Origin of the sequence: Anoxybacillus sp. MB8 (assembly GCF_011006755.1) — a bacterium.
In the GTDB taxonomy this organism is placed as follows: domain Bacteria; phylum Bacillota; class Bacilli; order Bacillales; family Anoxybacillaceae; genus Anoxybacillus; species Anoxybacillus gonensis.
On the sequence record NZ_RXXX01000015.1, the window covers coordinates 1 to 55,573 of the forward strand.

A 55,573-nucleotide genomic window follows, 5' to 3' on the forward strand; every position below is an offset into this window, starting at 1 on the left:
TCAAGATGAGATTTCCCATCGCGTCAAGCGAGTAAGATCCCTTGAAGATGACAAGGTAGATAGGTCCGAGGTGGAAGCGTGGCGACACGTGTAGCTGACGGATACTAATCGATCGAGGACTTAACTAAACACACAAGAAAAGCGAAGAACGGTTCTTGACGTAGTCAAGAAAACATCTGAACTCCTGTTATCTAGTTTTGAAGGAATAATCCTTCATCATATTGCTCGGTGACGATGGCGGAGAGGTCACACCCGTTCCCATCCCGAACACGGAAGTTAAGCTCTCCAGCGCCGATGGTAGTTGGCGGGACACCGCCTGCGAGAGTAGGACGTTGCCGGGCAAAGAGAAGACCAAGACAAAAATTGTCTTGGTCTTTTTGTTTTATTGATTGAATGCAGTGGGTAAAATATATGAGAAGAAAAGAAGGGATTCTTGCATTTTTGCAGAATTCCGTATATATTAAAATTAAAGTCAAATATAGTCAAAGTCAACTGGCAGAGGAGGGATTATGTGAGGAATATCTCTGATGTCATTGAGCAATATTTAAAGCAAGTATTAAATATGAGCGGAAAAGATATCGTCGAGATTAAACGAAGTGAAATTGCGGATAAATTTCAGTGTGTTCCTTCGCAAATTAACTATGTCATTAATACACGTTTTACGTTAGAGAGAGGATACATTGTTGAAAGTAAACGCGGCGGTGGCGGTTATATTCGTATTATGAAAGTGAAAGCCCAAAATGCTTCTCAGCTCATTGACCATTTATTGTCCATCGTTCGCGACCGAATTAGTCAGACGAATGGAGAACATATTATTCAACGATTGTTAGATGAAAAGGTAATTTCGGAGCGGGAAGCGAATATGATGTTAAGCATTATTGATCGCGCAGTTTTATCTATTGACCTTCCTCATCGTGATGAACTGCGTGCCCGCATATTAAAAGCGATGCTGACATCGCTAAAGTATATGTAAAGAGGGTGAATCATTTGATATGTCAAGAATGCAATCAACGGCCAGCGACGCTTCATTTTACTAAAATTGTGAATGGGGAAAAAACAGAAATTCATCTTTGTGAACAATGTGCGCATGAAAAAGGTGAAATGTTTATGTTCCCTCATCAAGGCGCTTTTTCCATTAACAATTTAATTGCAGGATTATTAAATATGGATGCGTCATTAAAAGAACCAAAAGCGCCCTCTTTTCATAATGAGCATATATTACAATGCGAGCATTGCAAAATGACATATGCCCAATTTGTGAAAGTTGGTCGCTTTGGTTGTGCGAGTTGCTATGAGACGTTTCGTACCCATTTGCCACCTATTTTTCGAAGATTGCATGGCGGGCATGTAGCCCATGAAGGGAAAATTCCGAAGCGGGTCGGTGGGACATTATATGTTCGTAAACAAATTGGACAGTTAAAACAAATGTTACAGGAGCTTATTGCTAAAGAACAGTTCGAAAAAGCCGCTGAAGTGCGTGATCAAATTCGGGAGCTTGAGACAAAATTAAACGCAGAAGGGGGCGCTTGATATGAATGAATATGTATTTTTCCAACGCGCTCTCAGCCCATGGATGAACGAAGAAGGTCCAGACTCTGACATTGTATTAAGTAGTCGCATTCGTCTAGCGAGAAACATGAAACAATACTCGTTCCCGACCGTATTTACAAATGAAGAAGCGATGCAAATCGTTCAGTTATTTGAACAGTTATTTTCACAAAGACGTCTCGGTCATATCGGCCCCTTTTTCTTATTAAAAATGAATGAGTTACAATCGATTGAAAAGCGTGTGTTAGTCGAAAAACATTTGATTAGTCCTCATTTAGCTGAAGATTGTACATTTGGTGCATGTTTATTATCGGAACAAGAAGAAGCAAGCATTATGATCAATGAGGAAGATCATATTCGCATTCAATGTTTGTTTGCAGGTTTTCAATTAAAAGAAGCGTTAAAAATGGCTAACGCTTTAGACGACTGGATTGAACAACATGTCGACTATGCTTTTGATGAAAAATACGGATATTTAACTAGTTGCCCAACAAACGTCGGAACGGGATTACGTGCATCCGTTATGATGCATTTGCCAGGACTTGTATTAACACAACAAATAAATCAAGTAATTCCAGCTATTAATCAGCTTGGTTTAGTTGTTCGTGGCACGTATGGAGAAGGCAGTGAAGCATTAGGGAATATTTTTCAAATATCAAATCAAATTACATTAGGAAAAAGTGAAGAAGATATTGTCGAAGATTTAACAGGAGTTGTTCGTCAATTAATTGAACAAGAGCGAATGGCGCGTGAGGCATTAGTCAAAACTTCTAACATACAATTAGAAGATAGGGTATATCGTTCTTACGGTGTGTTAACGAATAGTCGAATCATCGGTTCAAAAGAAGCGGCACAATGTTTATCTGATGTACGATTAGGTATTGATTTAGGGTATATTACGAACGTGCCAAAAACCATTTTAACAGAGCTAATGATTTTGACGCAGCCCGGTTTCTTACAAAAATATGCAGGTGGTGCGTTGCGTCCGCAAGAGCGAGATGTTCGCCGTGCATCACTCATTCGTGAACGATTATACCAATGGAAGTAAATTAAAGGAGGTTGATAAGAATGATGTTCGGACGTTTTACAGAGCGAGCACAAAAAGTGTTAGCACTAGCACAAGAAGAAGCAGTTCGTTTGGGACATAACAATATTGGAACAGAGCACATTTTGCTTGGCTTAATTCGCGAAGGGGAAGGAATTGCAGCAAAAGCGCTTATGGCGCTTGGATTAGGACCAGATAAAATTCAAAAAGAAGTAGAATCACTCATTGGACGTGGAAACGAAGTAGGACAAACAATTCATTATACGCCTCGCGCAAAAAAAGTGATTGAGTTGTCTATGGATGAAGCTAGAAAGCTTGGACATTCGTACGTTGGAACAGAGCATATTTTACTTGGACTTATTCGTGAAGGAGAAGGTGTTGCTGCACGTGTTTTAAATAATTTAGGAGTAAGCCTAAATAAAGCTCGTCAGCAAGTGCTTCAATTATTAGGAAGCAATGAATCGGCATCAGGGCATCATGGGGGAACCACGCATGCGAACACGCCGACACTAGACAGTTTAGCACGTGATTTAACAGCGATTGCACGTGAAGGCGGTTTAGATCCTGTGATTGGAAGAAGTAAAGAAATTCAACGTGTCATTGAAGTGTTAAGTCGCCGGACGAAAAATAATCCTGTTTTAATCGGAGAGCCAGGTGTAGGGAAAACGGCTATTGCCGAAGGACTAGCTCAACAAATTGTCAATAACGAAGTGCCAGAGACGCTTCGCGATAAGCGTGTCATGACGCTTGATATGGGAACAGTTGTTGCAGGAACAAAATATCGTGGGGAATTTGAAGATCGTTTGAAAAAAGTAATGGATGAAATTCGCCAGGCTGGCAACATCATTTTGTTTATTGACGAATTGCATACGCTCATCGGAGCAGGCGGTGCGGAAGGGGCTATTGATGCATCAAATATTTTAAAACCTTCTCTTGCTCGCGGAGAATTACAATGCATCGGGGCAACAACATTAGATGAATACCGAAAATATATTGAAAAAGACGCAGCATTAGAAAGACGTTTCCAACCAATTCACGTTGGGGAACCAACGGTTGAGGAATCTATTCAAATTTTAAAAGGTTTGCGAGATCGTTACGAAGCTCACCATCGCGTTTCTATTTCAGATGAGGCAATTGAGCAGGCAGTAAAGCTTTCAGACCGCTATATTTCGGATCGATTTTTACCAGATAAAGCAATTGATTTAATTGACGAAGCTTGCTCGAAAGTACGCTTACGTTCGTTTACGACACCACCAAATTTAAAAGAGCTTGAACAAAAACTTGAGGAAATTCGCAAAGAAAAAGATGCAGCTGTGCAAAGTCAAGAGTTTGAAAAAGCAGCATCATTACGAGATGCAGAACAAAAATTGCGCGAACAACTTGAAGAAACAAAGCGGGCATGGAAAGAGAAACAAGGTCAAGAAAACTCTGAAGTGACTGTAGAAGATATTGCAGCTGTTGTATCAAGTTGGACGGGAATTCCGGTATCTAAATTAGCTCAAACAGAAACAGAACGATTATTAAAGTTAGAGGAAATTTTACATTCTCGTGTCATCGGGCAAGAAGAGGCAGTAAAAGCTGTTGCTAAAGCAGTTCGTCGTGCTCGTGCAGGATTAAAAGATCCAAAGCGTCCAATTGGCTCGTTTATTTTCCTTGGACCGACGGGTGTAGGAAAAACAGAGTTAGCGCGAGCGCTTGCTGAAGCGATGTTTGGCGATGAAGATGCGATGATTCGTATCGATATGTCTGAATATATGGAGAAACATTCGACATCACGTCTTGTCGGTTCACCTCCAGGATACGTCGGCTATGAAGAAGGGGGACAATTAACGGAAAAAGTTCGTCGCAAACCGTATTCTGTCATCTTATTAGATGAGATTGAAAAAGCGCATCCAGATGTATTTAACATTTTATTACAAGTGCTAGAAGATGGACGTTTAACGGATTCGAAAGGACGCACAGTTGATTTCCGCAATACGATCATTATTATGACATCAAACGTTGGTGCTGACGCTTTAAAAAGAAATAAATATGTCGGTTTTAATGTGCAAGACGAAAGCCAGCAATACAAAGATATGAAAGGGAAAGTGATGGACGAGTTGAAAAAGGCGTTCCGTCCGGAGTTTTTAAACCGAATTGATGAAATTATTGTTTTCCATTCACTTGAAAAGAAACATTTGAAGGAAATTGTTTCATTAATGGTTGAGCAATTGAAAAAACGCCTACAAGAACAACAAATCGATTTAGAATTAACGGATGCCGCAATTGAAAAATTAGCAGAAGAAGGTTACGATTTAGAGTACGGAGCGCGTCCATTGCGTCGAGCAATTCAAAAACATATTGAAGATCGTTTATCTGAAGAACTGTTAAAAGGAACGATTGGCAGCGGACAAAAAGTTGTTATGGACGTAAAAGATGGTCAGTTTGTTGTGTTAACAACAGAGACAGTAAAATAACGAAAACAAGGTATGCTTACACGCATACCTTGTTTTTCATAATGAAAGGAATGGAGTAATGGTTAAGCGGAAAACGAAATTCGTTTGTCAACATTGTGGATATGAAACAGCGAAGTGGATGGGAAAATGTCCAGGTTGTCATTCATGGAACGCAATGGTCGAAGAAACGGAAATAGTAAAACCACATAACCGTGCGCTATTTGTGCATACAGAAGGGGTAGCAACCAAGCCTGTATCAATTACGACGGTAGAAACAACACAAGAACCGAGAATCGACACGAAGTTTACAGAGTTTAATCGCGTGCTCGGGGGCGGAATTGTTCGAGGTTCCCTTGTTTTAATTGGCGGAGATCCTGGTATTGGAAAATCAACATTATTGCTGCAAGTTTGTGCTCAACTCGCAAACGACGGCCATCCTGTATTATATATTTCCGGGGAAGAATCAGTAAAACAAACGAAGTTGCGCGCTGAGCGGTTACATGTAACTGCTGAACATTTATATGTTTTGTCTGAAACAAATTTAGAGCATATTATTCAAACTGTTGATGAAATGAAACCATCGTTCGTTGTCATCGACTCGATTCAGACGATATATCGTTCAGAGATTACATCAGCGCCAGGGAGCGTTTCACAAGTTCGTGAATGTACAGCAGAGCTGATGCGAATAGCTAAAACGAAAGGTATTGCGATTTTCATTGTCGGACATGTCACGAAAGAAGGAGCGCTTGCAGGTCCGCGTATTCTTGAACATATGGTAGATACCGTATTATATTTTGAGGGCGAACGCCATCATACGTACCGCATTTTACGAGCGGTGAAAAATCGATTTGGTTCCACAAATGAAATCGGTATTTTCGAAATGAAAGAAATAGGGCTTACAGAAGTCAAAAACCCATCAGAAATTTTTTTAGAAGAGCGTTCGAAAGGTGCTTCAGGGTCAACGGTTGTCGCTTCTATGGAAGGGACGAGACCTGTGTTAGTGGAAATTCAAGCATTAGTATCGCCGACTAGTTTCGGAACGCCACGTCGAATGGCAACAGGAATAGATCATAATCGTGTATCTTTACTAATGGCGGTGCTTGAAAAAAGGGTCGGCCTACTTCTTCAAAACCAGGATGCTTATTTAAAAGTGGCTGGTGGAATTAAGTTAGATGAACCTGCGATTGACTTAGCCATTGTGGTAAGCATTGCATCTAGTTTTCGTGATCAACCAACAAACCATACGGACGTTGTGATCGGAGAAGTCGGATTGACAGGTGAAGTACGTCGTGTATCCCGCATTGAACAGCGTGTGCAAGAAGCTGCTAAACTTGGCTTTCAGCGTATCATTATTCCGAAAAGCAACATCGGTGGCTGGAACGTTCCAAAAGGTGTTGAAGTCATTGGAGTAACTAATGTAGAAGAAGCGCTATATTACGCATTAGGAGAAGGGAAAAATCGTCCAATATTTTAACAAAACCATTAAAAAATGATTAAAAATGATGTTCAGATTGGTTTCAAACATTGGAAACTGTTTATAATGTAATAGAGGAGGTGAAAAGCGTGTTAAAACGAATTGTGCAAGCATCTTTTTTCATTACTGGGGGAATGTTAGGAATTATTTTCTTTCCTACTTTGTTAAAACTATTGCATCTAAACGATCTTCCTTATGTCGATAGCCCATATGTAGCCGCCCCAGTTGGTGCGATCATCGTATTCCTTCTCACGTTTTGGTTAGTCGATCATGTGGTTGGACTTATTCATTGGATGGAAGAAACGTTAGTTAAAGCACCTGTAACAGACTTACTATTCGGGAGTCTCGGTTTAATTTTCGGATTGATTGTAGCCTTTTTAGTCGTTATTCCATTAAACTCTATTCAAATTCCGCTTGTTAATACGATATTGCCGATTTTTCTTACGCTATTGTTAGGTTACTTAGGATTTCAAGTTGGATTTAAAAAACGCGATGAACTAATGAACCTATTTTCTTTACCGAATCGAAGTGGAAAGAAAAAAGGTAGCGAGGAAGAAGAAAAAAAGGGGAAATCGCTAAAAATTTTAGATACGAGTGTCATCATTGACGGTCGTATTGCAGATATTTGTCAAACGGGCTTTTTGGAAGGGACGATTGTCATTCCGCGGTTTGTTCTTGAAGAATTGCAACATATCGCTGACTCTTCCGATGCTTTAAAGAGAAATCGTGGACGGAGAGGACTAGATATTTTAAACCGCATTCAAAAAGAGTTAGCAATTAACGTGGAAATATATGAGGGCGATTTTGAAGGAATCCAAGAAGTCGACAGCAAGCTTGTAAAATTGGCTCAATTGACATCAGGCGTTGTCGTGACAAATGACTTTAATTTAAATAAAGTATGCGAGTTGCAAAATGTTCCCGTACTAAATATTAACGACTTAGCGAACGCAGTAAAACCGATCGTTCTTCCAGGGGAAGAATTAAATGTTCACGTCATTAAAGATGGGAAAGAACAAAATCAAGGTGTTGCTTATTTAGATGATGGGACGATGATCGTTGTAGAGGACGGAAAAGACTACATCGGAAAACGAGTCGATGTGCTTGTGACGAGCGTCTTACAAACTTCGGCTGGAAGAATGATTTTTGCTAAATTAAAATTACTTGAAAAAGCATTATGAGCTGTTAGGAGATAGGAAAATGAATTACCATGTCGTTATACCGGCAGCTGGCCGAGGAAAACGAATGAATGCAGGAATAAACAAACAGTTTATTGAGCTTGAAGGAATACCTGTTATTATTCATACGTTACGTGTATTTGAAAGAGATAATTTATGTCAAGGTATTGTTTTAGTTATTAACGATCAAGAACGTGAGCAATTTGTTCATATGCTTCATCGCTTTGAAATAAAAAAAGTAAACGCCCTCGTTTCAGGAGGGGAAGAAAGACAACAGAGCGTCTACAACGGGTTAAAAGCGGTAAATGATGGTCATATTGTGCTCATCCATGATGGTGCTCGTCCGTTTGTAACAATCAAAAAAATTCATGAGCTTGTTCAGGCAACAAAAGGGACGGGAGCAGCTGTACTTGCTGTTCCTGTCAAGGATACGATGAAACAGGTGATCGATGGCCATATTGAAAAAACGGTCGATCGATCGAGCTTGTGGGCTGTACAAACCCCACAAGCTTTTTCCATGCCATTAATACTCGACGCTCATGAGCGAGCAAAAAAAGAACAGTTTATTGGAACAGATGATGCAAGTCTTGTTGAACGGATGGGGCAACGTGTCGTCATTGTAGAAGGCGAGTATACAAACATTAAATTAACAACACCAGAAGATTTATTATTTGCAGAGGCTATTTTACGTGCGAGAGGGGATCAATGATGTATCGAATTGGACAAGGGTTTGATGTCCATCAGTTTGCTGAAGGGCGTCCGCTTATCATTGGTGGAATCCATATTCCGTATGAGAAAGGACTGCTTGGACATTCTGATGCGGATGTGTTGTTACATGCCATTGCTGATGCTTGTTTAGGAGCCATTGGTGAAGGAGACATTGGAAAACATTTCCCTGATACAGATGAAGCATACAAGGATGCTGATTCTGCGCTTCTTCTACAACGGGTATGGAATCTTGTGCGGCGACATGGATATACACTTGTTAATGTGGACTGCACAATTATTGCTCAAAAACCAAAAATGGCTCCATATATCCCAAACATGCAAAAACGAATTGCTGAATTATTAGAAGGAGACGTTTCACAAGTCAACGTAAAGGCGACGACGACAGAAAAGCTCGGCTTTACAGGGAGAGGAGAAGGAATTGCTGCACAAGCCGTCGTTTTGTTACAAAAAAATAATGAATGATGGATTTTGTATGGCGTTTACGGTACAATGGGGTACAGAAATTAGGTAGATGGAGGTCATGACATGTCACAGGAAGTAAGGGTGCGTTATGCGCCAAGTCCGACGGGGCATTTACATATCGGTGGTGCGCGTACAGCATTATTTAACTATTTATTTGCGCGACATCATCACGGAAAATTTATCGTCCGCATTGAAGATACAGATATTGAGCGAAATGTAGAAGGCGGCGAACAATCACAACTTGAAAATTTGAAATGGCTCGGGATTGAATATGATGAATCTGTAGATAAAGATGGTGGATATGGTCCTTATCGCCAAACAGAGCGTCTGCACATATATCGCCAATATACAAACGAGTTGTTAGAAAAAGGACATGCATACAAATGTTTTTGTACACCTGAGGAGTTGGAACAAGAGCGTGAGGCGCAAAAAGCGGCAGGTATTGCGGCGCCACAATACAGCGGAAAATGCCGTCATTTAACGCCAGAGCAAGTTCAACAGCTCGAAGCAGAAGGAAAACCTTACACAATTCGTTTAAAAGTTCCAGAAGGAAAAGTATATGAATTCGAAGATATGGTGCGCGGTCATGTATCGTTTGAGTCGAAAGATATTGGCGATTGGGTGATCGTCAAAGCGAACGGCATCCCAACGTATAACTTTGCTGTCGTGATTGATGATCATTTAATGAAAATTACGCACGTGTTCCGCGGCGAAGAGCATTTATCAAACACTCCGAAACAATTAATGGTTTATGAATATTTTGGTTGGGAGCCACCAAAATACGCGCATTTAACGCTGATTGTAAATGAAAATCGCAAAAAATTGTCAAAGCGCGATGAGTCGATTATTCAATTCGTTTCTCAATATAAAGAGCTTGGATATTTACCAGAAGCGATGTTTAACTTTTTTGCACTATTAGGTTGGTCGCCAGAAGGGGAAGAGGAGATTTTTACCAAAGAAGAACTCATTCGCATGTTTGATGTTTCCCGTTTATCCAAATCTCCGTCCATGTTTGATAAACAAAAGTTAACATGGATGAACAACCAGTATATTAAAAAACTTGATTTAGATCGTTTAGTAGAACTATCGCTTCCTCATTTAATTCAAACAGGGCGCTTGCCAGAACAGATGACCGATGAGCAAAAGCAGTGGGCTCGTGATTTAATTGCACTATATCAAGAGCAAATGAGCTACGGCGCTGAGATTGTTGAGCTGTCAGAGTTGTTCTTTAAGCAAGAAATCGAGTATGATGAAGAGGCGAAGGTTGTTTTAGCTGGTGAACAAGTGCCACATGTATTAAAAGCATTTTATGAGCAAATTGAACAGCTTACAACGTTTGACAGTGAGCACATTAAAGCAGCGATTAAAACAGTACAAAAAGAAACTGGCCAAAAAGGGAAAAACTTATTTATGCCAATTCGCGTAGCGGTTACAGGGCAAACGCATGGTCCAGAGCTTCCAGAGGCGATTCGTTTGCTTGGAAAAGAAACGGTGCTATCTCGATTAACTCAATTCATTCGTTAACATTTCCTTGTTTATGCAATAAAATAGGTGTAAGCTATATTAGTGAAAGCGTTGATGAGGAGAAGTAAAAAGAATCAGCATGTCAGAGAGAACCACCTTGGCTGGAAGTGGTTTATGTTTGATTCTTTTGAAATGCACCTCGGAGCCTCCTTTCGAATCAGAGACGTTCTGTAGTAGAATGGAGCGGATTCCCTTCCGTTATAAGGGCAAGAGTGAGCCTTAAGGCTAAACAGAGTGGAACCGCGCAAGAAGCGTCTCTGTGTCATTGTACACAGAGACGTTTTTTTATTTGAAAGATAACAAAGGGGGAATGATGGTGTTTAAAACATTAAAAGAGGACATTGAAGTTATTTTTGAACAAGATCCGGCAGCAAGAAGTTATTTAGAAGTCATTTTAACGTATTCAGGGTTGCACGCCATTTGGGCACATCGCATTGCACATGCGCTTTACAAGCGGAAATTTTATTTTTTAGCTCGTCTCATTTCACAAATTAGCCGCTTTTTTACCGGTATCGAAATTCATCCAGGAGCAAAAATTGGTCGCCGCTTTTTCATCGATCACGGCATGGGAGTTGTCATCGGGGAAACGTGTGAAATTGGTGATAACGTAACGGTGTATCAAGGTGTCACACTCGGTGGAACGGGAAAAGAGAAGGGGAAGCGCCATCCGACAATTAAAGATAATTGTTTGATTGCTACCGGCGCAAAGGTGCTTGGTTCGATTACGGTTGGGGAAAATAGTAAAATTGGGGCAGGATCGGTCGTGTTGAAAGATGTGCCGCCGAACTCAACCGTTGTCGGCATTCCAGGTCGCGTTGTTGTACAAAATGGCGTGCGTGTGAATAAAGATCTAAATCATTGTGATTTGCCGGATCCGATTGCAGATCGCTTTAAAGAGTTAGAAGCAGAAATCGAGCAACTAAAAGCACAATTAGAAGATCTAAAGAAAGGAACGGTGAACCATGAGCATTCAAGTGTATAATACGTTAACGCGAAAAAAGGAGCCATTTATCCCGTTAGAACCAAATAAAGTGAAAATGTATGTATGTGGTCCGACAGTATACAACTATATTCATATTGGCAACGCTCGTCCAGCGATTGTGTTTGATACGATTCGTCGCTACTTACAATTTCGTGGGTATGAAGTACAATATGTTTCCAACTTCACAGATGTAGATGATAAACTTATTCGCGCAGCAAGGGAATTAGGAGAAGATGTGCCGACGATTGCGGAGCGGTTTATTGAAGCGTATTTTGAAGATATTACAGCGCTTGGTTGCAAAAAGGCAGACGTTCATCCACGGGTAACAGAAAACATAGATACAATCATTCAATTTATTGAACAGCTTATTGAAAAAGGATATGCGTATGAAGTTGATGGTGATGTATATTATCGAACGCGCCGTTTCTCTGATTATGGGAAGCTATCGCATCAATCGATTGATGAATTAAAATCAGGTGCTCGTATTGAAGTCGAAGAAAAAAAAGAAGATCCGCTTGACTTTGCGCTATGGAAAGCGGCAAAAGAAGGAGAGATTTATTGGGATAGCCCATGGGGAAAAGGGCGTCCAGGATGGCATATTGAATGCTCGGCGATGGCGCGCAAATATTTAGGAGATACGATTGATATTCATGCTGGGGGACAAGATTTAACGTTCCCGCACCATGAAAATGAAATTGCTCAGTCTGAAGCGCTAACAGGAAAGCCTTTTGCGAAATATTGGTTGCATAACGGCTACATTAATATCGATAATGAAAAAATGTCGAAATCGCTCGGGAACTTTATTTTAGTGCACGACATTATTAAGCAAGTTGATCCGCAAGTGTTACGTTTCTTTATGCTTTCAGTTCACTATCGTCATCCAATCAACTATAGCCAACCGTTACTTGAAAGTGCAAAAAGCGGATTAGAACGCTTAAAAACAGCTTATGCGAACTTAAAACATCGTTTAGAAAGCAGCACGAATTTAACGACGAATGATGAACAATGGCTAGCGAAAATTGAAGGATTAAGAGACGAGTTTATTCGAGAAATGGATGATGATTTTAATACAGCAAACGGGATCGCTGTTCTGTTTGAATTAGCGAAACAAGCCAATGTATACTTAATGGAAAAGCATACATCGAAACAGGTCATTCAAGCATTTTTACAACAATTTGAACAGATTTTTGATGTGCTTGGCCTTTCTTTACAACACGATGAATTACTTGATGAAGAAATTGAAGCACTTATCCAACAGCGAATTGAAGCGCGGAAAAATCGCGATTTCGCCTTAGCTGATCGGATTCGTGATGAATTAAAGGCAAAAAACATTATTTTAGAAGATACACCACAAGGAACGAGATGGAGAAGAGGATAAGACGATGTTACATTTGTTTAACAAAATTAAGGATTTTGAACAGTTAAACGGTTTAACGTTAGCTTATATTGGTGATGCCGTATACGAATTATTCGTACGGCATCACCTCCTTACCTTAGGGAAAGTAAAACCAAACGATTTACACAACTTAGCAAAAACATACGTTTGTGCTAAAGCGCAATCACGAGTATTGCAATGGTTGCTCAATCATAACCAGCTTTCTGAACAGGAAGTAGCTATTGTTCGAAGAGGTCGTAATGCAAAATCGGGGAGTACACCGAAAAATACAGATGTACAAACGTACCGTCAAAGCACAGGATTTGAAGCGTTAGTTGGTTACCATTTTTTAAGCGGAAATGAAGAACGTCTCCACCAATTAATACGTTGGGCGTTAGATGTACATCGCAATGATGAAGAAAGGGGGATGTGATCATGGATCTCATTATCGGTAAAAATCCCGTGTTAGAAGCGTTAAAATCCGGACGAGAAATGAATAAAATATGGATTGCTGAAGGCTCGCAACGTGGTCAAATGCAGTCGATCATTCAGCTCGCCAAAGAGATGGGTATTACAGTACAGTATGTCCCTAAAAAAAAGATGGATCAATTAAGTGACGGCAATCATCAGGGAGTCATTGCACAAGTTGCTGCATATCGATACTATGATATAGACGATTTATTTAAAAAGGCAAAAGCGCAAGGGGAAGCACCATTTTTTATTATTCTAGATGAACTTGAAGATCCACACAATTTAGGTTCGATTATGCGAACAGCTGATGCGGTAGGTGCTCATGGCATTATTATCCCGAAGCGGCGATCGGTCGCTTTAACCGCAACGGTGGCAAAAGCGTCAACGGGTGCGATTGAATATGTGCCTGTTGCGCGTGTAACCAACTTAGCGCGAACGGTAGATGAATTAAAAGAGCGAGGGGTTTGGATTTTTGGAACAGATGCAAAAGGAAACCAAGATTATCGTCAACTTGATGGGGTTATTCCATTAGCCTTAGTTATCGGTAGTGAAGGGAAAGGAATAAGCCGTTTATTACGAGATAAATGCGATGTGCTCGTTCGCTTGCCGATGATTGGACATGTTACATCGTTAAATGCTTCTGTTGCGGCGAGCTTGTTAATGTATGAGGTGTACCGAAAGCGTCATCCATTAGGTGAGTAAAATGGACATTTTAATCGTTGATGGCTACAACATCATCGGTGCCTGGCCAGAACTACGCGAGTTGCGCGATACAGATTTATCGTTAGCTCGTGACCGACTTGTCGAGAAAATGGCGGAATATCAAGCATTTACTGGTTGTAAAGTCATTATTGTTTTTGACGCACACCTCGTACAAGGAACAACAAAAAAATATGTCGATCATCAAGTAGAGGTCATTTTCACGAAGGAAAACGAAACGGCTGATGAACATATCGAGAAATTGGCGAAATCGCTCCAGCAAGTTCGGACAAAAGTATATGTTGCTACGTCAGACTATACGGAACAATGGGCGATTTTCGGTCAAGGAGCGTTACGTAAATCAGCACGGGAGCTACTCATTGAAGTGGATGCGGTGCAGCGAAATATTTCGACGAACGTTAAGCACATTCAACAAAAGAAGCCGATATCAAAAATTCCTCTGACAGATGAAGTCGCAAAAATTTTCGAAAAATGGCGAAGAGGGGAAAAATGAACGATTGACCCTGTAAAAAAATGTACTGTATAATACTTTTATCCATGTGCAGGGCGGGGGGATCGGCGTGAGCGCAAATGCAAATGAAAAACAACAAAGCCGTTACGAGCAACTAGAAGACGAAATGATTGTGGAACTTGTGCATCAAGGTGATAGTGAGGCGCTTGATTATTTAATTCATAAGTATAAAAATTTTGTCCGAGCGAAGGCGCGTTCATATTTTTTAGTCGGTGCAGATCGCGAAGATATTGTGCAAGAAGGAATGATTGGGTTATACAAAGCAATCCGAGATTTTAAAGAAGATAAGCAGTCTTCATTTAAGGCGTTTGCGGAGTTATGTATTACTCGGCAAATGATTACAGCTATAAAAATGGCTACGCGACAAAAACACATTCCACTCAATTGTTACGTTTCATTGGACAAGCCGATTTACGAAGATGATTCTGCCCGTACATTGATGGACGTTCTTTCGGGAACGAAAATAACAAATCCTGAGGAACTAATTATTAATAGGGAAGAGTTCGATCATATGGAAGAGAAGATGACCGAACTACTTAGCGATTTAGAAAGGAAAGTGCTCCTTCTTTATTTAGAAGGTCGATCATATCAAGAAATTTCGGAAGAGCTCAATCGTCACGTGAAATCCATTGACAACGCATTGCAACGCGTGAAACGCAAATTAGAAAAGTATGTAGAAATTCAAGGAATTCGTTTATAATATTGACATAAAAAAATATTGTATGATACAGTTTTTAAGACGTAGTATGCCGGAGGAAAACGTATGCGCAAAAAAGTGATTTTAGCGTGTAGCCAATGTTTAAGTCGAAATTATTCAACGATGAAAAATGTTGCTCATTACGATGAGCGGCTAGAGATGAAAAAGTTTTGTAAAACATGCCATACGCATACGATTCACCGCGAAACGAAGTAGTTGATGATCCCGAGATGTTGGAGGGTTTCTTATGCAACGAGTAACGAAATTTTTCCGCGAAGTTGTTCGTGAGATGAAAAAAGTCAGCTGGCCGAAACGAAAAGAACTAATAAACTATACGATCACCGTTTTAGCGACAGTGGCATTTTTTACTGTATTTTTTGCTGTTATTGATTTAGGAATTTCAGAGTTAGTTCGTTTTATACTTGAATAGTAATAGTATATCCATGGTATAATGAAAGATAACAAACAAGAAATAAAGCCCGGTAACGGGTTTTTATTTTGCCTAAAAAAAGATTTGTTTAGGGAGGGAAGGACGATATCGTCCCAGCGAATGGAAAAGAATTGGTATGTTATTCATACGTACTCGGGTTATGAAAATAAAGTAAAAACGAACTTAGAAAAGCGTGTTGAGTCGATGGGTATGCAAGATAAAATTTTTCGCGTCGTCGTGCCTGAAGAGGAAGAAACAGACACAAAAGGTGGTAAAAAGAAAGTTGTCAAAAAGAAAGTATTCCCAGGTTACGTGCTCGTCGAAATGATTATGACAGATGACTCCTGGTATGTTGTTCGCAATACACCAGGAGTAACGGGGTTTGTCGGTTCAGCTGGTGCTGGATCGAAACCGACGCCGCTTCTGGAAGAAGAAGTTTCCGCGATTTTAAAACGAATGGGCGTTGATTTGATCGAGTTAGACTTTGATTTCGAATTAAATGAAGCCGTTCGGATTAAAGAAGGTCCCTTTGCGAATTTTGTTGGAACGATCCAAGAAATCGAAATAGATAAACAAAAAGTAACTGTTCTTGTTGACATGTTTGGACGTGAAACACCAGTAGAGCTTGACTTTTCGCAAATTGAAAAAATATAATAGTAAACAACTTGCAAATGGGCAAGAAAAGTGATAATATTTTAAGGTCAGTATGTCTCAATCATTGAGACGAATGCGATGATTGTTTTCATATATGGAGTGGGAGGGAATATCCCTAATACCACATCACGGACTTAAGGAGGTGTGTCTCGTGGCTAAAAAAGTAATTAAAGTTGTCAAATTGCAAATTCCTGCAGGGAAAGCGAATCCAGCACCACCAGTCGGTCCAGCATTAGGTCAAGCTGGTGTTAACATCATGGGATTCTGTAAAGAATTCAACGCTCGTACAGCTGATCAAGCAGGTTTAATTATTCCTGTTGAAATTACGGTATACGAAGACCGTTCATTTACATTTATTACGAAAACTCCACCTGCTGCTGTGTTACTTAAGAAAGCGGCTGGTATCGAGTCTGGTTCTGGTGAGCCAAACCGTAATAAAGTGGCAACAGTAAAGCGCGACAAAGTGCGCGAGATTGCTGAAACAAAAATGCCAGACTTAAACGCGGCGAGCATTGAAGCAGCTATGCGCATGATCGAAGGAACGGCGCGCAGCATGGGTATCGTCATCGAAGACTAATGAAGATCTGGCTGGAAAAGGTTGCGGAAGCGAACTATATAGTTTTCGCAACCTTTATTCGTGGGAGGTCTTTCCGTTAAAACCACAAAAGGAGGAAATAATAATGCCAAAAAGAGGAAAACGTTACTTAGAGGCAGCGAAGTTAATTGATCGCTCTAAAGCATACGACGTAAAAGAAGCGATCGAATTAGTGAAAAAGACAAACGTTGCAAAATTTGATGCAACAGTAGAAGTTGCTTTCCGTTTAGGAGTTGATCCGAAGAAAGCAGATCAACAAATTCGGGGTGCGGTTGTATTACCGCATGGAACAGGTAAAGTACGTCGCGTATTAGTGCTTGCAAAAGGTGAAAAAGCGAAGGAAGCAGAAGCGGCAGGCGCAGATTACGTAGGTGATACAGATTACATCAACAAAATTCAGCAAGGTTGGTTTGAGTTTGATGTTATCGTTGCAACTCCTGATATGATGGGTGAAGTTGGTAAAATCGGTCGTATTTTAGGACCAAAAGGTTTAATGCCAAACCCTAAAACTGGAACGGTTACATTTGATGTTGCGAAAGCAGTCAATGAAATTAAAGCTGGTAAAGTGGAATACCGCGTTGACAAAGCAGGAAACATCCACGTGCCAATCGGTAAAGTATCATTTGATACTGAAAAATTAGTAGAAAACTTCGCGACAATTTATGAGACAATCTTAAAAGTAAAACCAGCAGCGGCGAAGGGCACATACGTGAAAAACGTAACAGTTGCTTCAACGATGGGCCCTGGCGTAAAAGTAGATCCTTCTACTGTTGCTGTTGCTCGCTAATTATAGATATTGACTTTTTAGAAACGCTTTAGTATACTATCTATTGTTTGAAAAGCGAATATCATTTGTACCGTAGACAGTAGGTGCCTCATATAGGCTTAATTTCCTACCGAGGTGTTGAGACTCATAAATAAGTGCATCTTGCACTTTTCGGGGGCCTCCATGTCTGCGTTGACATGGAGGTTTTTTATTGAGCGGTATAAGTGGTGTCGAAACTCAACTTCTACAGGAGGTGTTGACATGAGCAGCGTACTTGAACAAAAGCAGCAGCTAGTAGCGGAGATTGCTGAAAAACTTCGCGCGAGCAAATCAACGATCATTGTTGATTATCGCGGCTTAAATGTCGCTCAAGTTACAGAACTTCGTAAGCAACTTCGCGAAGCGGGCATCGAGTTCAAAGTGTACAAAAACACATTAACTCGTCGTGCTGTTGCTGAGTTAGGCTTAGAAGGTTTAGATGAAACATTAACAGGTCCGAATGCGATCGCATTCAGCAATGATGATGTCGTTGCTCCTGCAAAAATTTTAAACGAATTCGCAAAAAAGAACGAAGCGTTAAAAATTAAAGCAGGTATCATCGAAGGTAACGTAGCAACATTTGAAGAAGTTAAGGCGCTTGCAGAGCTTCCATCTCGCGAAGGCTTGCTCTCTATGTTGCTTAGCGTTCTTCAAGCACCAATCCGCAACTTTGCGCTTGTTACAAAAGCAGTTGCTGAGAAGAAAGAAGAACAAGGTGCTTAATTTACAAATCGCCTAAAACTAAAATATTAAGGAGGAAGATCGATCATGACTAAAGAACAAATCATTGAAGCGGTTAAAAATATGACGGTTTTAGAACTAAACGACTTAGTAAAAGCAATCGAAGAAGAATTTGGTGTAACTGCTGCTGCTCCTGTAGTAGTTGCTGGCGGTGCCGCTGCTGGTGCTGCTGCTGAAGAAAAAACTGAATTCGACGTTATCCTTGCAGATGGCGGAGCACAAAAAATCAAAGTTATCAAAGTTGTGCGCGAACTTACTGGTCTTGGCTTAAAAGAAGCAAAAGACTTAGTAGACAACACTCCAAAGCCAGTTAAAGAAGGCGTTTCTAAAGAAGAAGCTGAAGAAATTAAAGCGAAACTTGAAGAAGCTGGCGCGAAAGTTGAAATCAAGTAATGATGTGAAGAAGCTCGCTCGTAGTAGCGGGCTTCTTTGTGTTTTTATGTGCGTTCGTTTACAATGAGGGAGAGAGGTGAATATAATGGGTGATCACTACTATACGGAACGGCCAACTGTAGAAAGTAAGCCGTTTCAATGGACGTATATGTTGCGAGGTCATCAGTTTTTATTTACAGTCGATCAAGGTGTATTTTCGAAAAAAGAAGTCGACTTTGGTTCGCGGTTACTAATTGAAACATTTATGGAGCCAGATGTGCGTGGAAATATTCTGGATGTTGGTTGTGGATATGGACCAATCGGTTTGGCACTAGCCAAAGATTTTCCGTATCGAACTGTGCATATGATCGATGTAAATGAGCGAGCAATTGAGTTGGCTGAGAAAAATAAACAGCAAAATGGTATTGAAAATGCCCAAATTTACACAAGTAACTTATTTGACGAAGTAGAAGGGGCGTTTGCTGCGATTGTTACAAACCCGCCAATTCGTGCAGGGAAAGCAGTCGTCCATTCAATTTTTGAGCAAAGTGCGAACTACTTGCTTCCTGGTGGGCAACTATGGGTCGTCATTCAAAAAAAACAAGGTGCTCCATCTGCTTTAGAAAAGTTAAAAACGATTTTTGATCAAGTTGATGTCGTTGAAAAGAAAAAAGGTTACTTTATTATTCGGGCACAAAAAGCTTGACGCCTAATTTTGTGTATGATACCATTATAAAATGCTAAATGTGTATTTTTTTTAGTTTACGTATGCTGTGTATGTATGTATAATTTTAGGTTTAGAGGAAAAACTTATAAAATATATAATAGGTCAAACATGTGGTTTTCTTATAAGAAACCATTTCTTTTTTGTCTGATGACAAGTTATTAATGTTTGATTTGAGGGGTGAATCAGTTGACAGGTCAACTAGTTCAATACGGACGACACCGCCAACGAAGAAGTTATGCGCGCATTAGTGAAGTGTTGGAACTACCAAATTTGATTGAAATTCAAACTTCTTCTTATCAGTGGTTTCTCGACGAAGGATTGCGTGAAATGTTCCAAGATATTTCACCGATCGAAGATTTTACAGGAAATTTGTCACTAGAATTTATTGATTACAGCTTAGGAGAACCGAAGTACTCTGTCGAAGAGTCAAAAGAACGCGATGTTACATACGCAGCACCGCTTCGAGTTAAAGTACGCCTAATCAATAAAGAAACAGGTGAAGTCAAAGAACAAGATGTATTTATGGGAGACTTCCCATTAATGACAGAAACGGGCACATTCATTATTAATGGTGCTGAACGTGTTATCGTTTCCCAGCTTGTTCGTTCACCGAGCGTATATTACAGCGGAAAAGTAGATAAAAACGGAAAACGTGGCTTTACAGCAACCGTCATTCCAAACCGCGGTGCATGGCTCGAATACGAAACAGACGCAAAAGACGTTGTGTACGTTCGCATTGATCGTACGCGTAAGTTGCCTGTAACCGTGTTATTGCGGGCGTTAGGTTTTGGCTCAGACCAAGAGATTGTCGATTTGCTTGGTGATAACGAGTATATTCGTAATACGTTAGAAAAAGACAATACAGAAAGTACAGAAAAAGCGTTGCTTGAAATTTATGAACGGTTACGTCCAGGGGAGCCGCCTACCGTTGAAAACGCAAAAAGCTTGCTCATCTCTCGTTTCTTTGATCCAAAACGATATGATCTCGCAAGTGTTGGTCGTTATAAAATTAACAAAAAGCTCCATATTAAAAACCGTTTGTTTGGTCAACGTTTAGCAGAAACACTCGTTCATCCGGAAACGGGTGAAGTGATTGCTGAAAAAGGAACAGTTCTCGATCGTAGAACGCTCGACCGCATTTTACCTGAGCTTGAAAAAGGAATCGGTATACGTAAATACCAACCGCTTGGGGGCGTTGTCGAAGATGAGTTTGCTTTGCAAGCAATCAAAATTTATGCTCCAAACGATCCAGATGGCGAAAAAGTCATCACGGTCATTAGTAACGGGTATATCCCAGAAACAGTGAAACATATTACACCTGCAGATATTATTGCATCTATTAGCTACTTCTTTAACTTATTGCATGGAGTCGGTGATACAGACGATATCGACCATTTAGGAAATCGTCGACTTCGTTCTGTTGGAGAGTTGCTACAAAATCAGTTCCGAATTGGTCTTTCGCGCATGGAGCGCGTTGTTCGTGAACGGATGTCCATTCAAGATACAAACACAATTACACCACAGCAACTCATTAATATTCGCCCAGTCATTGCGGCTATTAAAGAGTTTTTCGGAAGCTCGCAGTTATCGCAATTCATGGACCAAACAAACCCACTTGCAGAATTGACACATAAACGTCGTCTTTCTGCCCTTGGACCAGGTGGTTTAACGCGTGAACGCGCAGGCTTTGAAGTGCGTGACGTTCACTACTCGCACTATGGACGCATGTGTCCGATTGAAACGCCAGAAGGTCCGAACATCGGATTAATTAACTCGCTTTCCACATATGCGAAAGTGAATAAGTTTGGTTTTATTGAAACTCCTTATCGCCGAGTCGATCCTGAAACAGGGAAAGTAACGAATCAAATTGACTATTTAACGGCGGATGAGGAAGATAATTACGTCGTTGCCCAAGCGAACGTTCCGATTGCGGAAGATGGAACATTTTTAGAAGAAAACGTTGTTGCTCGCTTCCGTGGCGAAAATATCGTTGTTAAGCGCGATCGTGTGGATTATGTAGACGTTTCTCCAAAACAAGTTGTGTCGGTAGCGACAGCGTGCATTCCGTTTTTAGAAAACGATGACTCGAACCGTGCGCTTATGGGTGCGAACATGCAACGCCAAGCTGTTCCGCTTATGCAGCCGGAGGCGCCAATCGTTGGTACAGGAATGGAGTATGTCGCAGCAAAAGATTCTGGAGCAGCGGTTATTTGTAAACATCGCGGAATCGTTGAGCGAGTTGAAGCGAAAGAAATTTGGGTACGACGTTTAATCGAAGTCGATGGAAAAGAAGTCAAAGGTGACTTAGATAAATATCGTCTGTTGAAGTTTGTTCGTTCAAACCAAGGAACGTGCTACAACCAACGCCCGATCGTTAAAGCAGGAGATATCGTGGAGAAAGGTGAAATTTTAGCCGACGGTCCATCGATGGAAAAAGGTGAATTAGCGCTTGGTCGCAACGTGCTTGTTGCGTTTATGACATGGGATGGATACAACTACGAAGACGCGATTATTATGAGCGAGCGTCTCGTTAAAGACGATGTATATACGTCCATTCATATTGAGGAATACGAATCTGAAGCGCGCGATACGAAGCTCGGTCCAGAAGAAATTACGCGCGATATTCCAAACGTCGGTGAAGATGCGCTTCGCAACCTAGATGAACGCGGAATTGTACGCATCGGTGCGGAAGTAAAAGATGGCGACTTACTCGTTGGAAAAGTAACACCAAAAGGGGTTACGGAATTAACAGCTGAAGAACGGTTACTTCATGCGATTTTCGGTGAGAAGGCGCGTGAAGTTCGAGATACATCTTTACGCGTACCGCACGGTGGAGGCGGAATCGTTCTTGATGTTAAAGTGTTTACTCGCGAAGATGGCGATGAGTTGCCGCCGGGCGTGAATCAGCTTGTTCGTGTGTACATTGTACAAAAACGGAAAATTTCTGAAGGTGACAAAATGGCAGGTCGCCACGGAAATAAAGGTGTTATTTCGCGCATTTTACCTGAAGAAGACATGCCGTTTTTACCAGATGGTACACCGGTTGATATCATGTTAAACCCGCTAGGCGTACCTTCGCGTATGAATATCGGGCAAGTGCTCGAGTTGCATCTCGGAATGGCGGCGAGAAAGCTAGGCCTTCATGTCGCTTCACCTGTATTTGACGGCGCTCGCGAAGAAGATGTATGGGCAACGTTAGAAGAGGCAGGAATGGCGCGCGATGCGAAAACAGTTTTATATGACGGACGGACAGGAGAGCCGTTTGATAATCGTGTTTCTGTCGGTATTATGTATATGATTAAGCTCGCGCACATGGTTGACGATAAGTTACATGCTCGCTCGACAGGTCCATATTCACTTGTTACACAACAACCGCTCGGTGGAAAAGCGCAGTTTGGTGGTCAGCGTTTCGGTGAGATGGAAGTATGGGCGCTTGAGGCATACGGTGCAGCTTACACGTTGCAAGAAATTTTAACTGTCAAATCAGACGACGTCGTTGGTCGTGTGAAAACGTACGAAGCGATCGTGAAAGGTGAAAACGTTCCAGAACCAGGCGTTCCTGAATCTTTCAAAGTATTAATTAAAGAGCTGCAAAGCTTAGGTATGGACGTAACAGTATTATCAAGCGATGAAAAAGAAATTAGCATGGAAAACTTCGGGGAAGATGATGACGTGCAACCAGTTGACATCATCCCACCTACAGATGAGTCAGCCAAAGAAGATGAAGGCGTTGTTGTAAAAGAATAGCGTTTGGACATAAGGGTAAAACCTGGATATTAAAAGGGAGGTAGGCCCCTTGTTAGATGTAAATAAGTTTGAATATATGAAGATCGGACTCGCTTCACCCGAGAAAATTCGTTCTTGGTCGTATGGTGAAGTTAAAAAACCAGAAACGATTAACTATCGAACATTAAAACCTGAAAAAGATGGTCTGTTTTGCGAACGCATTTTTGGTCCGACAAAAGACTGGGAATGTCATTGCGGAAAATATAAGCGCGTTCGTTATAAAGGTGTCGTTTGTGACCGATGCGGTGTTGAAGTGACACGTGCAAAAGTTCGCCGTGAGCGCATGGGTCATATTGAACTAGCAGCCCCTGTTTCACATATTTGGTACTTTAAAGGAATTCCTAGCCGCATGGGACTTGTCTTAGACATGTCCCCTCGTGCGCTAGAAGAAGTCATTTACTTTGCATCTTACGTCGTGACCGATCCAGGCGATACGCCATTAGAAAAGAAACAATTGCTTTCTGAAAAAGAGTATCGTGCATATCGCGAGAAGTATGGAAATTCATTCCAAGCTTCAATGGGTGCAGAGGCAATTAAAAAATTGTTACAAGATATCGATCTTGAAAAAGAAGTAGAGACGTTAAAAGAAGAGCTAAAAACAGCACAAGGACAACGTCGTGCTCGCACGATTAAACGTCTCGAAGTGCTCGAAGCGTTCCGGAACTCTGGTAACGACCCATCGTGGATGGTGTTAGATGTGCTTCCGGTTATTCCACCGGAGTTGCGCCCGATGGTACAGTTAGATGGCGGACGTTTTGCAACATCTGACTTAAACGACTTATATCGTCGAGTTATTAACCGAAACAACCGTTTAAAGCGTCTATTAGACCTTGGAGCGCCGAACATTATTGTTCAAAACGAAAAACGAATGCTTCAAGAAGCGGTTGATGCGCTAATTGATAACGGTCGTCGTGGCCGCCCGGTCACAGGACCAGGAAACCGTCCGCTTAAATCGCTTTCTCATATGTTAAAAGGAAAGCAAGGTCGTTTCCGTCAAAACTTGCTCGGTAAGCGCGTTGACTATTCTGGTCGTTCGGTAATTGTTGTCGGCCCGAACTTAAAAATGTATCAATGCGGCTTGCCAAAAGAAATGGCGCTTGAATTGTTTAAGCCGTTTGTTATGAAAGAATTAGTAGAACGTGGCTTAGCGCACAACATTAAAAGCGCGAAGCGGAAAATTGAGCGCGTTCACCCAGAAGTTTGGGATGTTTTAGAGTCTGTCATTAAAGAACATCCAGTGCTATTAAACCGTGCACCAACGCTTCACCGTCTTGGTATTCAAGCGTTTGAGCCGACGCTTGTAGAAGGTCGTGCAATCCGCTTGCATCCGCTTGTATGTACTGCTTATAACGCAGACTTTGACGGCGACCAAATGGCTGTGCACGTACCGCTTTCGGCAGAGGCACAAGCTGAGGCACGTCTACTTATGCTTGCGGCGCAAAATATTTTAAACCCGAAAGACGGAAAACCAGTTGTTACTCCTTCGCAAGACATGGTTTTAGGAAACTACTATTTAACGATGGAACGTGAAGGTGCAGTCGGCGAAGGAATGGTGTTTAAAGATACGGATGAGGCGTTGCTGGCTTACCATAACGGTTATGTTCATCTGCATACACGTATTGCGGTTCATGCAGGTTCGCTGAAAAACGAAACGTTTACAGAAGAACAAAATAATAAGTTGCTTGTAACGACTGTCGGAAAGTTAATCTTCAATGAAATTTTGCCGAAGTCATTCCCATATATTAATGAACCGACGCAAGAAAACATTGAAGAACGAACACCAGATAAATATTTCCTTGATAAAGGTGTGAACGTGAAAGAAGAAATTCGCAAACGCGAACTCGTTCCGCCGTTTAAGAAGAAAATTCTTGGTAACATCATTGCGGAAGTATTTAAACGTTTCAAAATTACAGAAACGTCTAAAATGCTTGACCGTATGAAAGATCTTGGCTTTAAATACTCAACAAAAGCAGGTATCACCATCGGTGTAGCTGATATTGTCGTCTTGCCGGAAAAACAAGAAATTTTAGAAGAAGCGCAAGCGAAAGTTGATACGGTATTAAAACAATTTAGACGCGGTTTAATTACGGATGAAGAGCGTTATGAACGTGTCATTTCGATTTGGAGTGCGGCAAAAGATAAAATTCAAGGCCGCTTAATGGAATCGCTTGATAAGCGAAATCCAATTTTCATGATGAGTGACTCGGGAGCCCGCGGTAACGCATCGAACTTTACGCAGCTTGCAGGTATGCGCGGATTAATGGCGAACCCAGCAGGGCGTATTATCGAGCTTCCAATTAAATCTTCGTTCCGTGAAGGATTAACGGTACTTGAGTACTTTATTTCGACTCACGGGGCGCGTAAAGGTCTTGCCGATACGGCGTTAAAAACAGCTGACTCTGGTTATTTAACACGTCGTCTCGTTGACGTTGCACAAGATGTCATTATTCGTGAAGACGATTGCGGTACAGACCGCGGTACGTTAATTCGTGCGTTAAAAGACGGTACAGAAGTGATTGTGAAACTTGAAGAGCGTCTCGTTGGACGTTACGCACGCAAAACGGTGAAACATCCGGAAACAGGCGAAGTGCTTGTGCGTGAAAACGAAATGATTACAGAAGATATCGCAAATGCTATTGTAAAAGCTGGCATTGAAGAAGTGTGGATTCGTTCGGCATTTACATGTAACACACGTCATGGTGTATGTAAAAAATGTTACGGACGCAACTTGGCAACTGGTGCGGAAGTTGAAGTTGGTGAAGCGGTTGGTATTATCGCGGCACAATCGATCGGTGAGCCAGGTACACAGCTGACAATGCGTACGTTCCATACAGGTGGGGTAGCAGGAGACGATATTACACAAGGTTTACCGCGCGTACAAGAATTGTTTGAGGCGCGTAATCCGAAAGGGCAAGCGGTCATTTCAGAAATTGATGGCGTTGTTGTGGCTATTAATGAAACGCGCGATCGTCAACGTGAGCTCGTCATTCAAGGCGAAGTCGAGACACGTACGTATACAGCCCCTTATAGCGCACGTCTCAAAGTACAAGAAGGACAGAAAGTTGAACGCGGTCAAGAACTAACAGAAGGTTCGATCGACCCGAAAGAACTATTGAGAGTCAAAGATATGAATGCTGTTCAAGAGTACTTGTTGCGTGAAGTGCAAAAAGTATACCGCATGCAAGGGGTAGAAATTAGCGATAAACATATCGAAGTGATGGTTCGCCAAATGCTTCGAAAAGTTCGCGTCATTGACGCAGGCGATACGGACTTATTACCTGGAACGTTGCTCGATATTCATCAATTTACGGATGCAAATGCGAAAGTGTTGATGGAAGGGAAACGTCCGGCAACAGCTCGCCCAGTATTACTCGGAATTACAAAAGCGTCGCTTGAAACAGACTCATTCTTGTCTGCGGCATCATTCCAAGAAACGACACGCGTCTTAACAGATGCAGCGATCAAAGGAAAACGCGACGAATTGCTTGGATTAAAAGAGAACGTCATCATTGGTAAACTTGTGCCGGCAGGAACAGGAATGGCACGCTATCGCAAAGTAAAACCAGTCATTAAAACGAAAAAAGATGAAGATGCTGTTACAACAAAATAATGATCAACCTATTGCTAGCCAATGACGCTAGCAATAGGTTGAAAAAATATAGTTGACACAGCTCTTAGAAAGTGATAGCATAATAAAGGTGTTCCGAAAACCTGTCACTTTGGAGGATATGTTACATGTCTTATGAAAAAGTCGCACAGGCTAAACAAATTATTGTAGGAACAAAACAAACAGTACGAGCTCTGAAAGATGGGAAGGTACATGAACTTGTGATCGCAGAAGATGCGGATAAAGCGATCATTGACAAAGTGCTGGAAGCTGCGAATGTAGCGAATGTGCCTGTTTATAAAGTGGACTCGATGAAAAAGCTCGGGAAAGCATGCAAAATCGATGTAGGAGCAGCGGCTGTTGCGATCATTCGTTAAAAACTGTTTTTGTGGGTTTACTACAAAAACTTTGTTTTTGCATAAAAATGAGCCACCTGGATGTGTGGGCTTGAATTTAATTGTGAAGGGAGGAAATTTACCATGCCTACAATTAACCAGCTTGTACGCAAAGGTCGTACAAAAAAGGTAGTGAAATCTAAATCACCTGCGTTAAATAAAGGGTATAACAGCTTCAAAAAAGTTCAAACAACTGTTTACTCTCCGCAAAAACGTGGAGTATGTACACGTGTAGGTACAATGACACCAAAGAAGCCAAACTCTGCGCTTCGTAAATATGCCCGTGTACGTTTATCTAACGGTATCGAGGTAACTGCTTACATCCCAGGTATCGGTCATAACTTACAAGAACACAGCGTTGTATTAATTCGCGGTGGACGTGTAAAAGACTTACCAGGGGTACGTTACCACATCGTTCGCGGTGCTTTAGATACTGCAGGTGTAGCGAACCGTATGCAAGGTCGTTCAAAATACGGTGCGAAAAAACCAAAAGCAGCTAAGAAATAACATGTATCATTTTTCGCTGATTTTTACTGAAAGGAGGAAAAACTATGCCACGTAAAGGTCCGGTTCCTAAACGAGATGTGTTACCAGATCCAATTTACAATTCAAAGCTAGTTACACGTTTAATCAATAAAATCATGATTGACGGTAAAAAAGGTAAAGCGCAAAAAATTCTTTACACAGCGTTCGATATCATTCGTGAGCGCACAGGTAAAGATCCAATGGAAGTGTTCGAGCAAGCGTTGAAAAACGTTATGCCAGTTCTTGAAGTTCGCGCGCGCCGTGTTGGTGGTGCAAACTATCAAGTTCCTGTTGAGGTGCGCCCAGAGCGCCGTACAACATTAGGTCTTCGTTGGCTCGTTAACTACGCTCGTCTTCGTGGAGAAAAAACGATGGAAGAGCGTTTAGCGAACGAAATCATGGATGCTGCAAACAACACAGGTGCAGCTGTGAAGAAACGCGAAGATACACACAAAATGGCAGAAGCAAACAAAGCGTTTGCACACTATCGTTGGTAATTTTTTCGTTAAATTAAGAATAGGTGAGAGCGATGCGGTTGAAAATAAAAAAGCATGCCCATCGCTCATTCGCCTATATTCCTATATGCAAATAAAATTACGATACTTCATTTAAGGAAGGAGAAAAAATCCATATGGCAAGACAGTTCTCCTTGGAAAACACTCGCAATATTGGAATTATGGCCCATATTGACGCCGGTAAAACAACAACGACAGAGCGTATCCTTTTCTACACAGGACGCGTTCATAAAATCGGTGAAGTTCATGAGGGCGCAGCAACGATGGACTGGATGGAGCAAGAACAAGAACGCGGAATTACAATTACATCTGCGGCGACAACTGCTCAATGGAAGGGCCATCGCATTAACATCATCGATACACCTGGACACGTCGACTTCACGGTAGAAGTTGAGCGTTCATTGCGTGTATTAGACGGTGCAGTTGCGGTATTAGACGCACAATCAGGCGTAGAGCCGCAAACAGAAACAGTATGGCGCCAAGCGACTACATACGGCGTTCCACGTATCGTTTTCGTTAACAAAATGGACAAGATTGGCGCAGATTTCTTATACTCTGTTAAAACGCTTCATGATCGTTTACAAGCGAATGCGCACCCTGTTCAATTACCGATTGGAGCAGAAGATCAATTCACAGGTATCATCGACCTTGTTGAAATGTGCGCATATCATTATCACGATGAATTAGGAAAAAATATCGAGCGCATCGAGATTCCTGAAGACTATCGTGATATGGCAGAAGAATATCGCGGTAAGTTAATCGAAGCGGTTGCAGAACTTGATGAAGAATTAATGATGAAGTATTTAGAAGGGGAAGAAATTACGAAAGAAGAATTAAAAGCTGCCATTCGTAAAGCGACAGTTTCTGTTCAATTCTTCCCTGTATTCTGTGGTTCTGCATTTAAAAACAAAGGTGTCCAATTAATGCTTGATGGAGTTGTTGACTACTTACCATCTCCAGTCGACATTCCTGCGATCAAAGGAACTGTTCCTGATACAGAAGAAGAAACAGTTCGTGAAGCGCGTGACGATGCTCCGTTTGCAGCGTTAGCGTTCAAAATTATGACAGACCCTTACGTTGGTAAGTTGACGTTCTTCCGTGTATACTCAGGTACATTAAACTCTGGTTCTTACGTGTTGAACTCAACAAAACGTAAGCGTGAACGTATCGGTCGTATTCTACAAATGCACGCAAACCACCGCGAAGAGATTGCACAAGTTTATGCGGGTGACATTGCGGCAGCTGTAGGTTTAAAAGATACAACAACTGGTGATACTTTGTGTGATGAAAAAGACCCAGTAATCTTGGAGTCTATGCAATTCCCAGAACCAGTTATTCAAATCGCAATCGAACCGAAGTCAAAAGCTGACCAAGACAAGATGAGCACAGCGTTACAAAAACTTCAAGAAGAAGACCCAACATTCCGTGCGTGGACAGACCAAGAAACAGGTCAAACAATCATTGCAGGTATGGGTGAGCTTCACCTTGATATTATCGTTGACCGTATGCGTCGCGAATTCAAAGTCGAAGCAAACGTTGGTGCTCCGCAAGTTGCGTACCGCGAAACATTCCGTAAGTCTGCACAAGTTGAAGGTAAATTTGTGCGCCAGTCTGGTGGTCGCGGTCAATATGGTCACGTTTGGATCGAGTTCTCGCCAAACGAAGAAGGAAAAGGCTTCGAATTCGAAAATGCGATCGTCGGTGGGGTTGTTCCGAGAGAATATATCCCTGCAATCCAAGCGGGTCTTGAAGATGCTATGCAAAACGGTGTCCTTGCTGGATATCCAGTTGTCGACATTAAAGCGAAGCTATTCGACGGTTCTTACCACGATGTTGACTCAAGCGAAATGGCGTTCAAAATCGCTGCTTCAATGGCGTTGAAAAACGCAGCAGCAAAATGTGACCCTGTATTGCTTGAGCCAATCATGAAAGTAGAAGTCATCGTCCCTGAAGAATATTTAGGTGACATCATGGGTGACATCACTTCTCGTCGCGGTCGCGTCGAAGGTATGGAAGCTCGCGGTAACGCACAAGTTGTTCGCGCGATGGTTCCACTTTCCGAAATGTTTGGATACGCAACTTCATTGCGTTCAAATACACAAGGTCGCGGAACGTTCACAATGGTATTTGACCATTATGAAGAAGTTCCGAAGAGCATTGCTGAGGAAATCATCAAAAAAAATAAAGGTGAATAATTGATTTTCTAGCATTGTTCAAGTATAAATACTTATGTAAGACTTGGAAGTGGACGTGCCTGTGCACCTTCACTTCCGAGCATTCTATACTTATAAAAAAACACTAAGGAGGATATTATAATGGCTAAAGCGAAATTCGAACGCACGAAACCACACGTCAACATTGGTACAATCGGCCACGTTGACCACGGTAAAACAACTTTAACAGCTGCAATCACAACAGTTCTTGCGAAACAAGGTAAAGCAGAAGCACGCGCGTATGATCAAATCGACGCTGCTCCAGAAGAGCGTGAGCGCGGAATTACAATCTCAACTGCACACGTTGAGTATGAAACTGACAACCGTCACTATGCACACGTTGACTGCCCAGGTCACGCTGACTACGTGAAAAACATGATCACAGGTGCTGCGCAAATGGACGGCGCGATCCTTGTTGTATCTGCTGCTGACGGTCCAATGCCACAAACTCGTGAGCACATTCTTCTTTCTCGCCAAGTAGGCGTACCTTACATCGTTGTATTCTTAAACAAATGCGACATGGTAGACGACGAAGAGCTTTTAGAGCTTGTTGAAATGGAAGTTCGCGATCTATTATCTGAATACGACTTCCCTGGAGACGAAGTTCCTGTAATTAAAGGTTCTGCGTTAAAAGCGCTTGAGGGAGATCCAGCTTGGGAAGAAAAAATCATCGAGCTTATGAACGCTGTTGATGAGTACATCCCAACTCCACAACGCGAAATCGACAAACCATTCATGATGCCAGTTGAGGACGTATTCTCAATCACTGGTCGTGGTACAGTTGCTACAGGTCGCGTTGAGCGCGGTATCTTAAAAGTTGGTGACCAAGTAGAAATCATCGGTCTTTCTGAAGAGCCAAAAGCAACAACTGTTACAGGTGTTGAAATGTTCCGTAAGCTTCTTGACCAAGCTGAAGCTGGTGACAACATCGGTGCGCTTCTTCGCGGTGTTTCTCGTGACGAAGTACAACGCGGTCAAGTATTAGCGAAACCAGGAACAATCACTCCACACACAAAATTTAAAGCACAAGTTTACGTATTAACAAAAGAAGAAGGTGGACGTCATACTCCATTCTTCTCTAACTACCGTCCACAATTCTACTTCCGTACAACGGACGTAACAGGTATCATCCAACTTCCAGAAGGCGTTGAGATGGTTATGCCTGGCGACAACATCGAAATGACAGTAGAATTAATCGCTCCAATCGCGATCGAAGAAGGTACAAAATTCTCGATCCGTGAAGGTGGACGTACAGTAGGTGCAGGTTCTGTATCTGAAATCATCGAGTAATGGATGAACGTGGTCTAGCGACAAGCTAGACCACTTATTTTTTTGTTCCATTGAAAATCAGTTGTGAAATATGTATAATGGGAAAGGCAGTTTGTTGAGAAAAGAAATAAAAAGCTTGCATTGGCCATGAAATTTATATATAATAATAAACGTTGGTCTTTGACTGCGATGAAGTGGAAGGTTGCTGACACACCCGGCCGCTTTGCCATGGCGAGTGTGAAGGAAATTTCCATGGAGAATGTCTATTTTGAAAATAGGCGAAGAAGGAGGGAAAATAATGGCAAAAGAAAAAATTCGTATTCGTTTAAAAGCGTATGATCATCGAATTCTTGATCAATCTGCTGAGAAAATTGTGGAAACTGCAAAGCGTTCAGGCGCAACTGTATCTGGACCGATTCCGTTACCAACTGAAAGAACGGTGTACACGATCTTACGTGCGGTTCATAAATACAAAGATTCTCGTGAACAGTTCGAAATGCGCACACATAAACGCTTAATTGACATCGTCAATCCGACTCCACAAACAGTAGATTCTTTAATGCGTTTAGACTTACCGTCTGGTGTCGATATTGAAATCAAGTTGTAATTGCGATATAGGAGGTGTGAAAGATGAAAGGAATCTTAGGAAGAAAAATCGGCATGACTCAAGTGTTCGCTGAAAACGGAGATCTTATTCCTGTAACGGTCATTCAAGCTACTCCGAACGTAGTTCTTCAAAAGAAAACAGTTGAAAACGACGGTTACGAAGCGATTCAATTAGGTTTCGAAGATTTGCGTGAGAAGTTAGCGAACAAACCTCAAAAAGGTCATGCTGCGAAGGCAAACACCACACCTAAGCGCTTCATTCGTGAAATTCGTGGTGTGAATCTTGCAGAATATGAAGTAGGTCAAGAAGTAAAAGTGGACATTTTCAACGAAGGTGAAATCGTTGACGTAACAGGTACGTCAAAAGGTAAAGGTTTCCAAGGTGTAATTAAGCGCCATGGACAATCTCGTGGACCAATGGCTCACGGTTCTCGTTACCATCGTCGTCCTGGTTCAATGGGTCCAATCGCTCCAAACCGTGTATTTAAATCAAAAGAGCTTCCAGGTCGCATGGGTGGCGAGCGTGTAACAGTACAAAACTTAAAAGTTGTGAAAGTAGATCCAGAACGCAACTTAATCTTAATTAAAGGAAACGTACCAGGTCCAAACAAAGGGCTTGTTATTATTAAAAGCGCGGTTAAAGCGAAATAATTTCTTTAAGAAAGGAGGAAATACCCAATGCCAAAAGTAGCATTGTATAACCAAAACGGAGAAAACATCGGCGAAATCGAATTAAACGATGCCGTATTTGGTATTGAACCGAACAAACATGTGTTATTTGAAGCGGTAATTATGCAACGTGCTTCCTTGCGTCAAGGAACTCATAAAACAAAAAATCGTGCAGAAGTAAGCGGCGGTGGCCGTAAACCATGGCGTCAAAAAGGTACTGGACGCGCTCGTCAAGGATCGATCCGTTCTCCACAATGGCGTGGCGGTGGTATTGTATTCGGTCCAGTTCCGCGCAGCTACAGCTACAAACTTCCGAAAAAAGTTCGTCGCTTAGCAATTAAATCAGCATTATCTTCAAAGGTGCTTGAAAACAACATCGTTGTATTAGATAACTTAACGCTTGAAGCACCAAAAACAAAAGAAATGGTTAAAATCTTAAACAACCTTTCTGTTGATCGCAAAGCGTTAATTGTAACAGCAGATGCGAATGAGAACGTCATTCTTTCAGCTCGCAACATTCCAGGAGTAACAGTTGTGACAGTAAGCGGAATTAACGTTCTTGATGTACTCAACCACGACAAGCTTGTCATTACGAAAGCTGCTGTGGAAAAAGTAGAGGAGGTGCTTGCATAATGAAAGATCCTCGCGATATTATTAAGCGCCCCGTCATTACTGAACGTTCAACAGAGTTAATGGCTGAGAAAAAATATACGTTCGAAGTTGATGTGAAAGCGAACAAAACAGAAGTAAAAGACGCGATCGAAGCGATCTTCGGCGTGAAAGTAGCGAAGGTCAACATTATGAACTATAAAGGAAAGTTCAAACGTGTTGGTCGTTATAGCGGATTAACAAACCGCCGCCGCAAAGCGATTGTTACGTTAACGCCAGACAGCAAAGAAATCGAACTATTTGAAGTATAAGTTTAAAAGTGAAGGAGGGAAACGGACATGGCGATTAAAAAATATAAGCCAACGTCTAACGGTCGTCGTGGTATGACGGTTTTAGACTTCTCTGAGCTTACAACAGATAAGCCGGAAAAATCGTTGCTTGCGCCTTTAAAGAAAAAAGGTGGTCGTAACAACCAAGGTAAATTAACTGTTCGTCACCAAGGTGGCGGTCATAAACGTCAATATCGTATTATTGACTTCAAACGCGATAAAGATGGCATTCCAGGACGCGTTGCTACAATCGAATACGATCCAAACCGTTCTGCGAACATCGCTTTAATTCATTACGCTGATGGTGAAAAACGTTACATCATCGCACCGAAAAACTTACAAGTTGGCATGGAAGTTATGTCAGGTCCAGATGCGGACATTAAAGTAGGTAACGCATTACCTTTAGCAAACATTCCAGTCGGTACAGTTATTCATAACATCGAATTAAAACCTGGTAAAGGCGGACAATTAGTACGTGCTGCAGGTACATCTGCACAAGTGCTTGGTAAAGAAGGTAAATACGTACTTGTTCGTTTATCTTCAGGTGAAGTTCGTATGATTTTAGCAACTTGCCGCGCGACAGTTGGTCAAGTTGGTAATGAACAACATGAGCTTGTGAACATCGGTAAAGCTGGACGCGCTCGTTGGTTAGGCATTCGTCCAACAGTTCGCGGTTCTGTTATGAACCCTGTTGATCACCCACATGGTGGTGGTGAAGGTAAAGCACCAATCGGACGTAAGTCTCCAATGACTCCATGGGGTAAACCAACGCTTGGATTCAAAACGCGTAAGAAGAAAAATAAATCCGATAAATTTATCGTACGTCGTCGTAAAAAATAACGGGGTTGAGCTACGGTTCAAAAGAACCGTAGAGCAATCACGAAAGGAGGTTCACTTATGGGTCGCAGCTTGAAAAAAGGTCCTTTTTGTGATGATCATTTAATGAAAAAAATCGAGAAATTGAATGAAACTGGACAAAAACAAGTGATCAAAACATGGTCTCGTCGTTCGACAATTTTCCCACAATTCATTGGTCACACAATCGCTGTTTACGATGGTCGTAAGCACGTTCCAGTTTACATCACAGAGGACATGGTCGGTCATAAGCTCGGTGAGTTCGCGCCAACGCGCACATACAAAGGTCACGCTGCTGATGACAAGAAAACAAAACGTTAATATGAGAGGAGGCTTCATTTATGCAAGCTAAAGCTGTTGCTAGAACGGTTCGAATTGCTCCTCGTAAAGCTCGTTTAGTCATTGATTTAATTCGAGGAAAGCAAGTGAGTGAAGCAGTTGCGATTCTTCGCCATACACCAAAAGCTGCTTCTCCAATTATCGAGAAAGTATTAAAATCTGCAGTCGCAAACGCAGAGCATAACTATGACATGGACGTTAACAAGCTCGTTGTTACGGAAGCTTACGTGAACGAAGGACCAACATTGAAACGTTTCCGTCCTCGTGCACAAGGTCGTGCGAGCGCAATTAACAAACGCACAAGCCATATCACGATCGTCGTTTCAGAAAAGAAGGAGGGATAATCAGTGGGTCAAAAGGTAAATCCAATCGGTCTTCGCATCGGTATTATCCGTGATTGGGAATCAAGATGGTACGCTGAAAAAGATTACGCGGACCTTTTACACGAAGATCTTAAAATTCGCGAATACCTCACAAAGCGCTTAAGCGATGCAGCTGTTTCTCGCATTGAGATCGAGCGTGCAGCAAACCGTGTAAACATTACGATCCATACAGCGAAACCAGGAATGGTTATCGGTAAAGGTGGATCTGAAGTTGAAGCGCTTCGTAAAGCGTTAAACGAACTAACTGGCAAACGCGTTCATATCAACATTGTTGAAATTAAAAAGCCAGACTTAGAAGCAAAACTTGTTGCAGAAAATATCGCGCGTCAAATTGAAAACCGCGTATCATTCCGTCGTGCGCAAAAACAAGCAATCCAACGCACAATGCGCGCAGGTGCAAAAGGAATTAAAACAATGGTATCTGGTCGTTTAGGTGGAGCAGATATCGCTCGCTCAGAACATTATAGCGAAGGAACAGTTCCACTTCATACTCTTCGCGCTGACATCGACTACGCGACAGCGGAAGCGGACACAACATACGGAAAAATCGGCGTGAAAGTATGGATTTATCGTGGAGAGGTCCTTCCTACGAAAAAGAAAACTGAGGAAGGAGGAAATTAATCATGTTAATGCCAAAACGCGTAAAATATCGTCGTGAACATCGCGGTCGCATGAAAGGTCGCGCGAAAGGCGGCACAGAAGTACATTTTGGTGAATACGGCTTACAAGCGTTAGAGCCAGCATGGATCACAAACCGTCAAATCGAGGCTGCTCGTCGTGCGATGACTCGTTACATGAGACGTGGCGGTAAAGTATGGATTAAAATTTTCCCTTCAAAACCATATACAGCAAAACCACTTGAAGTGCGCATGGGTTCCGGTAAAGGTGCTCCTGAAGGTTGGGTAGCTGTTGTGAAACCTGGTAAAGTGATGTTTGAAATCGCGGGAGTTTCTGAAGAAGTAGCTCGTGAAGCGTTGCGTCTTGCTTCTCACAAACTTCCAATCAAATGCAAATTCGTAAAACGTGAAGAAATTGGTGGTGAATCAAATGAAAGCTAAAGAAATTCGTGAACTTACCACTGCCGAGATTGAACAAAAAATTAAAGCGTTGAAAGAAGAGTTATTCAACCTTCGCTTCCAATTGGCAACAGGTCAATTAGAGAATACAGCTCGTATTCGTGAAGTACGCAAAGCGATTGCGCGTATGAAAACTGTGATTCGCGAAAGAGAGATCGCTGCTAATAAATAATTGATATCGAGAGGAGGTTCGCACAATGAGTGAACGCAACAATCGTAAAGTTCTCGTCGGCCGTGTTGTTTCCGATAAAATGGATAAAACAATTACGGTTCTTGTAGAAACTTATAAAAAGCATCCTCTTTACGGCAAGCGCGTAAAGTATTCGAAAAAATATAAAGCACATGACGAAAACAACGTAGCAAAAGTGGGCGACATCGTAAAAATTATGGAAACACGTCCTCTTTCTGCGACAAAACGTTTCCGTCTTGTTGAAGTAGTTGAAAAAGCTGTTATCGTTTAATTAATATTGTTCGGGATGATGGATACAAATCCGAAAGGAGGTTTCGTCAATGATTCAACAAGAAACTCGTATGAAAGTTGCTGATAACTCTGGTGCACGTGAAGTGCTTGTCATTAAAGTGCTAGGTGGTTCTGGTCGTCGTTATGCGAACGTTGGCGACATCGTTGTGGCGACAGTTAAAGATGCAACACCAGGTGGCGTTGTTAAAAAAGGTCAAGTTGTTAAAGCGGTTGTCGTTCGTACAAAACGTGGCGTGCGCCGTACAGACGGTTCTTACATCCGTTTTGATGAAAATGCTTGCGTAATCATTCGTGATGACAAGAGCCCACGTGGTACACGTATTTTCGGACCAGTTGCTCGCGAATTACGTGAAAAAGACTTTATGAAAATCGTTTCTTTAGCTCCAGAAGTGATTTAATGAAAAGGAAAAGCCTTTTAAGGAGGTGCGATTCAGATGCATGTAAAAAAAGGTGATAAAGTACAAGTGATCTCTGGTAAGGATAAAGGAAAACAAGGCGTTATTCTTGCTGCGTTTCCAAAGAAAAACCGAGTGCTTGTTGAAGGTGTAAACATCGTGAAAAAACACGTAAAACCTTCTCAAGCAAATCCACAAGGCGGCATCATCAGCCAAGAGGCGCCAATCCACGTATCAAACGTAATGCCTCTTGATCCAAAAACAGGATTACCAACTCGTGTTGGATACAAAGTAGTTGACGGTAAAAAAGTTCGCTATGCGAAACGTTCTGGTGAAATTTTAGACAAATAATGAAGTGACTGAGGAAGGGAGGTACTCAAATGAACCGCCTTAAAGAAAAGTATTTGAAAGAAGTTGTTCCTGCTCTGATGAGCAAGTTTAACTATAAATCTGTGATGCAAGTTCCGAAAATCGAAAAAATCGTCATCAACATGGGTGTTGGTGATGCGGTACAAAACGCAAAAGCGTTAGATAACGCAGTGGAAGAACTCGCGTTAATTTCTGGTCAAAAACCAGTTGTTACACGTGCGAAAAAATCAATCGCTGGCTTCCGCCTTCGTGAAGGAATGCCAATCGGTGCGAAAGTAACGCTTCGCGGTGAGCGTATGTACGAGTTCTTTGATAAACTCGTTTCCGTTTCTTTACCGCGTGTTCGCGACTTCCGTGGTGTTTCTAAAAAATCATTCGACGGACGCGGAAACTACACATTAGGTGTAAAAGAACAATTAATTTTCCCTGAAATTGATTACGATAAAGTAAACAAAGTTCGCGGTATGGATATCGTGATCGTTACAACTGCGAAAACAGACGAGGAAGCTCGTGAATTACTTGCATTGCTCGGTATGCCATTCCAAAAATAATCATTCCCATTCGTAAAAAGAGGGAGGCGAAAACGTGGCTAAAAAATCAATGATCGCGAAACAAAAACGCACACCAAAGTTTAAAGTGCAAGCGTACACTCGTTGTGAACGTTGTGGACGTCCACACTCTGTATATCGCAAATTTAAACTTTGCCGTATTTGTTTCCGTGAATTAGCGTATAAAGGTCAAATTCCTGGTGTGAAAAAAGCAAGCTGGTAATAAACCCATGAGTTGGGAAGGAGGTAAAACATAATGGTGATGACAGATCCAATTGCAGATATGCTTACTCGCATTCGTAATGCGAACATGGTGCGTCACGAGAAACTTGAAGTTCCTGCTTCAAAAATTAAAAAAGAAATCGCTGAAATTTTAAAGCGTGAAGGTTTCATTCGTGATGTCGAGTACATTGAAGACAACAAACAAGGTATTCTTCGTATTTTCTTAAAGTACGGTCCGAATAATGAGCGCGTAATTACAGGCCTTAAACGTATTAGCAAACCTGGTTTACGCGTATATGCAAAAGCTGACGAAGTACCACGCGTATTGAACGGTTTAGGAATCGCAATTCTTTCAACATCTCAAGGTATTTTAACTGACAAAGAAGCACGTCAAAAACGTACTGGCGGCGAAGTGTTAGCATACATTTGGTAATTATTTTGCAACGAATGGAGGTGTAGTACATGTCACGTGTTGGTAAAAAACCATTGGAAATTCCAGCTGGTGTTACAGTTACATTAGACGGTAACACAGTTACTGTAAAAGGTCCGAAAGGTGAACTTACTCGTACGTTCCATCCAGATATGGTCATTAAAGTAGAAGGTAATGTTTTAACAGTTGAGCGTCCAAGCGATGAGAAACATCATCGTGCCCTTCACGGAACGACTCGCAGCTTGCTTGCAAACATGGTTGAAGGTGTTTCAAAAGGCTATGAGCGTGCACTTGAGCTTGTCGGTGTCGGTTACCGTGCAACAAAACAAGGCAAAAAGCTTGTATTGAGCGTTGGATACTCTCATCCTGTTGAGATCGAACCTGAAGAAGGACTTGAAATCGAAGTTCCTTCACAAACAAAAATTATCGTTAAAGGTGCGGACAAACAACGTGTTGGTGAATTAGCAGCAAACATTCGTGCCGTTCGTTCACCAGAACCTTACAAAGGAAAAGGTATTCGTTACGAAGGCGAAGTTGTACGTCGTAAAGAAGGTAAAACAGGTAAGAAATAATGCTGCTTAGGTAAATGAAAGGAGTGACACGAATGATCACTAAGCTTGATAAAAATGCAGTTCGCAAAAAAAGACACGCTCGTGTTCGTCGCAAAGTAGTAGGAACTGCGGAACGTCCACGCTTAAATGTGTTCCGTTCAAACAAACACATTTACGCGCAAATTATCGACGATATGAAAGCAGTGACGCTTGTTAGCGCGTCAACTTTAGATAAAGAATTCGACTTAGAATCAACAGGCAATGTCGAAGCAGCTCAAAAAGTGGGCGAATTAATTGCTAAACGTGCACTTGAAAAAGGCATTACATCGGTTGTATTTGACCGTGGCGGATATTTATATCATGGACGTGTTAAAGCACTTGCAGACGCTGCTCGTGAAGCTGGATTACAATTCTAATTAAGAAGGAGGGACAGAGATGCGTCGCATTGATCCAAATAAACTTGAACTAGAAGAACGCGTTGTTGCCGTTAACCGCGTAGCTAAAGTAGTAAAAGGTGGACGTCGTTTCCGTTTCGCTGCGTTAGTCGTTGTTGGTGACAAAAACGGTCATGTCGGATTCGGAACTGGAAAAGCTCAAGAAGTTCCAGATGCAATTCGCAAAGCGATTGAAGATGCGAAGAAAAATTTAATTACTGTACCGATCGTTGGTACAACAATTCCACACGAAGTGATCGGACATTTCGGTGCAGGTGAAATCATCTTAAAACCAGCATCTGAAGGTACAGGAGTTATCGCTGGTGGTCCTGCACGTGCGGTATTAGAGTTAGCAGGTATTAGCGATATTTTATCGAAGTCAATCGGTTCCAACACACCAATTAACATGGTGCGCGCAACAATCGACGGTTTGAAGCAATTGAAACGTGCCGAAGAGGTAGCGAAATTGCGCGGTAAAACAGTTGAGGAACTGTTAGGATAAGGGAGGGAAAAATGATGGCGAAAAAATTAGCAATTACCCTCACTCGCAGCGTAATCGGTCGTCCGCAAGACCAACGCGTGACGGTTAAAACATTAGGTTTACGAAAATTGCATCAAACAGTTGTTCATAACGACAATCCAGCCATTCGTGGAATGATTAATAAAGTTTCTCACCTTGTAACAGTAAAAGAATTAGAAGAATAAGGAGGTGCCTAGGCATGAAGCTACATGAATTACAACCAGCACCGGGTTCCCGTAAAGAACGCAACCGTGTTGGTCGTGGTATCGGCTCTGGTAACGGAAAAACTTCTGGTAGAGGACATAAAGGGCAAAACGCTCGCTCTGGCGGCGGTGTACGCATCGGCTTTGAAGGTGGTCAAACACCTTTATTCCGTCGTTTACCAAAACGCGGCTTTACAAACATTCATCGTAAAGAATATGCGATCGTTAACCTTGAAGTGTTAAATCGCTTTGAAGACGGTACGGAAGTAACACCAGAATTATTGCTTGAAACAGGCGTAGTAAGCAAATTAAAAGCAGGCATCAAAGTTCTTGGTGACGGTGAGCTTACGAAAAAATTAACAGTGAAAGCTCATAAATTCTCTGCTTCTGCAAAAGAAGCGATCGAAGCTGCTGGCGGTACAACTGAGGTGATTTAATGTTTCGAACAATCTCCAATTTTATGCGCGTGGGTGATATAAGAAGAAAAATTATGTTCACCCTTCTTATGCTCATTGTATTTCGCATCGGTACGTTTATTCCCGTGCCGGGCGTAAATGCAGATGTGTTAAAAATGCAAGATCAGTTCAACGCTTTTGGTGTGTTGAACACGTTTGGTGGCGGCGCCTTAAAAAACTTTTCTATTTTTGCGATGGGCGTCATGCCATACATTACGGCATCCATCATCGTACAATTATTGCAGATGGATGTTGTTCCTAAATTTACGGAATGGTCGAAACAAGGAGAAGTGGGCCGCCGTAAACTCGCTCAGTTTACTCGCTACTTTACGGTTGTGCTTGGATTTATCCAGGCGTTCGCTATGTCGTATGGTTTCCATAATATGTCTGGTGGCGTACTTATTAAAAATCCAGGCATTCCGACATATTTGCTTATTGCGCTCGTTTTAACAGCAGGGACATCTTTTTTAATGTGGCTCGGTGAGCAAATTACAGCTAAAGGTGTTGGGAACGGTATTTCTGTATTGATTTTCGCAGGAATTGTATCAGGCATCCCGACAACGCTCAATCAAATTTACGTCCAACAGTTTGAAAATGCTGGCGATCAGCTGTTTTTACGCATCGTTACAGTATTGTTAGTCGCTTTAGCTGTTGTTGCGGTGATTGTTGGCGTTATTTATATGCAACAAGCGTTTCGAAAAATCCCGATTCAGTATGCAAAGCGATTAGAAGGACGTAGTCCAGTAGGTGGTCATTCGACACACATTCCGTTAAAAGTGAATCCGGCAGGTGTCATTCCGGTTATTTTTGCGGTGTCGTTTATTATTACTCCACCGACGATTGCATCGTTTTTCGGCTCGAATGATGTAACATTGTGGATTAAGAAAGTTTTTGACTACACGCAACCAGTTGGTATGATCATATACGTCGCTTTAATTGTTGCCTTTACGTATTTTTATGCGTTTGTTCAAGTCAATCCAGAACAAATGGCGGACAATTTGAAAAAGCAAGGTGGTTACATTCCAGGCATTCGTCCAGGAAAGAACACGCAAGAATTCATTACACGCGTTTTATATCGATTAACTTTCGTCGGAGCTCTATTTTTAGCAGCAATCGCTGTTCTTCCTGTCTTCTTTATCGAGTTCGCTAAACTACCGCCTTCTGCTCAAATTGGAGGAACGAGCTTGCTGATCGTCGTCGGTGTTGCGCTAGAGACGATGAAGCAGCTAGAAAGCCAATTAGTGAAGCGCCATTATAAAGGCTTTATTAAATAAAAAGAGGTGTTGGGAATTTTATTCCCTCTACCTCATATAGAGCTGAGGGGGAGAAATTGATGAATTTAGTATTAATGGGACTGCCGGGCGCTGGAAAAGGGACGCAGGCAGAGAAAATTGTTGAGAAATACAAAATTCCTCATATTTCTACTGGGGATATGTTTCGAGCAGCGATGAAAGAAGGAACAGAGCTCGGTTTACAGGCGAAATCATATATGGATCGCGGCGATCTTGTTCCAGATGAAGTGACAATCGGCATTGTTCGTGAAAGATTAAGCAAAGACGATTGCCAAAACGGATTTTTGCTTGATGGATTTCCGCGAACAGTCGCTCAAGCTGAAGCGTTGGAGACGCTTCTTCAACAATTAAACCGTTCCATTGATTATGTCATTAACATTGAAGTAGATAAAAACATTTTAATGGAACGTTTAACAGGTAGACGCATTTGTAAAGAATGTGGCGCAACGTATCATCTCGTGTTCAATCCACCAGCAAAAGCAGGCGTTTGCGACAAATGCGGTGGCGAGTTGTATCAACGTGCAGATGATAACGAAGCGACAGTAGCAAATCGCCTTGAAGTCAATATGAAGCAAGCGCAACCGTTGCTTGATTTTTATGCAGCGAAAGGGTATTTGCGCAATATTAATGGACAACAACATATTGATCAAGTGTTTGCTGACATTTGTGAATTACTTGGGGGCTTACAATAATGATCATTTGCAAAACCCCACGCGAAATTGAAATTATGCGTGAAGCTGGCCGAATTGTTGCCTTAACTCATCAAGAACTACAAAAATATATCGAGCCAGGCATAACAACAAGAGAGCTCGATCATATTGCGGAAACGTTCATTCGTAAACATGATGCAATTCCTTCGTTTAAAGGATATAATGGATTCCGTGGGAGCATTTGCACATCAGTAAACGAAGAGCTCGTTCACGGCATTCCGGGAGACCGTGTGCTTCGCGAAGGAGATATTATTAGCATCGATATTGGCGCAAAATATAACGGATATCATGGCGACTCGGCTTGGACATATCCAGTCGGAGCCATTTCCGAAGAGGCGAAAAAGCTGTTAGAAGTGACAGAACAGTCATTGTATCGCGGATTGGAAGAAGCCAAACCTGGCGCACGGTTAACGAACATTTCTCATGGGATTCAAACGTACGTTGAGGCGCATAACTTTTCCGTTGTGCGTGAGTATGTTGGGCATGGAATTGGTCAAGACTTACATGAAGATCCGCAAATCCCACATTACGGTCCGCCAAATAAAGGGCCGCGGTTAAAGCCAGGCATGGTTCTATGCATTGAACCGATGGTGAATGCAGGAACCCGTTATGTTCGCACGTTAGAAGATAATTGGACGGTCGTCACAGTAGATGGCAAACTATGTGCTCATTTTGAGCATACGATCGCTATTACTGAGACGGGATATGAAATTTTAACAACACTTTGAACGCTTTAACCTTCTTTGCGGATGCGCATCGTAAGCTTTAAACTGGTCGTGTTAGTTGAACATGTTACTCATTTCAAAAAAGAAGGGAGAGCCGTTCAATGGCGAAAGACGATGTAATTGAAGTGGAAGGTACAGTCGTTGAAACGTTGCCAAATGCGATGTTCCGAGTGGAACTTGAAAACGGTCATACCGTTTTAGCTCACGTTTCAGGTAAAATTCGCATGCATTTTATTCGCATTTTACCAGGTGATAAAGTGACAGTTGAATTGTCACCTTACGATTTAACACGTGGAAGAATTACGTATCGATATAAATAACACTCCGCACGAACAAGGAGGTAAGTTCACATGAAGGTTAGACCATCTGTAAAACCGATTTGCGAAAAATGCAAAGTCATTCGCAGACGCGGAAAAGTTATGGTTATTTGTGAAAATCCAAAGCATAAGCAAAAACAAGGATAAAACTTGAGGAGGTGTACAAATTATGGCACGTATTGCAGGTGTAGATATTCCTCGTGACAAACGTGTAGTCATTTCATTAACATACATTTACGGAATCGGTAAAGCAACTGCACAAAAAATCTTAGCAGAAGCTGGCGTATCTGAAGACACTCGCGTTCGCGACTTAACAGAAGAAGAATTAGGTAAAATTCGTGAAATCGTAGATCGCTTAAAAGTAGAAGGAGATCTTCGTCGTGAAGTATCTTTAAATATTAAACGTTTAATGGAGATCGGTTGCTACCGTGGTCTTCGTCATCGTCGCGGATTGCCAGTTCGTGGCCAAAATACGAAAAACAATGCTCGTACACGTAAAGGTCCACGTCGTACAGTAGCGAATAAGAAAAAATAATTAAGTAAAGGAGGTTCATGAACGAATGGCACGTAAAACGAATACGCGTAAACGTCGTGTAAAAAAGAATATTGAATCTGGTATCGCTCATATCCGTTCGACATTTAACAACACAATCGTCACAATTACAGACGTTCATGGAAATGCAATTTCTTGGTCAAGTGCAGGTGCGTTAGGTTTCAAAGGTTCTCGTAAATCTACTCCGTTTGCTGCACAAATGGCTGCAGAAGCTGCCGCAAAAGCATCAATGGAGCATGGCATGAAAACTGTTGAAGTAAACGTAAAAGGTCCGGGTGCTGGTCGTGAAGCAGCAATTCGTGCACTTCAAGCGGCTGGATTAGAAATTACAGCAATTAAAGATGTTACACCGGTTCCACATAACGGATGCCGTCCGCCAAAACGTCGTCGTGTTTAATTTCTCTGTATAGAATTTGCGTATGTGTCAATAATGGGATATAGTCATTCTTACAGGGAAATGAAAAACAGTTGTTGTGCACATTCGGGAACTTATTCATGGGGGAATTTCGATTGAGCTGTCATCGGTTTAATCGGGGTTTCGACGTTTTGAAGGAGGGTTAAAGGAATGCTGGAAATCGAAAAGCCGAAAATCGAAACGGTTGAAATCAGCGAGGATGCCAAATATGGCAAATTCGTCGTTGAACCACTTGAGCGTGGATATGGTACAACTTTGGGTAACTCCTTACGTCGTATCCTGTTATCCTCACTCCCTGGTGCCGCTGTAACATCTGTTCAAATAGATGGTGTATTGCACGAGTTTTCAACAATTGATGGCGTCGTGGAAGATGTAACAACGATCATTTTAAACATTAAAAAGCTAGCGCTAAAAATTTATTCGGACGAAGAAAAGACGCTTGAGATTGATGTACAGGGTGAAGGAGTCGTTACAGCTGCTGATATTACTCACGATAGCGATGTAGAAATTCTCAACCCGGACCTTCATATTGCGACATTAGCAAAAGACGGTCGTTTACGGATGAGAATGACAGCAAAACGCGGACGTGGGTATACGCCAGCTGATGCTAATAAGCGCGAGGATCAACCGATAGGTGTTATCCCGATCGATTCCATTTATACGCCGGTATCGCGCGTATCATACCAAGTCGAAAATACGCGCGTCGGTCAAATGACAAACTACGACAAATTAACGATCGACGTGTGGACAGATGGTAGCATCGGCCCGAAAGAAGCAATCTCACTAGGGGCAAAAATTTTAACAGAGCACTTAAACATTTTTGTGAATTTAACAGATGAGGCGCAACACGCTGAAATCATGATCGAAAAAGAAGAAGATCAAAAAGAAAAAGTGCTCGAGATGACAATTGAAGAGCTTGATCTTTCTGTTCGTTCGTACAACTGCTTAAAGCGTGCTGGCATTAATACAGTGCAAGAACTTGCGCAAAAAACGGAAGAAGATATGATGAAAGTGCGCAACTTAGGCCGCAAGTCGCTTGAAGAAGTAAAAGCGAAGTTAGAAGAGCTAGGATTAAGCTTACGTAAAGATGACTAGTTAAGCGTTCGGTTAACTAGGCATTTTCATGTTAAAAGTGAAATAAAGGAGGGACATCACATGTCTTACAGAAAATTAGGACGCACAAGCTCTCAACGTAAGGCGTTGCTTCGTGATTTAGTGACAGACTTAATCATTAATGAGCGAATTGAAACAACAGAAGCTCGTGCAAAAGAATTGCGTTCTGTTGTAGAAAAAATGATTACATTAGGAAAACGTGGCGATTTGCATGCACGTCGTCAAGCTGCGGCATTCGTTCGTAAAGAAGTAGCAAACACAGAAACAGGTCAAGATGCGATTCAAAAATTGTTTAGCGACATCGCACCTCGTTACCAAGACCGTCAAGGTGGCTACACACGCATTATGAAACTTGGACCACGCCGCGGTGACGGTGCGCCAATGGTAATTATTGAACTAGTTTAATACGTTTTTATAAGGGCGAGACAGTTTTTGAACTGGATCTATGCCCTTTTTTTGTTTTCTTTTTTGTAGTAGAGTAGAGAGTAAGAACATTCAGAAGAGATGAGGAGAGAAACGTGGAAGTTTCAGTACGTGTGGAAGATGTAAGTTTTCAATACGCAAATGAACAAACGTATGCTTTACAAAACGTATCCTTTCAAGTGTATAAAGGTGAATGGGTAACAATTGTCGGACATAATGGGTCAGGCAAATCAACATTAGCGAAGTTGTTAATTGGTTTATTGCCACCGACAAGCGGAACGATTCATGTATGTGGAATCCCATTGAATGAAGAAACAGTATGGGACGTACGTGAGCGATTAGGTATTGTATTTCAAAATCCAGACAACCAGTTTGTTGGAACAACTGTTCAAGATGACGTCGCTTTCGGTCTTGAAAATAGAGGGATACAAAAAGAGGAAATGAAAAAACGCATAAACGAAGCGTTAAAAAAAGTAAAAATGGAAGATTTCATTCATCACGAGCCGCATCGTTTGTCAGGTGGACAAAAACAACGTGTCGCTATTGCAAGTGCCATTGCTCTTCAGCCGAATATCATTATTTTAGATGAAGCGACATCTATGCTTGACCCGAGCGGGAAAAAAGAAGTTCTTCATGTGATGCAGTCGCTCCGTCGTGAACACGATATGACGGTTATTTCGATTACTCATGATTTAAATGAAGTCGCAAAAGCAGATCGGGTTATTGTGATGAATAAAGGAAAAATTGTGCTTGAAGGAACGCCTGCACATATTTTTGCATACGGGGCGAAATTAGAGGAGATGGGGTTAGACTTACCATTCTCGCTACAACTAAGTCAACGATTGAAGAACAATGGTATTCCAATGACGGCTGATCATTTAACAATGGAGGGGTTGGTGAGTGAATTATGGACATTGTATTCCGCGATGTCGAACATCGTTACCAAATAAATACCCCTTTCGAGAGGCGAGCGTTGTATGATATTCATGTTGATATTCGCAGCGGCTCATATGTAGCGGTAATCGGTCATACAGGTTCGGGCAAGTCTACCCTTTTACAGCATTTCAACGGTTTACTCCAACCGACAAAAGGGACGGTCCATATTGGCGATTATACAATGATAGCAGGAAAAAAAGAAAAACATTTAAAGCCTTTACGGAAAAAAGTAGGGATCGTTTTTCAATTCCCTGAACATCAGTTGTTTGAAGAAACAGTAGAAAAAGATATTTGCTTTGGACCGATGAATTTCGGCATGTCAGAACAAGAAGCAAAAGCCCGTGTTGGCGAGTGGTTAGCGCTTGTTGGATTGCCGGAAGAAGTGCGACATAAATCTCCGTTTGCTTTAAGCGGTGGACAAATGCGCCGTGTAGCGATCGCAGGTGTGTTAGCTATGGAGCCAGAAGTGCTCGTGTTAGATGAGCCTACGGCGGGATTAGACCCTCGTGGACGAAAAGAAATGATGGACATGTTTGCAAAGCTTCATCGGCAAAAAAAGATGACAATTGTACTCGTGACACACAGCATGGAAGAGGCAGCACGTTACGCGGATGATATTATTATTATGCATCAAGGAACGATCGTTCGAAGAGGGACACCAGAACAAATTTTCCGTAACGTTGATGATTTAATACATCTTGGGTTAGATGTCCCTGAACCCGTTTTGTTTCAGCGGGCCATCGAGCAAAAATTCGGGATACAATTTCCAAAACCTTGTTTGACGATGGAAGACGTCGTCCGATCTTTACAAACGTTATTTACTAAGGTGAAGCGTATATGATGAACGGTATGATTATCGGAAAATATGTTCCTGGACACTCTTTTATTCATCGGCTCGATCCACGTACAAAACTGCTGCTTATGTTTATTTACGTGTTCATCGTATTTCTTGCGAACAACGGATGGACGTATGGAATATTGACTTTGTTTACATGCCTTTTGTTGTTTTTATCACGCATTCCTTTTTCTTTTATGATTAGAGGGTTAAAACCTGTTTTGTGGGTCATTGTATTTACTTTTTTTCTCCATGTGCTATTAACAAAAGAAGGAGATATCGTTTTTCAATGGCTTGGTATGGAAGTGTACGATAAAGCGATTCAACAAGGGGTGTTTATTTCTTTACGCTTTTTGCTCCTTATTGTCGTCACAACGCTATTAACGTTAACAACAACGCCGATTGAAGTGACAGATGGTATGGAATCGTTACTTGCGCCGTTAAAAAAATGGAATGTACCTGTTCATGAACTAGCGCTCATGATGTCGATTTCTCTTCGTTTTATTCCAACGTTAATGGAAGAAACTGAAAAAATTATGAAAGCTCAGACGGCTCGTGGTGTCGATTTTTCAAGCGGTCCATTACAAGAGAGAATGAAAGCGATGACGGCGTTGCTCGTTCCGCTATTTATTAGCGCATTTAAAAGAGCAGAAGAGCTAGCTGTCGCGATGGAAGTACGCGGATATCGTGGTGGTCAAAATCGAACAAAATGGCGCGAGTTGACATGGGGACGAATAGATACGGCTTTTATGATTTTCATCGGCTTATTGGCTATTGTGTTATGGTTACTTCGTTCATGAGAAGGAGCGAAAATCATGAGAAGAATAAAATGTACCATTGCATATGATGGTACGCATTTTGCAGGGTATCAAATTCAACAACAAAAACGAACAGTGCAGGGAGAACTAGAGCGTGCACTTTCAATCATTCATAAAGGGCAATTTGTTCGCGTATATGCGTCAGGACGAACGGATGCCACAGTTCATGCATATGGACAAGTGATTCACTTTGATACGCCGCTTGCGATTCCAGATGAAAGATGGCCAAAGGCGTTAAATGCTCTTCTCCCGGATGATGTCATTGTCAAAGAAGCAAGTGAAGTATCTTCTTCTTTTCATGCCCGATTTAGCGTAAAAAAGAAAGAATATCGCTACCGCGTCTGGATGGGAGAGAAAAACGTATTTTTACGCCATTATGTATATCACTACCCGTATAAACTTCATGTCACGGCGATGAACGAAGCGCTCCGTTATGTGATCGGGACGCATGATTTCACAAGTTTTTGTTCGGCAAAAACGGAAATTGACGATAAAGTTCGTACCATTTATGAAGCGGAAGTGATTCAAGAAGGGGAAGAGCTAATCTTCCGTCTTGTCGGCAACGGTTTTTTGTACAATATGGTTCGCATTATCGTTGGAACAGTGCTAGAAGTTGGACGCGGGGAACGACGTGCTGAAGAGATGAAAACGATTTTGCAACAAAAAAATCGAAGCGCTGCGGGGAAGACAGCCCCAGGACACGGTCTATATTTATGGCACGTTTCTTATGACAACTAATCCAGGTGTAACATTTTCTTGACATTAGGTAATGAAAGAGATATTATATCATATGGTATGTATTTTAAACCCACGATTAGCCCCGGAAATTAATCGTGTTGAAATAAATATCGCTTGTTTATTTTTTATTTTAGGAGGGAAAACAAATGCGTACGTATATGGCGAAGCCAAATGAAGTAGAACGTAAATGGTACGTTGTTGATGCAGAAGGCAAAACGTTAGGACGTCTTGCTAGCGAAGTTGCTGCAATTTTGCGCGGTAAACATAAACCAACTTACACACCGCATGTTGATACAGGTGATCATGTGATCATTATCAACGCAGAGAAAATTGAATTAACAGGTAAAAAATTAACAAACAAATTATACTATCGTCATAGCTTACATCCAGGTGGATTAAAAGTAAGAACAGCTCTTGAAATGCGCACAAATTACCCAGAGCAAATGCTTGAAAGAGCAATTCGCGGCATGCTTCCAAAAGGTAGCCTTGGTCGTCAAATGTTCAAAAAATTACATGTCTATCGTGGAAGTGAACATCCACATCAAGCACAAAAACCAGAAGTTTATGAACTTCGCGGATAATTGATTAAAGGAGGGCATTATTTTGGCACAGGTACAATACTACGGCACAGGCCGTCGCAAAAGTTCAGTTGCGCGCGTGCGTCTCGTTCCAGGTGAAGGACGCATTATCGTAAATGGTCGTGACATTCGTGACTACGTTCCATATGAATCGTTAGTGGAAGTTGTAAAACAGCCACTTGTTTTAACAGAAACGTTCGGTAGCTACGATGTATTAGTAAACGTAAGCGGTGGTGGATTTACAGGTCAAGCAGGTGCGATCCGTCACGGTATCGCTCGTGCATTGTTACAAGTTGACCCTGAATACCGTCAAACATTAAAACGTGCAGGCTTATTAACGCGCGATTCTCGTGTGAAAGAGCGTAAGAAATACGGTCTTAAAGGCGCTCGTCGTGCACCGCAATTCTCAAAACGTTAATGTCAACAAATCTCGGCAATTATTTGCCGAGATTTTTTTGTATGTCTCCCTTTTTCATGCGAACAATATGTATGAGGAGGGATAAAAAATTGGGAATACTTACATCGTTTACGGCAAAAAAGTTAGAAAAGCAGCTAACTGATGAACGAAATGCATTACGTGATCTTTCTTATCGTGAACTATGGCAACGTATGCGCACGTATTGGCAACGATACATCATTGTTTCTGAATGTATCGAAACGATATGCATCGGTGTAGCGATTGAAGCATATTTGATCGGAGCGCATTATAGCCGCTTTATACATTATGGTGAGTCAATGGAAACAGTGAGAAGACGTTGTATCGATGAATATATGCAACTCATTTATGAATTGTATGAGCATATGAAAGAATACGGAGAGGACATGTACGATGCATGCGCTCGTTACATCGATGGATGGTGGAAAGAAGGAATCGAAAAAGGGCTGCGTCGTCTCCGTCTTCGTTTGAAGTAACCGTTCTAAATTCTCCTCTTGTCCCATATAACATAAATAGTGGGGAGGAGAAGGGATGAAAATACGTATTATTATTTTTTTCATTGTTTTTGTCCTTTTTTTACAGTTTTATGTCCTTCATGATCGCTCTTGGAAAGCATGGAGCTTACCGTTATCAGGAAAAATTATTGTTCTTGATCCGGGGCATGGAGGACCTGATGGGGGAGCGGTCGGAGGAGATGTTTTGGAGAAGGAAGTCGCGCTAGATGTGGCGTTAAAATTACGCGATTATTTACAACAACAAGGTGCACTCGTTCAAATGACGAGAGAAGGAGACCATGATTTAGCAAGCGAACAAACAAGGGGATATAGCCGAAGAAAAATAGAGGATTTACAACGTCGAGTCCAGTTTGTGAATGAGTCAGAGGCAGATTTTTTTATTAGCATTCATTTAAATGCCATCCCTTCGCCGAAATGGAGAGGCGCACAAGTTTTTTACTATCCTTCATTAGAGGAAAATGCAAGGTTAGCGAAGTTTATTCAACAAGAGCTACGCGTCAATTTGGAAAATACACATCGATTGGCGAAGCCCATTCAAACGGTATATTTATTAAAAATGGCTAAAAAACCAGGAGCTTTAGTTGAAATCGGCTTTTTGTCAAATGAAGAAGAGCGAAAATTACTAGCATCCTCAACGTATCAGGAACAGCTTGCCGCTTCGATTTACAAAGGCATTTTACGTTACGTATCAAACGAACGTGATCCTTCTGAGTGAGAAGGATTCATTTTTTTATGCAGAAAATTATGTTATATTGAAAGTGTGAAACCGAATACATAAGGATTGGTGAGGCGCGATGTTGACAGAAAAACAAGTTGTGGAGCTGCTTGAAACGATTTACGACCCTTTTTTGAAAAAAACGTTTAAAGAAACAGGAGCGATTCAAGAAGTCAAAATAAATGAAGAAAAAGGGCTAGTAAGCGTAAAAATTGCTTTAGCTAAAACAGGGACGGCGGAACAACTTCAAGTGCAACAGACGGTTGTACAACGTTTAAAAGATGCAGGAGCATCATCTGTTGGACTTCGTTTTGCTCAATTGCCGTTAGAAGAGGAAAGATTAACGAATGAACCGATTTATTTAGCGATTGCAAGCGGGAAAGGTGGAGTAGGGAAATCGACCGTATCCGTTAATTTAGCTGTTTCGCTTGCACGTCTTGGGAAAAAAGTTGGATTAATCGATGCGGATATTTACGGATTTAGTGTGCCGGATATGATGGGGATTACAGAACGACCAATCGTCTGTGGAGAAAAAATTATTCCGGTTGAGCGGTTTGGTGTGAAAGTAATTTCTATGGGGTTTTTTGTAGAAGATAATTCACCAGTGATTTGGCGCGGACCGATGCTCGGCAAAATGTTAAAAAACTTTTTTGATGAAGTGGAATGGGGAGAATTGGATTATTTACTATTAGATTTACCCCCAGGCACAGGGGATGTAGCGTTAGATGTGCATACGATGCTTCCGACATCGAAAGAAATTATTGTGACGACGCCTCATCCAACGGCTGCTTTTGTTGCCGCAAGAGCGGGGGCGATGGCTGTTCGGACGAATCATGAAGTTGTCGGTGTTATTGAAAATATGTCATATTTTGAAAGCAAAACAACAGGTGAAAGAGAATATATTTTTGGAAAAGGCGGTGGTCAAAAATTAGCTGAAGAATTACAGACGGACTTACTTGGTCAGTTACCGCTCGGACAACCTGACTGGAACGACGATGATTTTGCCCCTTCTGTATATGGTGAAGATCATCCAATAGGAAAAGTGTATATGGATATTGCTAAAAAAATTATTGCAAAGTTACGATGACGTTACATTTTTCTTTGATGAGGATTGATATATATTTACAAAGGGTGTCCCGAGAATGTAAGGACACCCTTATGCTGTTTGATCCTCGCTTGATCCCTCTTGATCGGATTTTTTCTTACCGCCTTGCATTTCTTCTGCTGCTTTGATGAGAATATCTTCAATTTTTGCTTTAAATAGCGGGCTGCTAAATGTCTCTGTAATGACTTTTTGCAAATGGGCGCGGAAATCTTTATTTTTCATCTCTGTTTGTATTAATTTTTTCATTTCTGGGTTTTGCATAATGTCTACAATCATTGCTTGATATTCAGGGTCTTTCATTAGCGCTTTCAATAATTTTTCATGTTCTTCTTTCATGCTTTTCGCAAAATTTTGAGCGAACTTTGGGTCTTCAAACGCTTTTTTCCAAAACGCTTTTCCTTTGTCTGAAGTTAACGTTTCCTCAATCGTTTTTTTTACAACTTCTTGATCCATGACGAGCTGCTGTTTTACTTTTTCATCGCTCATCACTTCTTGAATCGCTTTTTTCCCTTCATCCGTTTTTAAAATATCAACGACCATTTTTTTCGTTTGATCGTAATCAGGTTGTGCAGGAGTTTTTTCTTGTTGAGCGCACCCTGCTAGCGCTAATACACAACTAAATGCGAGGAGCAAAAATGTTCGATTCATCATTAAGGGCCCCTTTCAACAAGTTTCCTTACTGTTAATATTCAATATTCTTTGCAAAAATATTCGCTAGCATTTTTCTTATTTCGTTGATAGAATTTTGAAAGGGATATTGAGAAGTGGAGGGTACATCAGTGAACAGTCGAAAGTGGGTTCAATTGTTTTTTTCAACATTGTTTGTCGGTGGAATAAGTACAGGGATTGTTGGATTTGCTGTAAAGTGGAATGAATACGCACATCTTTTTACATCGTTTGAGATAAAAGAAATTTTATCTGTTCTCGTTTGGCTGATTGGAGTGGGCTTCATTTTTAGCGTCATTAGTCAAATGGGTTTTTTTGCGTATTTAACGATTCATCGTTTTGGTCTCGGAGTTTTTCGTTCCGTCAGTTTATGGAATGCAGTACAAATCGTTCTCATTGCTTTTGTGTTATTTGATCTCGTTTATTTTCGTTATCAGCTGTTTGCCAAAGAAGGAGAATCCATCGTTAGTTACGTGCTTGTTGCTTTATTTATTTTTCTGTTTGGACTTATTGTTGCATACGTAAAAATGCGTGAAACAAACAAAGAGGCGTTTATTCCTGCCCTGTTTTTTATGGTTGTTGTGACGGTAATCGAATGGTTTCCGGTATTGAGAATTAACGAAGAAAATTGGTTATATTTAATGTTGTTCCCGTTACTAATTTGCAACGCGTACCAATTGCTTATGTTGCATAGACTGTTACGGAAATAAAATGAGGCTTGCCGCCTCATTTTATTTCTTTACTTTTCATATGAGCATTGTTGACAAGATCGGATATTGGTACGCTCTTATATCCTTCTTTTTTCATCCATATGATAATTTGTTCTAATGCTGAGGCGGTTTGTTTCGCTGAATCTGATGCATGAAGTAATATAATATCGCCGCTTCTAGCGTTTTTCGTGACGTTTTCAACAATGGCATGTACCCCAGGATTAAGCCAATCTTTCGAATCAACGCTCCAATGGACGACCGTATGACCAAAGGAATGAACAACTTTCAAAACGTTTTTATTAAAATTTCCTGTCGGCACACGAAGGAAAGGAGTATGTTTAATGCCTAACGTATCAAACACTTTTTTAGCTTGTGCTAAGTCACGAATAATTTTTCCGCGCTCAAGTTCAGTATAATTTTTGTACTCATAACCCATACTGCCAATTTCATGACCATCTTCGATCATTCTTTTTACGATGCGAGGGTGGCGTTCAGCCCAAGAAGCAGATAAGAAAAATGTAGCTTTTACCCCGTGTTTTTTTAATACGTTTAAAACAGTTAAAGCATTTGTTTCCCCCCAACTAATATCAAATGTCAAAGCAAACTCGTTTTTCTTATTTTCGACTTTGTAAATGGCTTTTGGTCCGGGATCGGTAGAAAATACAGATTCGCTTGCAAGTTGTTGAATATAAAAAATAGAGGCTGTGACAAAGGCGA

At 41.5% G+C, this 55,573-nt stretch carries 72 protein-coding genes, 2 rRNA genes and 2 other annotated features (1 of these 76 cut by a window edge); of the genes, 72 read left to right on the top strand and 2 right to left on the bottom strand.

Going from position 1 to position 55,573, the window contains the following annotated elements:
• From EKC99_RS07105 to EKC99_RS07455, 71 genes are all read left to right on the top strand, one after another.
• Nucleotides 1-128: ribosomal RNA gene (locus tag EKC99_RS07105) — 23S ribosomal RNA — on the top strand; the annotation flags it as partial.
• A 96-nt stretch (nt 129-224) separates the two neighbouring features.
• Nucleotides 225-341, top strand: a 5S ribosomal RNA gene (gene rrf / locus EKC99_RS07110).
• 170 nt (nt 342-511) lie between these two features.
• Nucleotides 512-973, top strand: a complete 462-nt coding sequence (locus EKC99_RS07115; protein ID WP_009361432.1) for a CtsR family transcriptional regulator — start codon at nt 512-514, stop codon at nt 971-973.
• 14 nt (nt 974-987) lie between these two features.
• Nucleotides 988-1,530 carry a protein-arginine kinase activator protein McsA gene (gene mcsA / locus EKC99_RS07120; RefSeq protein ID WP_009361433.1) on the top strand — a complete coding sequence of 181 codons (543 nt, stop codon included), beginning with the start codon at nt 988-990 and terminating at the stop codon, nt 1,528-1,530.
• A gap of 1 nt (nt 1,531) precedes the next feature.
• Nucleotides 1,532-2,596, top strand: coding sequence for a protein-arginine kinase McsB (gene mcsB / locus EKC99_RS07125; RefSeq protein ID WP_009361434.1), 1,065 nt, complete (start codon nt 1,532-1,534; stop codon nt 2,594-2,596).
• 20 nt (nt 2,597-2,616) lie between these two features.
• Nucleotides 2,617-5,049 carry an ATP-dependent protease ATP-binding subunit ClpC gene (gene clpC, locus EKC99_RS07130; RefSeq protein ID WP_009361435.1) on the top strand — a complete coding sequence of 811 codons (2,433 nt, stop codon included), beginning with the start codon at nt 2,617-2,619 and terminating at the stop codon, nt 5,047-5,049.
• Nucleotides 5,050-5,107: 58 nt separating this feature from the next.
• Nucleotides 5,108-6,502, top strand: coding sequence for a DNA repair protein RadA (gene radA / locus EKC99_RS07135; RefSeq protein ID WP_163151232.1), 1,395 nt, complete (start codon nt 5,108-5,110; stop codon nt 6,500-6,502).
• 89 nt (nt 6,503-6,591) lie between these two features.
• Complete coding sequence (locus EKC99_RS07140) at nt 6,592-7,680, top strand: PIN/TRAM domain-containing protein (protein ID WP_055441988.1); 1,089 nt, start codon at nt 6,592-6,594, stop codon at nt 7,678-7,680.
• A 19-nt stretch (nt 7,681-7,699) separates the two neighbouring features.
• Entirely contained in the window at nt 7,700-8,386 is a 687-nt protein-coding gene (gene ispD, locus EKC99_RS07145) for a 2-C-methyl-D-erythritol 4-phosphate cytidylyltransferase (protein ID WP_163151234.1), read from the top strand.
• Nucleotides 8,386-8,868: a 2-C-methyl-D-erythritol 2,4-cyclodiphosphate synthase gene (gene ispF / locus EKC99_RS07150; protein ID WP_055441986.1), complete on the top strand. Its 483-nt coding sequence runs from the start codon at nt 8,386-8,388 to the stop codon at nt 8,866-8,868. Before ispD ends, ispF begins: the two co-directional genes overlap by 1 nt.
• Nucleotides 8,869-8,931: 63 nt before the next feature.
• On the top strand, nt 8,932-10,392 hold the full coding sequence (gltX, locus tag EKC99_RS07155) for a glutamate--tRNA ligase (protein ID WP_163151236.1): 1,461 nt from the start codon (nt 8,932-8,934) through the stop codon (nt 10,390-10,392).
• Between the two features lie 42 nt (nt 10,393-10,434).
• Nucleotides 10,435-10,654, top strand: a binding site (T-box leader).
• A 54-nt stretch (nt 10,655-10,708) separates the two neighbouring features.
• A complete protein-coding gene (gene cysE, locus EKC99_RS07160; RefSeq protein ID WP_055441995.1) occupies nt 10,709-11,374 on the top strand; it encodes a serine O-acetyltransferase in 666 nt (221 codons plus the stop codon).
• Nucleotides 11,355-12,752, top strand: coding sequence for a cysteine--tRNA ligase (cysS, locus tag EKC99_RS07165; protein ID WP_055441984.1), 1,398 nt, complete (start codon nt 11,355-11,357; stop codon nt 12,750-12,752). The genes cysE and cysS overlap by 20 nt, the downstream gene beginning before the upstream one ends.
• A 4-nt stretch (nt 12,753-12,756) precedes the next feature.
• Entirely contained in the window at nt 12,757-13,182 is a 426-nt protein-coding gene (locus EKC99_RS07170) for a Mini-ribonuclease 3 (RefSeq protein WP_032101437.1), read from the top strand.
• A 2-nt stretch (nt 13,183-13,184) separates the two neighbouring features.
• A complete protein-coding gene (rlmB, locus tag EKC99_RS07175; protein ID WP_075039512.1) occupies nt 13,185-13,922 on the top strand; it encodes a 23S rRNA (guanosine(2251)-2'-O)-methyltransferase RlmB in 738 nt (245 codons plus the stop codon).
• 1 nt (nt 13,923) lies between these two features.
• Nucleotides 13,924-14,433 (top strand): NYN domain-containing protein, encoded by a 510-nt coding sequence (locus EKC99_RS07180; RefSeq protein WP_032101435.1) that lies wholly within the window; start codon nt 13,924-13,926, stop codon nt 14,431-14,433.
• Between the two features lie 67 nt (nt 14,434-14,500).
• Nucleotides 14,501-15,151, top strand: a complete 651-nt coding sequence (gene sigH / locus EKC99_RS07185) for an RNA polymerase sporulation sigma factor SigH (protein WP_072242747.1) — start codon at nt 14,501-14,503, stop codon at nt 15,149-15,151.
• A gap of 63 nt (nt 15,152-15,214) precedes the next feature.
• Nucleotides 15,215-15,364, top strand: a complete 150-nt coding sequence (gene rpmG, locus EKC99_RS07190; RefSeq protein ID WP_032101433.1) for a 50S ribosomal protein L33 — start codon at nt 15,215-15,217, stop codon at nt 15,362-15,364.
• 31 nt (nt 15,365-15,395) lie between these two features.
• On the top strand, nt 15,396-15,578 hold the full coding sequence (secE, locus tag EKC99_RS07195) for a preprotein translocase subunit SecE (RefSeq protein WP_055441982.1): 183 nt from the start codon (nt 15,396-15,398) through the stop codon (nt 15,576-15,578).
• A gap of 120 nt (nt 15,579-15,698) precedes the next feature.
• Nucleotides 15,699-16,232 carry a transcription termination/antitermination protein NusG gene (nusG, locus tag EKC99_RS07200; protein ID WP_019418665.1) on the top strand — a complete coding sequence of 178 codons (534 nt, stop codon included), beginning with the start codon at nt 15,699-15,701 and terminating at the stop codon, nt 16,230-16,232.
• Between the two features lie 151 nt (nt 16,233-16,383).
• Nucleotides 16,384-16,809 (top strand): 50S ribosomal protein L11, encoded by a 426-nt coding sequence (rplK, locus tag EKC99_RS07205; protein ID WP_003397643.1) that lies wholly within the window; start codon nt 16,384-16,386, stop codon nt 16,807-16,809.
• Between the two features lie 103 nt (nt 16,810-16,912).
• Nucleotides 16,913-17,614, top strand: a complete 702-nt coding sequence (rplA, locus tag EKC99_RS07210) for a 50S ribosomal protein L1 (protein WP_055441981.1) — start codon at nt 16,913-16,915, stop codon at nt 17,612-17,614.
• Nucleotides 17,615-17,666: 52 nt separating this feature from the next.
• Nucleotides 17,667-17,812 (top strand) — a sequence feature (ribosomal protein L10 leader region).
• A gap of 42 nt (nt 17,813-17,854) precedes the next feature.
• The gene (gene rplJ, locus EKC99_RS07215; RefSeq protein WP_006322668.1) at nt 17,855-18,355 is read left to right on the top strand and encodes a 50S ribosomal protein L10; all 501 of its coding nucleotides are present in this window, start codon (nt 17,855-17,857) and stop codon (nt 18,353-18,355) included.
• A gap of 45 nt (nt 18,356-18,400) precedes the next feature.
• Nucleotides 18,401-18,766, top strand: a complete 366-nt coding sequence (rplL, locus tag EKC99_RS07220) for a 50S ribosomal protein L7/L12 (protein WP_003397647.1) — start codon at nt 18,401-18,403, stop codon at nt 18,764-18,766.
• Nucleotides 18,767-18,851: 85 nt separating this feature from the next.
• Nucleotides 18,852-19,451: a class I SAM-dependent methyltransferase gene (locus EKC99_RS07225; protein ID WP_055441980.1), complete on the top strand. Its 600-nt coding sequence runs from the start codon at nt 18,852-18,854 to the stop codon at nt 19,449-19,451.
• Between the two features lie 207 nt (nt 19,452-19,658).
• Nucleotides 19,659-23,219 (top strand): DNA-directed RNA polymerase subunit beta, encoded by a 3,561-nt coding sequence (gene rpoB / locus EKC99_RS07230; protein ID WP_035020781.1) that lies wholly within the window; start codon nt 19,659-19,661, stop codon nt 23,217-23,219.
• Nucleotides 23,220-23,268: 49 nt separating this feature from the next.
• Nucleotides 23,269-26,868, top strand: a complete 3,600-nt coding sequence (gene rpoC, locus EKC99_RS07235; protein WP_019418661.1) for a DNA-directed RNA polymerase subunit beta' — start codon at nt 23,269-23,271, stop codon at nt 26,866-26,868.
• Nucleotides 26,869-26,993: 125 nt separating this feature from the next.
• Nucleotides 26,994-27,242, top strand: coding sequence for a 50S ribosomal protein L7ae-like protein (locus EKC99_RS07240; protein ID WP_075039514.1), 249 nt, complete (start codon nt 26,994-26,996; stop codon nt 27,240-27,242).
• Nucleotides 27,243-27,344: 102 nt separating this feature from the next.
• The gene (gene rpsL / locus EKC99_RS07245; RefSeq protein ID WP_003397652.1) at nt 27,345-27,767 is read left to right on the top strand and encodes a 30S ribosomal protein S12; all 423 of its coding nucleotides are present in this window, start codon (nt 27,345-27,347) and stop codon (nt 27,765-27,767) included.
• A gap of 44 nt (nt 27,768-27,811) precedes the next feature.
• The gene (rpsG, locus tag EKC99_RS07250; RefSeq protein ID WP_004888658.1) at nt 27,812-28,282 is read left to right on the top strand and encodes a 30S ribosomal protein S7; all 471 of its coding nucleotides are present in this window, start codon (nt 27,812-27,814) and stop codon (nt 28,280-28,282) included.
• A 134-nt stretch (nt 28,283-28,416) separates the two neighbouring features.
• Nucleotides 28,417-30,495: an elongation factor G gene (gene fusA, locus EKC99_RS07255; protein ID WP_163151238.1), complete on the top strand. Its 2,079-nt coding sequence runs from the start codon at nt 28,417-28,419 to the stop codon at nt 30,493-30,495.
• Nucleotides 30,496-30,615: 120 nt separating this feature from the next.
• A complete protein-coding gene (tuf, locus tag EKC99_RS07260) occupies nt 30,616-31,803 on the top strand; it encodes an elongation factor Tu (protein WP_021095336.1) in 1,188 nt (395 codons plus the stop codon).
• 277 nt (nt 31,804-32,080) lie between these two features.
• The gene (gene rpsJ / locus EKC99_RS07265; RefSeq protein ID WP_009361489.1) at nt 32,081-32,389 is read left to right on the top strand and encodes a 30S ribosomal protein S10; all 309 of its coding nucleotides are present in this window, start codon (nt 32,081-32,083) and stop codon (nt 32,387-32,389) included.
• A 23-nt stretch (nt 32,390-32,412) separates the two neighbouring features.
• Complete coding sequence (gene rplC, locus EKC99_RS07270) at nt 32,413-33,039, top strand: 50S ribosomal protein L3 (protein ID WP_009361490.1); 627 nt, start codon at nt 32,413-32,415, stop codon at nt 33,037-33,039.
• A 27-nt stretch (nt 33,040-33,066) separates the two neighbouring features.
• Nucleotides 33,067-33,690, top strand: a complete 624-nt coding sequence (rplD, locus tag EKC99_RS07275; RefSeq protein ID WP_009361491.1) for a 50S ribosomal protein L4 — start codon at nt 33,067-33,069, stop codon at nt 33,688-33,690.
• Entirely contained in the window at nt 33,690-33,977 is a 288-nt protein-coding gene (gene rplW, locus EKC99_RS07280; RefSeq protein ID WP_009361492.1) for a 50S ribosomal protein L23, read from the top strand. The genes rplD and rplW overlap by 1 nt, the downstream gene beginning before the upstream one ends.
• A 27-nt stretch (nt 33,978-34,004) precedes the next feature.
• Nucleotides 34,005-34,835 (top strand): 50S ribosomal protein L2, encoded by an 831-nt coding sequence (rplB, locus tag EKC99_RS07285; protein WP_009361493.1) that lies wholly within the window; start codon nt 34,005-34,007, stop codon nt 34,833-34,835.
• A 57-nt stretch (nt 34,836-34,892) separates the two neighbouring features.
• The gene (gene rpsS, locus EKC99_RS07290) at nt 34,893-35,171 is read left to right on the top strand and encodes a 30S ribosomal protein S19 (RefSeq protein ID WP_004888674.1); all 279 of its coding nucleotides are present in this window, start codon (nt 34,893-34,895) and stop codon (nt 35,169-35,171) included.
• 20 nt (nt 35,172-35,191) lie between these two features.
• On the top strand, nt 35,192-35,533 hold the full coding sequence (gene rplV, locus EKC99_RS07295; protein ID WP_006322652.1) for a 50S ribosomal protein L22: 342 nt from the start codon (nt 35,192-35,194) through the stop codon (nt 35,531-35,533).
• A gap of 3 nt (nt 35,534-35,536) precedes the next feature.
• Nucleotides 35,537-36,193: a 30S ribosomal protein S3 gene (rpsC, locus tag EKC99_RS07300; RefSeq protein ID WP_003397666.1), complete on the top strand. Its 657-nt coding sequence runs from the start codon at nt 35,537-35,539 to the stop codon at nt 36,191-36,193.
• Between the two features lie 2 nt (nt 36,194-36,195).
• Nucleotides 36,196-36,630, top strand: a complete 435-nt coding sequence (gene rplP / locus EKC99_RS07305; RefSeq protein WP_003397670.1) for a 50S ribosomal protein L16 — start codon at nt 36,196-36,198, stop codon at nt 36,628-36,630.
• Nucleotides 36,620-36,820: a 50S ribosomal protein L29 gene (gene rpmC / locus EKC99_RS07310; RefSeq protein ID WP_003397671.1), complete on the top strand. Its 201-nt coding sequence runs from the start codon at nt 36,620-36,622 to the stop codon at nt 36,818-36,820. The genes rplP and rpmC overlap by 11 nt, the downstream gene beginning before the upstream one ends.
• 25 nt (nt 36,821-36,845) lie before the next feature.
• Nucleotides 36,846-37,109, top strand: coding sequence for a 30S ribosomal protein S17 (gene rpsQ / locus EKC99_RS07315; protein WP_003397674.1), 264 nt, complete (start codon nt 36,846-36,848; stop codon nt 37,107-37,109).
• A 49-nt stretch (nt 37,110-37,158) separates the two neighbouring features.
• On the top strand, nt 37,159-37,527 hold the full coding sequence (gene rplN, locus EKC99_RS07320; protein ID WP_003397675.1) for a 50S ribosomal protein L14: 369 nt from the start codon (nt 37,159-37,161) through the stop codon (nt 37,525-37,527).
• Nucleotides 37,528-37,563: 36 nt separating this feature from the next.
• Complete coding sequence (gene rplX / locus EKC99_RS07325) at nt 37,564-37,875, top strand: 50S ribosomal protein L24 (RefSeq protein WP_003397676.1); 312 nt, start codon at nt 37,564-37,566, stop codon at nt 37,873-37,875.
• A gap of 29 nt (nt 37,876-37,904) precedes the next feature.
• A complete protein-coding gene (rplE, locus tag EKC99_RS07330) occupies nt 37,905-38,444 on the top strand; it encodes a 50S ribosomal protein L5 (RefSeq protein ID WP_003397677.1) in 540 nt (179 codons plus the stop codon).
• Nucleotides 38,445-38,478: 34 nt separating this feature from the next.
• Entirely contained in the window at nt 38,479-38,664 is a 186-nt protein-coding gene (gene rpsN, locus EKC99_RS07335; protein WP_003397678.1) for a 30S ribosomal protein S14, read from the top strand.
• Nucleotides 38,665-38,697: 33 nt separating this feature from the next.
• A complete protein-coding gene (rpsH, locus tag EKC99_RS07340; RefSeq protein ID WP_009361494.1) occupies nt 38,698-39,096 on the top strand; it encodes a 30S ribosomal protein S8 in 399 nt (132 codons plus the stop codon).
• Nucleotides 39,097-39,125: 29 nt separating this feature from the next.
• Nucleotides 39,126-39,665 (top strand): 50S ribosomal protein L6, encoded by a 540-nt coding sequence (gene rplF, locus EKC99_RS07345; RefSeq protein ID WP_009361495.1) that lies wholly within the window; start codon nt 39,126-39,128, stop codon nt 39,663-39,665.
• A gap of 32 nt (nt 39,666-39,697) precedes the next feature.
• Complete coding sequence (gene rplR / locus EKC99_RS07350) at nt 39,698-40,060, top strand: 50S ribosomal protein L18 (protein ID WP_009361496.1); 363 nt, start codon at nt 39,698-39,700, stop codon at nt 40,058-40,060.
• 19 nt (nt 40,061-40,079) lie between these two features.
• Nucleotides 40,080-40,580 carry a 30S ribosomal protein S5 gene (gene rpsE, locus EKC99_RS07355; protein ID WP_004888691.1) on the top strand — a complete coding sequence of 167 codons (501 nt, stop codon included), beginning with the start codon at nt 40,080-40,082 and terminating at the stop codon, nt 40,578-40,580.
• Between the two features lie 14 nt (nt 40,581-40,594).
• Complete coding sequence (gene rpmD, locus EKC99_RS07360; protein ID WP_003397685.1) at nt 40,595-40,783, top strand: 50S ribosomal protein L30; 189 nt, start codon at nt 40,595-40,597, stop codon at nt 40,781-40,783.
• A gap of 14 nt (nt 40,784-40,797) precedes the next feature.
• Complete coding sequence (gene rplO / locus EKC99_RS07365; protein WP_009361498.1) at nt 40,798-41,238, top strand: 50S ribosomal protein L15; 441 nt, start codon at nt 40,798-40,800, stop codon at nt 41,236-41,238.
• Entirely contained in the window at nt 41,238-42,530 is a 1,293-nt protein-coding gene (secY, locus tag EKC99_RS07370) for a preprotein translocase subunit SecY (RefSeq protein ID WP_009361499.1), read from the top strand. Before rplO ends, secY begins: the two co-directional genes overlap by 1 nt.
• A gap of 59 nt (nt 42,531-42,589) precedes the next feature.
• On the top strand, nt 42,590-43,240 hold the full coding sequence (locus tag EKC99_RS07375) for an adenylate kinase (RefSeq protein WP_009361500.1): 651 nt from the start codon (nt 42,590-42,592) through the stop codon (nt 43,238-43,240).
• Nucleotides 43,240-43,986 (top strand): type I methionyl aminopeptidase, encoded by a 747-nt coding sequence (gene map / locus EKC99_RS07380; protein WP_163151241.1) that lies wholly within the window; start codon nt 43,240-43,242, stop codon nt 43,984-43,986. Before EKC99_RS07375 ends, map begins: the two co-directional genes overlap by 1 nt.
• 98 nt (nt 43,987-44,084) lie before the next feature.
• Nucleotides 44,085-44,303, top strand: coding sequence for a translation initiation factor IF-1 (gene infA, locus EKC99_RS07385; RefSeq protein ID WP_003247618.1), 219 nt, complete (start codon nt 44,085-44,087; stop codon nt 44,301-44,303).
• 30 nt (nt 44,304-44,333) lie between these two features.
• Complete coding sequence (gene rpmJ / locus EKC99_RS07390) at nt 44,334-44,447, top strand: 50S ribosomal protein L36 (RefSeq protein ID WP_000868344.1); 114 nt, start codon at nt 44,334-44,336, stop codon at nt 44,445-44,447.
• A 22-nt stretch (nt 44,448-44,469) separates the two neighbouring features.
• Complete coding sequence (gene rpsM, locus EKC99_RS07395; protein WP_003397691.1) at nt 44,470-44,835, top strand: 30S ribosomal protein S13; 366 nt, start codon at nt 44,470-44,472, stop codon at nt 44,833-44,835.
• Nucleotides 44,836-44,860: 25 nt separating this feature from the next.
• A complete protein-coding gene (gene rpsK, locus EKC99_RS07400) occupies nt 44,861-45,250 on the top strand; it encodes a 30S ribosomal protein S11 (protein ID WP_003397692.1) in 390 nt (129 codons plus the stop codon).
• Nucleotides 45,251-45,418: 168 nt separating this feature from the next.
• A complete protein-coding gene (locus EKC99_RS07405) occupies nt 45,419-46,363 on the top strand; it encodes a DNA-directed RNA polymerase subunit alpha (RefSeq protein WP_004888705.1) in 945 nt (314 codons plus the stop codon).
• Nucleotides 46,364-46,423: 60 nt separating this feature from the next.
• Complete coding sequence (rplQ, locus tag EKC99_RS07410; protein ID WP_003397694.1) at nt 46,424-46,786, top strand: 50S ribosomal protein L17; 363 nt, start codon at nt 46,424-46,426, stop codon at nt 46,784-46,786.
• A 113-nt stretch (nt 46,787-46,899) separates the two neighbouring features.
• Entirely contained in the window at nt 46,900-47,754 is an 855-nt protein-coding gene (locus tag EKC99_RS07415) for an energy-coupling factor ABC transporter ATP-binding protein (protein WP_009361502.1), read from the top strand.
• A complete protein-coding gene (locus tag EKC99_RS07420; RefSeq protein ID WP_163151243.1) occupies nt 47,712-48,581 on the top strand; it encodes an energy-coupling factor ABC transporter ATP-binding protein in 870 nt (289 codons plus the stop codon). The genes EKC99_RS07415 and EKC99_RS07420 overlap by 43 nt, the downstream gene beginning before the upstream one ends.
• Nucleotides 48,578-49,375: an energy-coupling factor transporter transmembrane component T family protein gene (locus tag EKC99_RS07425; protein ID WP_163151245.1), complete on the top strand. Its 798-nt coding sequence runs from the start codon at nt 48,578-48,580 to the stop codon at nt 49,373-49,375. The genes EKC99_RS07420 and EKC99_RS07425 overlap by 4 nt, the downstream gene beginning before the upstream one ends.
• Nucleotides 49,376-49,390: 15 nt before the next feature.
• Nucleotides 49,391-50,131, top strand: a complete 741-nt coding sequence (gene truA, locus EKC99_RS07430; RefSeq protein WP_163151247.1) for a tRNA pseudouridine(38-40) synthase TruA — start codon at nt 49,391-49,393, stop codon at nt 50,129-50,131.
• Nucleotides 50,132-50,277: 146 nt separating this feature from the next.
• Nucleotides 50,278-50,712 (top strand): 50S ribosomal protein L13, encoded by a 435-nt coding sequence (gene rplM, locus EKC99_RS07435; RefSeq protein ID WP_009361506.1) that lies wholly within the window; start codon nt 50,278-50,280, stop codon nt 50,710-50,712.
• A 22-nt stretch (nt 50,713-50,734) separates the two neighbouring features.
• On the top strand, nt 50,735-51,127 hold the full coding sequence (rpsI, locus tag EKC99_RS07440) for a 30S ribosomal protein S9 (protein ID WP_003397701.1): 393 nt from the start codon (nt 50,735-50,737) through the stop codon (nt 51,125-51,127).
• Nucleotides 51,128-51,216: 89 nt separating this feature from the next.
• Nucleotides 51,217-51,621: a DUF2521 family protein gene (locus tag EKC99_RS07445; protein ID WP_163151249.1), complete on the top strand. Its 405-nt coding sequence runs from the start codon at nt 51,217-51,219 to the stop codon at nt 51,619-51,621.
• A gap of 55 nt (nt 51,622-51,676) precedes the next feature.
• Entirely contained in the window at nt 51,677-52,375 is a 699-nt protein-coding gene (gene cwlD, locus EKC99_RS07450; RefSeq protein ID WP_009361508.1) for an N-acetylmuramoyl-L-alanine amidase CwlD, read from the top strand.
• Between the two features lie 79 nt (nt 52,376-52,454).
• Entirely contained in the window at nt 52,455-53,462 is a 1,008-nt protein-coding gene (locus EKC99_RS07455; protein ID WP_163151251.1) for an Mrp/NBP35 family ATP-binding protein, read from the top strand.
• 69 nt (nt 53,463-53,531) lie between these two features.
• Here EKC99_RS07455 and gerD read toward each other — a convergent pair whose 3' ends face one another.
• Complete coding sequence (gene gerD, locus EKC99_RS07460; protein ID WP_009361510.1) at nt 53,532-54,131, bottom strand: spore germination lipoprotein GerD; 600 nt, start codon at nt 54,129-54,131, stop codon at nt 53,532-53,534.
• A gap of 128 nt (nt 54,132-54,259) precedes the next feature.
• On the opposite strand from gerD, the gene EKC99_RS07465 reads away from it, so the two are divergent.
• Entirely contained in the window at nt 54,260-54,856 is a 597-nt protein-coding gene (locus EKC99_RS07465) for a KinB-signaling pathway activation protein (RefSeq protein ID WP_009361511.1), read from the top strand.
• 16 nt (nt 54,857-54,872) lie between these two features.
• On the opposite strand, the gene pdaB is transcribed toward EKC99_RS07465, so the two are convergent.
• On the bottom strand, nt 54,873-55,573 hold the 3' portion of the coding sequence (pdaB, locus tag EKC99_RS07470; RefSeq protein WP_009361512.1) for a polysaccharide deacetylase family sporulation protein PdaB. It continues 61 nt past the right edge of the window; the window shows 701 of its 762 coding nt (coding positions 62-762); its start codon lies beyond the right edge, outside the window; the stop codon is at nt 54,873-54,875.

Excerpts from the sequence above, each read along its gene's own strand:
- mcsB (WP_009361434.1), top strand. The coding sequence starts at position 1,532 with ATGAATGAATATGTATTTTTCCAACGCGCTCTCAGCCCATGGATGAAC.
- clpC (WP_009361435.1), top strand. The coding sequence starts at position 2,617 with ATGATGTTCGGACGTTTTACAGAGCGAGCACAAAAAGTGTTAGCACTA.
- radA (WP_163151232.1), top strand. The coding sequence starts at position 5,108 with ATGGTTAAGCGGAAAACGAAATTCGTTTGTCAACATTGTGGATATGAA.
- ispD (WP_163151234.1), top strand. The coding sequence starts at position 7,700 with ATGAATTACCATGTCGTTATACCGGCAGCTGGCCGAGGAAAACGAATG.
- ispF (WP_055441986.1), top strand. The coding sequence starts at position 8,386 with ATGTATCGAATTGGACAAGGGTTTGATGTCCATCAGTTTGCTGAAGGG.
- gltX (WP_163151236.1), top strand. The coding sequence starts at position 8,932 with ATGTCACAGGAAGTAAGGGTGCGTTATGCGCCAAGTCCGACGGGGCAT.
- cysS (WP_055441984.1), top strand. The coding sequence starts at position 11,355 with ATGAGCATTCAAGTGTATAATACGTTAACGCGAAAAAAGGAGCCATTT.
- EKC99_RS07170 (WP_032101437.1), top strand. The coding sequence starts at position 12,757 with ATGTTACATTTGTTTAACAAAATTAAGGATTTTGAACAGTTAAACGGT.
- rlmB (WP_075039512.1), top strand. The coding sequence starts at position 13,185 with ATGGATCTCATTATCGGTAAAAATCCCGTGTTAGAAGCGTTAAAATCC.
- EKC99_RS07180 (WP_032101435.1), top strand. The coding sequence starts at position 13,924 with ATGGACATTTTAATCGTTGATGGCTACAACATCATCGGTGCCTGGCCA.
- rpmG (WP_032101433.1), top strand. The coding sequence starts at position 15,215 with ATGCGCAAAAAAGTGATTTTAGCGTGTAGCCAATGTTTAAGTCGAAAT.
- secE (WP_055441982.1), top strand. The coding sequence starts at position 15,396 with ATGCAACGAGTAACGAAATTTTTCCGCGAAGTTGTTCGTGAGATGAAA.
- nusG (WP_019418665.1), top strand. The coding sequence starts at position 15,699 with ATGGAAAAGAATTGGTATGTTATTCATACGTACTCGGGTTATGAAAAT.
- rplA (WP_055441981.1), top strand. The coding sequence starts at position 16,913 with ATGCCAAAAAGAGGAAAACGTTACTTAGAGGCAGCGAAGTTAATTGAT.
- rplJ (WP_006322668.1), top strand. The coding sequence starts at position 17,855 with ATGAGCAGCGTACTTGAACAAAAGCAGCAGCTAGTAGCGGAGATTGCT.
- rplL (WP_003397647.1), top strand. The coding sequence starts at position 18,401 with ATGACTAAAGAACAAATCATTGAAGCGGTTAAAAATATGACGGTTTTA.
- EKC99_RS07225 (WP_055441980.1), top strand. The coding sequence starts at position 18,852 with ATGGGTGATCACTACTATACGGAACGGCCAACTGTAGAAAGTAAGCCG.
- EKC99_RS07240 (WP_075039514.1), top strand. The coding sequence starts at position 26,994 with ATGTCTTATGAAAAAGTCGCACAGGCTAAACAAATTATTGTAGGAACA.
- rpsL (WP_003397652.1), top strand. The coding sequence starts at position 27,345 with ATGCCTACAATTAACCAGCTTGTACGCAAAGGTCGTACAAAAAAGGTA.
- rpsG (WP_004888658.1), top strand. The coding sequence starts at position 27,812 with ATGCCACGTAAAGGTCCGGTTCCTAAACGAGATGTGTTACCAGATCCA.
- fusA (WP_163151238.1), top strand. The coding sequence starts at position 28,417 with ATGGCAAGACAGTTCTCCTTGGAAAACACTCGCAATATTGGAATTATG.
- tuf (WP_021095336.1), top strand. The coding sequence starts at position 30,616 with ATGGCTAAAGCGAAATTCGAACGCACGAAACCACACGTCAACATTGGT.
- rpsJ (WP_009361489.1), top strand. The coding sequence starts at position 32,081 with ATGGCAAAAGAAAAAATTCGTATTCGTTTAAAAGCGTATGATCATCGA.
- rplC (WP_009361490.1), top strand. The coding sequence starts at position 32,413 with ATGAAAGGAATCTTAGGAAGAAAAATCGGCATGACTCAAGTGTTCGCT.
- rplD (WP_009361491.1), top strand. The coding sequence starts at position 33,067 with ATGCCAAAAGTAGCATTGTATAACCAAAACGGAGAAAACATCGGCGAA.
- rplW (WP_009361492.1), top strand. The coding sequence starts at position 33,690 with ATGAAAGATCCTCGCGATATTATTAAGCGCCCCGTCATTACTGAACGT.
- rplB (WP_009361493.1), top strand. The coding sequence starts at position 34,005 with ATGGCGATTAAAAAATATAAGCCAACGTCTAACGGTCGTCGTGGTATG.
- rpsS (WP_004888674.1), top strand. The coding sequence starts at position 34,893 with ATGGGTCGCAGCTTGAAAAAAGGTCCTTTTTGTGATGATCATTTAATG.
- rplV (WP_006322652.1), top strand. The coding sequence starts at position 35,192 with ATGCAAGCTAAAGCTGTTGCTAGAACGGTTCGAATTGCTCCTCGTAAA.
- rplP (WP_003397670.1), top strand. The coding sequence starts at position 36,196 with ATGTTAATGCCAAAACGCGTAAAATATCGTCGTGAACATCGCGGTCGC.
- rpmC (WP_003397671.1), top strand. The coding sequence starts at position 36,620 with ATGAAAGCTAAAGAAATTCGTGAACTTACCACTGCCGAGATTGAACAA.
- rpsQ (WP_003397674.1), top strand. The coding sequence starts at position 36,846 with ATGAGTGAACGCAACAATCGTAAAGTTCTCGTCGGCCGTGTTGTTTCC.
- rplN (WP_003397675.1), top strand. The coding sequence starts at position 37,159 with ATGATTCAACAAGAAACTCGTATGAAAGTTGCTGATAACTCTGGTGCA.
- rplX (WP_003397676.1), top strand. The coding sequence starts at position 37,564 with ATGCATGTAAAAAAAGGTGATAAAGTACAAGTGATCTCTGGTAAGGAT.
- rplE (WP_003397677.1), top strand. The coding sequence starts at position 37,905 with ATGAACCGCCTTAAAGAAAAGTATTTGAAAGAAGTTGTTCCTGCTCTG.
- rpsH (WP_009361494.1), top strand. The coding sequence starts at position 38,698 with ATGGTGATGACAGATCCAATTGCAGATATGCTTACTCGCATTCGTAAT.
- rplF (WP_009361495.1), top strand. The coding sequence starts at position 39,126 with ATGTCACGTGTTGGTAAAAAACCATTGGAAATTCCAGCTGGTGTTACA.
- rplR (WP_009361496.1), top strand. The coding sequence starts at position 39,698 with ATGATCACTAAGCTTGATAAAAATGCAGTTCGCAAAAAAAGACACGCT.
- rpsE (WP_004888691.1), top strand. The coding sequence starts at position 40,080 with ATGCGTCGCATTGATCCAAATAAACTTGAACTAGAAGAACGCGTTGTT.
- rpmD (WP_003397685.1), top strand. The coding sequence starts at position 40,595 with ATGGCGAAAAAATTAGCAATTACCCTCACTCGCAGCGTAATCGGTCGT.
- rplO (WP_009361498.1), top strand. The coding sequence starts at position 40,798 with ATGAAGCTACATGAATTACAACCAGCACCGGGTTCCCGTAAAGAACGC.
- secY (WP_009361499.1), top strand. The coding sequence starts at position 41,238 with ATGTTTCGAACAATCTCCAATTTTATGCGCGTGGGTGATATAAGAAGA.
- EKC99_RS07375 (WP_009361500.1), top strand. The coding sequence starts at position 42,590 with ATGAATTTAGTATTAATGGGACTGCCGGGCGCTGGAAAAGGGACGCAG.
- map (WP_163151241.1), top strand. The coding sequence starts at position 43,240 with ATGATCATTTGCAAAACCCCACGCGAAATTGAAATTATGCGTGAAGCT.
- infA (WP_003247618.1), top strand. The coding sequence starts at position 44,085 with ATGGCGAAAGACGATGTAATTGAAGTGGAAGGTACAGTCGTTGAAACG.
- rpmJ (WP_000868344.1), top strand. The coding sequence starts at position 44,334 with ATGAAGGTTAGACCATCTGTAAAACCGATTTGCGAAAAATGCAAAGTC.
- rpsM (WP_003397691.1), top strand. The coding sequence starts at position 44,470 with ATGGCACGTATTGCAGGTGTAGATATTCCTCGTGACAAACGTGTAGTC.
- rpsK (WP_003397692.1), top strand. The coding sequence starts at position 44,861 with ATGGCACGTAAAACGAATACGCGTAAACGTCGTGTAAAAAAGAATATT.
- EKC99_RS07405 (WP_004888705.1), top strand. The coding sequence starts at position 45,419 with ATGCTGGAAATCGAAAAGCCGAAAATCGAAACGGTTGAAATCAGCGAG.
- rplQ (WP_003397694.1), top strand. The coding sequence starts at position 46,424 with ATGTCTTACAGAAAATTAGGACGCACAAGCTCTCAACGTAAGGCGTTG.
- EKC99_RS07420 (WP_163151243.1), top strand. The coding sequence starts at position 47,712 with ATGGACATTGTATTCCGCGATGTCGAACATCGTTACCAAATAAATACC.
- EKC99_RS07425 (WP_163151245.1), top strand. The coding sequence starts at position 48,578 with ATGATGAACGGTATGATTATCGGAAAATATGTTCCTGGACACTCTTTT.
- truA (WP_163151247.1), top strand. The coding sequence starts at position 49,391 with ATGAGAAGAATAAAATGTACCATTGCATATGATGGTACGCATTTTGCA.
- rplM (WP_009361506.1), top strand. The coding sequence starts at position 50,278 with ATGCGTACGTATATGGCGAAGCCAAATGAAGTAGAACGTAAATGGTAC.
- cwlD (WP_009361508.1), top strand. The coding sequence starts at position 51,677 with ATGAAAATACGTATTATTATTTTTTTCATTGTTTTTGTCCTTTTTTTA.
- EKC99_RS07455 (WP_163151251.1), top strand. The coding sequence starts at position 52,455 with ATGTTGACAGAAAAACAAGTTGTGGAGCTGCTTGAAACGATTTACGAC.
- gerD (WP_009361510.1), bottom strand. The coding sequence starts at position 54,131 with ATGATGAATCGAACATTTTTGCTCCTCGCATTTAGTTGTGTATTAGCG.